The sequence below is a fragment of the Cupriavidus sp. TMH.W2 genome, assembly GCF_050847365.1.
Taxonomy (GTDB): Bacteria; Pseudomonadota; Gammaproteobacteria; order Burkholderiales; family Burkholderiaceae; genus Cupriavidus.
The window spans coordinates 792,458-849,963 of record NZ_CP193793.1; the positions used below are offsets into that span (position 1 = coordinate 792,458).

Consider the following 57,506-nt stretch of genomic DNA (forward strand, 5'->3'; position numbering starts at 1 on the left):
CGTGACGGGGCATGCGGTCCTCTTGATCTGGTCTGCCGGCCGCCATGCGGGGCCGGTTGGCGGGCCAGATTGTCTCATAGCCGCTCGCCAAATCCGCCATCGTGTGTCGCGTTCATGGCAGCGAAGAGAAATTATAGAAATTTGATATGTCAATTGGGGTTTAACGTAAGTTGAGTTGTCAATATTGGCGACCTAGGATTACTCGTGTTCATGATGTGAGCATACGTTTTACTAATAAAACAACCGAAAGTGTTGTAACCCGAGCCAACCCTGTTTTCGCGGTGCGCACAACAGCCCACTCCAACCGCGAATGCGCCCCCACAGGAGCTGTCGATGAGACACGAACGCCCCCGCCGCCTTTTCCTTGCCGCCACTGCCATGGCCGCGCTCGCGCTTGCCGCGGGCAGCGCGCTGGCCACCGCCGCGTATCCGGCCAAGACCGTGACCATGGTCGTGGCCTATCCGCCCGGCGGCGACACCGACGCCATGGCCCGGCTCTATGCCGACAAGCTGTCGGCGCGCCTGAAGCAGCCGGTCATTGTCGAGAACCGCCCCGGCGCCGGCGGCGTGCTCGGCGCCAGCTTTGTCAGCCGCGCACCGGCGGACGGCTACACGCTGCTGTACACGCCCAACCCGTTTACGCTGGCCCCGATGGTGCTCAAGCTGGCGCCGTCGGCGAGCTATGACCCGCTGCACGGCTTCACGCCGGTGATCCAGACCGCCGTGCAGGCGGTGCTGCTGGTGGCCAATCCGCAGGCGGGCATCAAGACCGTCGGCGAGATGATTGCCGCGGCCAAGGGCGGCAAGACGCTGACCTACGGCAGCCCGGGCGCCGGTTCGCCGATGCATATCGCCGGCGAGATGCTGAACCGCGCCGCGGGCGTGAAGATCCAGCACGTGCCATACAAAGGCGTGGCGCCGGCGGTCAACGACGTGGTGGCGGGGCATGTGAACTTTGCCTATGTCACGCTGGGCCCGGTGGCGCAGTACATCAACACCGGCCGGCTGATCCCGCTGGCGATTACGGACGCGAAGCGCTCGCCGCTGCTGCCCAACGTGCCGACGCTGGCCGAGCTTGGCTACAAGGACGTGGTGGTCGGCGCATGGCACGGCGTGATGGCGCCCAAGGGCACGCCCCCGGAGGTGGTCAAGGTGCTGAACCAGCAACTCAACGACGTGCTGCGCCTGCCCGACGTGACCGAGAAGATGGCCACCTTCGGCGCCAGCCCCGTGGGCGGTGCGCCGGCCGCGCTGGAAAAGGTCAATGCAGCCGATTACGAGCGCCTGGGCAAGGTGATCCGCGACCTGGCCATCACGGCGGAATGACGCAGGGCACCGCATCGCATTCATGCATCAAGACAAGCAGGAGGCCGGCATGAGCAAGGCCATCGTGGGAAGCTCCACGGCGCAGGTGACCGCGCGCGAAAAGGTCATGGGGCGCGCGCAGTATGCCGGCGACATCAAGTTGCCCGGCATGCTGCACGCCAAGGTGCTGCGCAGCCCGCACCCGCACGCGCGCATCGTGCGCATCGACATTTCCGCGGCGAAGGCGCTGCCCGGCGTGAAGCTGGTGGTGACCGGGCAGGACGTGCCCACCCGCAACTGGGGCCCGCACCGCAAGGAGCAGCGCATCCTGGCCTGCGGCGTGGTGCGCCATGTCGGCGAGGAAGTGGCCGCGGTGGTGGCGGTGAGCGAGGAGATCGCGCGCGATGCGCTGGACCTGATCCGCATTGAATACGAGGCGCTGCCGGCGCTGCTGACGCCGGCCGCGGCGCTGGCCGAGGGCGCGCCCGAGATCCACGCCGGCACGCACAATATCGGCCACGAGATGCACATCGTGCGCGGCGACGTGGATACCGCGTTCGAAGCCTGCGCGGCGGTGTACGAGGCCACCTACGACATGCACTCGCAGTACCCGGGCTACCTGGAGCCGATGGCCTCGGTCGCGGCGCAGGACGGCAACGGGCGGCTCACGCTGTGGGCCTCGACCCAGTCGGTGTTCCTGGCGCGCGCGCGGCTGGCCGAGGCGCTGGACCGGCCGGTCTCGACCATCCGCGTGGTGCAGGCCACCACCGGCGGCGGCTTCGGCGGCAAGATCGTCGAGGAGAACAACAGCCTGATCTGCGCCTTCCTGGCCAGCCGGCTGGAGCGCCCGGTGCGGCTGGTCAACAACCGGCTGGAAGACTTCCAGGGCGCGCGCGCCAGCGTGCCGATGCGGGTCTGGCTGCGCATGGGGCTGTCGGCCGACGGCGTGATCCTGGCCAAGGACGTGCGCATCACGGCTGAATGCGGCGCCTACTCCGGGCTTGCCGGCGACGTGATGCACGTCACCGCCATGCGCAGCGACAACATGCACCGCGTGCAGAACGTGCGCTCGCATGCGGTGATGGCCTACACCAACAACCCGCCGCGCGGCGCCTTCCGCGGCTTTGGCGGACAGCAGATGCAGTTTCCGCTGAACTGCCACCTGACCGTGCTGGCCGGCATGCTCGGCATCGACCCGATCGAAGTGCACAAGCGCAATGCGATCGGCGCGGGCGAGACCAGCGTGCATGGCTGGAAGATCAGCAGCACCGGCATGGCCGAATGCCTGGACATGACGCGCCAGGCCATCGGCTGGGACGCGAAGCGCGCGGCGCCGCGAGGCACCGGCACGCGCCGCCGCGGCGTGGGCATCGCCGCGGCCATGCATGTCAGCGGCAACCGCACGCTGGGCAACTGGGATGGCTCGACCGTCCTGCTCAAGGTCAACGAGGACGGCCGCGTGATGCTGCAGACCAGCGAGTGCGACATGGGGCAGGGCGCCAACACCATGCTCAGCCAGATCTGCGCGCAGGAGCTGGGCATTCCGCTGTCGCACGTCACCGTGATGGCGCCGGATACCGACACCGCACCGTTCTGCCTGGGCTCGCTGGCGTCGCGCGTGACCATCATCGCCGGCAACGCGGTGCTGCGCGCGGCGCGCGAGGCGCGCCAGAAGCTGCTGGCACTCGCCGCGGAAAAGCTCGGCGTGGATGCGGCACAACTGGTGATTGCCGATGGCCGCATCGCCGCGCCGGGCCAGCCCGACAAGTCCGCCATGCTGGCCGAGATCGCGCGCCTGCACATCTTCCGCCACGGCGGCGAGGGCATCCACGTGCGCGCCACCTACGACGCCCCCACCGTGATGCATGACGCCGACTACTACGGCAACGTCGCGCCCGCGCATTCGTTCGCGGTGCAGGCCGTGGAGGTGGAGGTCGACACCAGCACCGGCCAGGTCACGGTGGTCGACAGCTTTGTCGCCGACGACTGCGGCAAGGCCATCAACCCGCTCGCCGTGCACGGCCAGACCCACGGCGCGACCGTGCAGGCGATCGGCTGGACCCTGTACGAGAACCTGCAATACGAGGATGGCCGCCTGATGAACGGCAACTTTGCCGACTACACCATGCCCACCGCCGACGCCGTGCCGATGCTGCGCACCGACGTGGTGGAATCGAACGACCCCAACGGCCCCTACGGCGCCAAGGGCGCCAGCGAAACCGCGATCCTGCCGGGCGCGGCGGCGATCGCCAATGCCGTGTTCGACGCCGTGGGCGTGCGCATCCAGTCGCTGCCGATCACGCCGGAAAAGGTGCTGGCCGGCCTGCGCGAACTGAAGGAGAAGGAGGACGCCCATGCGTGACTTTGCCTTCCTTGAGCCGGGCACCGTGGCCGAGGCCAGCCAGATGCTGGCCGACCTAGGCGACCGTTGCCGCATCTTTGCCGGCGGCACCGCGCTGATGCTGGGCATGCGCCAGCGCATGCTGACGCCGAGCCACCTGGTCTCGCTGGGCCGGCTCGATGCGCTGCGCGGCATCACCTTCGATGCACGTGATGGCCTGCGCATCGGCGCGCTGACATTGCATGCCGAGGTGGCGCGCTCGCCGCTGGTGCAGGCGCACTACCCGATGCTGGCCGGCATGGCCGCGCGCGTGGCCAATCCGCAGGTGCGCAACCAGGGCACCATCGGCGGCAACCTCTGCTATGCCGACCCCGCCACCGATCCGCCCGGCTGCCTGATGGCGCTGGGCGCGCAGATCGTGGTCAGCGGCCGCGGCGGCGAGCGCGTGATCGATATCGAAGACTTCCTCGTCGACTATTACGTCACGGCGCTGGCACCGGATGAAATCGTCACGCAGATCCGCCTGCCGGCACCGGGCGCGGGTGCCGATGGCCGCTATTCGCGCTTCCTGCGCACGGCCGCCGAGCACCGGCCGCTGGCCAGCGTGGCGCTGGCGGTGCGGCGCGAGGGCGCGTTCTGCGTCGAGGCGCGGCTGGCGGTGGGCGCTTCCACGCCGATTCCGGCCCGGCTGCGCCGCGCAGAAGCCTTGCTGGCCGGCAAGAACGTGACGGCGGAACTGGCTGCGGAAGCCGCCGCCATCGTCGCTGCGGACATCAACGCGGTCTCGGACATGCGCGGGTCCGAGGCGTACCGTCGCGAGATGGTGCGGGTGGTCGCGCGCCGCACCATTGCCGGGCTGTTCGGCGTGGCCTCGGAGTAAGGAGTTCCCATGGACAAAATCAGCATCGAACTCACCGTCAACGGTGAAGAACACCAGGTCGAGGTGCCGGCGCGGCGCCTGCTGTCCGACCTGCTGCGCGACGACCTGAACCTGACCGGCACCAAGCGCGGCTGCGAGACCGGCATCTGCGGCGCCTGCTCCGTGCTGGTCGACGGCGAGGTGGTCAAGTCCTGCCTGATGCTCGCTGTGCAGGCGCGCGGGCGCCATGTGATGACCGTGGAAGGGCTGGCCGCCGACGGCCAGCTGCATCCGTTGCAGCAGTGCTTCATGGACAACGGCGGGCTGCAGTGCGGCTATTGCACCCCGGGTTTCCTGATGGCCTCGTGCGCGCTGCTTGCCAACAACCCCAACCCGACCGAAGACGAAGTCCGCCACGGCCTGAACGGCAACCTGTGCCGCTGCACCGGCTATGTCGGCATCGTCGAATCGGTCCTGTCCGCCGCGGAGAAAATGCGTGGAAATTGAAAAGACCCTGGTCACCGCGGCGCCGCCGGCGCGCGTGTGGGAGCTGCTGCTCGACCCCAACGTGATGGGCGCGTGCGTGCCCGGCATGGAATCGATCGAAGTGCTCAGCGATGTCGAGTACATCGCGCACATGGCGGTCAAGATCGCCTTCATCAACGCGCGCTTCCGGCTGCATACGAAGATCGTCGAGACACGCGCGCCCAATTACCTGCGCACGGAGGGCACTGGCGAGGATGCTTCGGTGGCAAGCTCGCTGCGGCAGTCGAGCGAGCTGTTCCTGACCGCGCTGGACGATGGCGGCACGCAGCTGCGCATCAGGGTGCAGGTGGACGTGCTGGGCCGGCTGGGCACCTTCGGCCTGAGCGTGATGAAGACCAAGGCCGACCGCATGTGGGACGAGTTCGGCGCCAGCCTGCTGGCGCGGCTGTCGCCGGGCGCGGCGCAGGCGCTGCCCGAACCGGCGGCGAAGGCCGCACCTGCGGCACCGGCGGGGGCAGTCGTATCCGCTGCGGCAGTCAATGGCCATGCGGTGCCGCCGGCGCAGTCCGCGCCGCCGGCACCTGCCGCGGGCGGGCTGTTCTCGCGGCTGTTCGGGCGCGGGGATGCCGCGCGCGGGCCGCTGTCCGACATCTGCGTCGAGCTGCGCCGCCGCGACGAGACCATCGTGGTGCGCTGGCCCGCGGCCCAGGGCGAGCAGTGCGCGGCGTGGCTGCGCGATTACCTGCGCCCGGGGGCATAGGCTGCGCCAGGGCGGGGTCTGCCGGCAATACGGGTACCCTACGGGGTGCAGGCGTGATATATGAGAGCGTTACGCCAAGACCGAATATTGCAGAGACAGACCATGACGACCGATTCGCCGCAGGAAGACACGCAGGAAAGCGGCCAGGAGGGCGCCCAGGATAGCGCCCAGGACAAGTACATCGTGCCGGGGCTGGAACGCGGCCTGCGGCTGCTGGGCGAATTCAGCAGCCGCGAGCGCACCTTGTCGGCGGCCGAGCTGGCGCGCCGGCTCAAGGTGCCCCGTTCGACCGTGTTCCGGCTGCTGGCCACGCTGGAAATGATGGGCTTCGTCGAGCGCACCGACGGCGGGCGCGAATTCCGCCTGGGCATGGCGGTGCTGCGCCTGGGCTTTGACTACCTGGCCTCGCTGGAGCTGACCGAGCTGGGCCGCCCGCTGCTGGACCGCCTGCGCGACGCGATCCACTATCCGTGCAACCTGGTGGTGCGCGACGGACGCTCCATCGTCTATGTGGCCAAGTCGGTGGCCTCGCGCCCGTTTGCCAGCACGGTCAATGTCGGCACCCGGCTGCCGGCGCACGCCACCGTGCTGGGCCGTGTGCTGCTGGAGGACCTGTCGCTGGCGGCGCTGCGCGCGCTGTATCCGGAGGAGCGCCTGGAGGTGTATTCCGAAAGCACGCCGCGCACCGTCGAAGAGCTGTACGAGATGGTCCAGCGCGACCGCGAGCGTGGTTATGTGCTGCACGAAGGCTTCTTCGAGGCCAGCATCTCCACCATCGCGGCGCCGGTGCGCGACCGCAGCGGCAAGGTGGTGGCGGCGCTGGGCGCGACCATCCCGGCCTCGCACATTGACCCGGACCAGCTCGACGACGTGGTGGAACAGGTCAGGCGGGCGGCGGCCGAGCTGTCGCGCCTGCTCGACTACCGGCCGGAGGCGCCGACGCCGTTTGCCTGATGGCAAGGCGCCGACTGCCACCCGAGGGGAAGCAATATGCAGGAACGCAAGACATACAACGTGTCGCCACGCCGGCGGCAATGGCTGGCCGGCACGGCGCTGTCCGTCGCGCTGGCGGCAAGCCTGCCATGGCAGGCCGCGCAGGCCGCGGGTTGCGCCAACGTGCGCATCGTGGTGCCGTTCCCCGCCGGTGGCCCGGCCGACCAGCTCGCGCGCACGCTGGCGCACGGGCTGCAGCAGCGGCGCGGCACAGCCTTCGTGGTCGACAACAAGCCTGGCGCCAACGGCAATATCGGCATCGACACGGTGCGGCGCGCACCGGGCGACGGCTGCACGCTGCTGGTGGCCCCGGCCGGCAACCTGACCATCAACCCGACGCTGATGCCCGCGCTGACCTACAACGTCGAGCGCGATTTCCGGCCGGTGTCGCTGCTGGCTGGCTCGCCCAACGTGCTGGCGGTGCATCCGTCGGTCAAGGCGAATTCCGTGCAAGACCTGGTCAGGCTGGCAAAGGAGGCCGAGAAGTCAGGCAAGCCGCTGGGCTACGCCAGCCCGGGCGTCGGCAGCGGCCTGCACCTGGCTGGCGAACTGTTCCGCAACAAGGCCGGCATCACGCTGCTGCACGTGCCTTACAAAGGCACCACGCAGGCGCTCAACGACGTGGTAGGCGGGCAGGTGCCGGTGCTGTTCGGCACGTGGCCGACGCTGGCGCCATTCGTCCAGTCCGGTGCACTGCGCGCGCTGGCGGTGACGCAGCCGAAGCGCTCGCCGGCCGCGCCGAACGTGCCGTCGCTGGCCGAGCAGGGCGTGCCCGGCATCGACGTCAGTTCCTGGTATGCGCTGCTGGTGCCCAAGGCCACGCCGCAGCCGGCGGCCGATGCGCTCAGCGCCGACGTGCGCGCGCTGCTGGCCACGCCCGCGGTGCGGGCCGAGCTGCAGCGCCAGGGCATGGAGCCGGTGGGCAGCACGCCGCAGGCGCTCGACGCCCGCATCCGCGAGGAAACCGCGGCGTGGGCGAAACTGATCAAGGCATACGGGATTACCGCGGAGTAGCAGCGCAGCGGTATCCCATCAGCCCCGACAGGTCGCGCGCTGCCTGCCTGACCTCCTTTTCCACACGTTCGCGCAGCGTGCCATCCGCTTCAAAGCGCTGCTGCGGCCCCGCCACGCTGATGGCGGCGATCACGTCGCCGTCGGCGCCGCGCACCGGTGCCGCGCACGAGTCGATGCCCGGCTCATAGGCAGAAAAACTCCACGCACAGCCGCGTTCGCGGTCGGCGGCCAGGATATCGGCCAGCCGCGCGTGCGTGGCCGGGCTCTGGCCGGTGACCGTCGGCAGGGGCTCGGGTCCCAGCAGCTCGCGCAACGTCTCCGGCGGCAGCTCGGCAATCAGCATCCGCCCGGGCGTAGTCAGATGCGCTGCCACGCGGCTGCCCACCTGGATATTGCTGACCAGCGAGGCCGCGGGCATCTGCCGCAGCAGGTAGAGCGCATGGCCGCCATCGCGCACGGCCAGGTAGGCCGACAACTGCAGCGACGTGCTCAGCCGGGCCAGCACGCGCCCGGCAAAGCTGGTCAGGTCATTCGTGGCCAGCACGCGCGAGGCCAGCTTCAGGAAGTTGAAGCCGACCTGGTGCCCGCCTTGCGGCAGGCGTTCCACCATGCCCTCATGTTCCAGCGTGTCCAGCAGCCGCATCACGGTGACGCGGTTCACGTCGATGCGCCGGCCCACTTCGCTCAGGTTGGCGGTGGCGCCGCCCTCGGCGATGAAGCGCAGCAGGCGCAGGCCGCGGATCACGGGGGAGACCAGCTGGGCTTCGCGGGCGTCTTCGGGGTCTGCGCTGTCGTCGAGGTCAGGTTCGGTCGGCGGGCGGGACTTGGGCATGGTTGGTTTTGCTGGCAATGGACAACGGCCGCGCAGGCGGCCGTCAGATGGGTTTTCGCACCCTGCTGGGGTGCTCCCCTCTCCCGCTTGCGGGAGAGGGAGCACCCAATGGGCGACTCAAGATCCTGTGGTCGTGCGGCCTTAGCCGAGCGCGACATGCCAGGCGTCGTAATCGTACACCCAGTCGGCATTGCCGCCTTCCTTCAGCCAGGCATTGCTGCGCGAGCCGATCTGGATGCGGCTGGTGCGCGCGTGCCGCGCAGCCTGGTAGCGGGCCAGCGCGGCGGGCACGCCTGCGGCGCCATCGGGCGCGGCATTGGCAAGGCAGCGGGCCAGCACCACGCCGTCTTCAATCGCCATGCCGGCGCCCTGCGCCATGAACGGCATCATCGGATGGCAGGCGTCGCCCATCAGCGTGACCGGGCCGACCGACCACGCCGGCAGCGGATCGCGCACGTACAGCGCGGAGATCAGCACGTCGTCGCAGGCATCCAGCAGCGCGCGCGCGTCGGGGTGGAAGCCGGCATAGGCGCTGCGCACGTCTTCCACGCGGCCGGGCGTGGTCCAGGATTCATTGCGCCAGGCTTCCTGCGCGACGGTGGCGAAGACAAAGATGTCGCGGCCGCGGTTGAGGGGGAAGGTGACGATCTGCGTGGCTGGGTCCGAGCCCCACCACTTGGTGAAGGCGCCCAGGTTGGGCACCCCGGCGAGGCGCTCGGCCGGCACCACCGCGCGGTAGGCCACCACGCCGGTGAAGATCGGGCTTTCCTGCCCGAACAGTGCGGTGCGCACGGTGGAGTGGATGCCATCGGCACCGACCAGCACGTCGACCCGCTCCTCCGCGCCATTGGCAAAGCGCAGCGTGGCGCCATCGGCATCCGGCGCGATCGCCATGGCCTTGTGGCCCAGGCGCACGCATTCGGCCGGCACCGCGGCTTCCAGCGCGGTCATCAGGTCCGCGCGGTGCATGGTCAGCTGCGGCGCGCCGTAGCGGCGCTCGGCTTCCTCCTGCATCGGCAGGCGCGAGGTTTCTTCGCCGGTGTCCCACAGGCGGCTGATGCGGTGGCTGGGGCGGGCGGCGGTTTCCCGCAGCGCGTCGCCCACACCCAGCCCGTCCAGGGCGCGGACGGCGTTGGGGGTCAGGTTGATGTCGGCGCCCACGCGGGCGAAGCGGGGGGCTTGTTCATAGACCACGGCGTCCATGCCGAGCTTGCGCAGGGCGATGGCTGCGGCCAGGCCGCCGATGCCGGCGCCGTTGATTCCGATTTTCAGGGGCATTTTTGTCTACCTGCTGGGAGTTGGGCTGGCAGACGTTCGGCTGCTAGCGCCATGAATGTTCAAAAATGAATGATATGTTCATAAAAGTCTATGAGCGCGAAGGGAATGCGTCAACCAAGGGTGAACCCTAGGGGCGGTGGCGTCACTGGCGAGGGTGCCGAAGATAGTCCGGGCCGAGTGCTGCCACCAGCAGCACCCGGCCCGGACGCCTTTCTTGTCAATCCTTCCGGACCTGCATGGCTGGTTGCAGAATCTTCTCCTGCGCCCAGCTCACTGCGGCGCGTGCGGGTGCTTCACCGCTCTTCTCCACGCGCTGCGCCAACGCGAACACGCGCTCGCGGATGCGTGCCACTTCGGCCAGCACAGCAGCCTCGTCGGCGCCGCCGAGGTATTCGCGCGCGCAGCTGATGATGCCGCCCGCGTTAATCAGGAAGTCGGGGGCATAGAAGATGCCGCGCCGCTGCAGGGTGTCGCCTTCCTCGAGGGAGGCCAGCTGGTTGTTGGCACCACCGGCGACGATCCTGAACTGGCACTGTTGCGCCACGGCCGGCGAGATCACCGCACCCAGCGCGCAAGGGGCGAACACGTCGGCGGCGACGCCCGTGATGTCAGAGGACGGCACGGCTTGCGCGCCGAATTGCGCTCGTGCCTGTTCGACCCTGGCGCCGTTGATGTCGGCCACGATCAGCTTCGCGCCGGCCTCATGCAGGCGGCGGCAAAGGTCCCAGCCCACCGAACCCAGGCCTTGCACGGCAACCGAGATGCCGTCCAGACTGTTGCGGTCCAGCGCGTAGCGCACTGAAGCTTCAATGCCGACGAATACGCCATACGCGGTCTTGGGCGAGGGGTTGCCGCCAAAGCCGTCAGTGCGGGGCATGCCGCTGATGTAGCGGGTCTCGGCCTGCGCGGCACGCATGTCCTCGACCGTGGTGCCGACATCCTCGGCGGTGATGTAACGGCCGCCGAGCGATTCGACCAGGCGGCCGAAGGCGCGGAACAGCCGGGCGCGGTCAGTCTGCGCCGGTGTGCGCAGGATCACCGCCTTGCCGCCGCCAAAGGGCAGGCCGGCCAGGGCATTTTTGTACGCCATGCCTTGTGAAAGCCGCAGCGCATCGGTCAACGCGTCGCTTTCGGCCGGGTAGGTCCAGTAGCGGCAGCCGCCGAAGGCCGGGCCGAGGCTGGTGTTGTAGATGGCGATGATGGCCTGCAGGCCGGACTCGGGATCGCTGGCGAGCGTGATGCGCTCGTGGGACGGGCCTTCACCAGTGCCAAACAGGCGGCCGGCGGCCTCAAGGGAAATGCGGTCGGTCAAAACGTCTTCTCCATGACGAGGCGGAATGCAAAGGGGTAACCTTGCCTTCCTGGTACACCGCTTTGGGTTGCAAGGCGGTGCAGTGGCGATGGCGGCCGGGGCGGCTGCCATCGTGTTTCGGCCGGGCGGCAATTGTGTTGCAGCCGGGCCTCGTCTGCCCGGTTGCCCGGACAAACAACAGGTCCGCGCCATGGCGCGGACCCGGTGCCGAATCTTACCGGCAAATTGCCGCGGTCCCGACTAGGGTTTCTGTGGAGGGAGTCCAGCGCCGAGGCCGATGCGGTACGTCGTGCGGAATGAAGACAGCCGCACATGGCGGCTGCACTTGAAATATTGCCAGTCCGGCAAACCGGGGGCGCGTACGAAGGCGCTCCCCGAACTGCCTAAAGTCCCAACACAAGCTTGGCAATAATATTGCGCTGGATCTCGTTGGACCCCGCGTAGATCGACGCCTTGCGATAGTTGAAGTAGCGAGGCGCCAGCACGGCCGCATAGTCCGGCCCGATGCGTGGCGCGGCCTCGCGTCCCTGCAGTTCCGCCCAGGTATCCTGCACGAACGGCAACGCCGCCGGCCCCGCGGTTTCCACGGCAAGCTCGCTGGCGGCCTGCAGCGCCTCGGTGCCGGTGAGCTTGAGCATGCTAGACGCCGCACCGACCGAGGTGCCCGATTCCACGCTCGAGAACACCCGCAACTCCACTGCCTCGAGCGCCGCGGTGCGCAGATGCAGCGCGGCCAGCTTGTGGCGGAACAGGGGATCGTCCAGCAGGCGGCCGCCGTCATCGGCCGATTGTTCAGCGGCGATGTCCGCGATCTTCGACAACTGCTTGCGCAGCATCGGGCTGTAGACGCCGCCGCGCTCGAACTCCAGCAGGTACTTGGCGTAGGTCCAGCCCTGGCCTTCCTCGCCGATGCGGTTCGCCACCGGCACGCGCACGTTCTCGAAGAAGACCTGGTTGACCTCCTGCTGGCCGGGCACGGGGCCGTCCAGGGTCGGCAGCGCCGACACCGTGATGCCCGGCGTGCGCATGTCCAGCAGCAGGAACGAGATCCCTTCCTGGCGCTTTGATTCGCGGCTGGTGCGCACCAGGCAGAACATCCAGTCGGCCCACTGCGCATGCGTGGTCCAGATCTTGGAGCCATTCAGGATGTAGTGCTCGCCGTCGCTGTCGGTGCCGTGGTCCGCGCGCATCTGCAGCGAGGCCAGGTCGGAGCCCGAGTTGGGCTCGGAATAGCCCTGGCACCACCATTCGTCGGAACTCAGGATCGGCGGCAGGAAGCGTTGCTTCTGCTCGGGCGTGCCGTACTTCATGATCACCGGCGCTACCATCTTCAGGCCCATCGGCGACACCGGCGGGCAGCCTGCGGCGCCCAGTTCCGACTGGAAGATAAAGCGCTGGGTCGGGGTCCAGCCCGGGCCGCCGTATTCCTTGGCCCAGTTCGGCGCGGCCCAGCCGCGCGCGTGCAGCGCCTTCTGCCAGCGCACCTGGCCGGCCTTGTCGAGGTAGCCGTTCTTGGACTGCGCCATCATCGCGCGCAGTTCGGGGTCAAAAGCCTGGTCGATCCAGGCGCGCACTTCTTCGCGGAACTGCTGGTCTTGCGGGGAGAAATCGAGATTCATCGACGGGCCTCGCTGGGTAATCGTCTGTGTTCTGTGGGCGGTTTCAGGCCGCGGCGGGGTAGAGCAGGTCGGCGTAGCGGCGCAGGTGGTGCTCGGCCGATCCCATCTGCAGGTCGATCGCGGTGACGCGCTTGAAGTAGTGGCCTACCGCTAGCTCTTCGGTCACGCCCATGCCGCCGTGGATCTGCACGGCCGCCTGGCCGACGAAGGCACCGGCCTGGCCGGCCTGGATCTTGGCCGCGCACGCCGCCTGCGCCCGCACCGGCGCGGCGCTGGTGGCCTGCATCGCCGCCATCTGGGTCAGCGCCACGGACTGCTCCAGCTGGATATACATGTCGGCCATGCGGTGCTGCAGCACCTGGAAAGTGCCGATCGGCACCCCGAATTGCTTGCGCTGGCGTGCGTAGTCGATGGTGTCGGCCAGCATCCGGGCCATGGCGCCGTTGGCTTCGGCGCAGAGCGCGACCATGGCGTCGTCGCACAGCTGTTCGATCAGGGCAAAGGCTTCGCCCTCCGCGCCGATGCGCTGGCTGGCCGGCACCTGCACGTTGTCAAGCAGCACTTCGGCGGCGCGCTGGCCGTCAAAGGTGGGGTACTCGCGCAGGGTCACGCCCGGCGTGTCACGCGCAATCCAGAACAGGCTGATGCCGTCGCGGTCGCGGCGCGCGCCGGACGTGCGCGCGCTGACCACCAGATGGGTGGCGAACGGCGCACCGGCCACGGCCTGCTTGTGGCCGCTCAGCTTGTAGCCGTCGCCCTGGCGCGTGGCGCTGGCCTGCACGTCGTGCCGGCAGTAGCGGCTGGCGGGTTCGGCATGGGCCCAGGCGGCGGTGGCCTCGCCGCCGATGATGGCCGGCACCCACTGCGCGGCCAGCTCGGGGCTGCCGTGCCTCAGCGCGCCGCCGCCCAGCACCACGGTGCCCAGGTAGGGCTCCAGCACCAGATGGCGGCCCAACTGCTCCATCACGATCATGTGCTCGGCTGCGCCGCCACCCAGGCCGCCCAGGGCTTCGGGGAAGGCTGCGCCGAGCAGGCCGAGCTCGCGGGCAAACGCGCGCCAGCAGTCGGGGCGCCAGCCCGCGGCGGACTGCACGGCAGCGCGGCGCGCTTCAAAGTCATAATGATCGGCCAGGTAACGCGCGAGCGTGTCGCGCAGCATCGACTGTTCTTCGCTGAACTGGAAATCCACCTTGGCTCCTTCGGAATGGGGATGCGGCGTGATTGCGGTAGTCTGGCGGGCATCATCCGGCCAGCCGGGCAGTTGGCGCATCGTCGCATCGGACGAAGCTGCGCCTGCCCCCGCGCACCGCGCGTTTTTGTGGCACTGCAGCAGACGACGGCGGTGCCGCTTCGTCGCTTCCGACGATTGTCGAACCGCCCGGGGTTCCGAGAATGCGGGTTCAGCATCCGCCAACACACCGACACCCGTCGAGGAGTTCCACGCCATGCATCCCCACATCCACGCGCAGCGCACGCCCGACAAACCGGCTGTCATCATGGGCAGCAGCGGCGAGGTCGTCACCTACCGCGAACTTGACGAGCGCTCGAATCAGGTCGCGCACCTGTTCCGCAGCCAGGGACTGCGGCCCGGCGACCGCGTGGCGTTCATGGTGGAGAACCATCCGCGCCTGTTCGAGCTGTGCTGGGGCGCGCAGCGCAGCGGCATTGTCTACATCTGCCTCAGCACGCGCCTGAACGTGGCCGACGCGGCTTACATCGTCAACGACAGCGGCGCGACCATGCTGATCACCACCCACGCGCAGGCGGAGGTCGCCGCGGCGCTGGCCGGGCAGACTCCCGCGCTGCGCCGGCGGCTGATGCTGGACGGCACGGTGCCGGGCTATGACGCGTACGAGACCGAGCTGGCGCGCTGCCCCGTCACGCGCATCGACGACGAAGAGACCGGCGGCGACATGCTGTACTCGTCCGGCACGACGGGACGGCCCAAGGGCGTGTACGCGCCGCCCGCCAGCACGGACATCGAGGCGCCGACCTCGCTGACCAGCCTGTGCCAGCGGCTCTATGGCATGGGTACCGAGACCCGCTACCTGTCGCCCGCGCCGCTGTACCACGCCGCGCCGCTGCGCTACTGCATGACCGTGCAGGCGCTGGGCGGCACCGCGGTGGTGATGGAGCACTTCGACGCCGAGGATTACCTGCGGCAGGTGCAGCAGCACCGCATCACGCACACGCAGCTGGTGCCGACCATGTTCTCGCGCATGCTCAAGCTGCCCGAGGCGCGGCGCATGGCCTATGACGTATCGTCGCTGCGGGTGGCGATCCACGCCGCCGCGCCGTGCCCGGTGCAGGTCAAGGAGGCCATGATCGCGTGGTGGGGCCCCGTGATCTGGGAGTACTACGCCGGCACCGAGGGCAACGGCGTGACCGTGGTCAGCACGCCGGAGTGGCTGGAGCGCAAGGGCACGGTGGGGCGGGCCATGATCGGCAAGCTGCGCATCTGCGGCCCGGACGGCGCGCTGATGCCGCCGGGCGAAGCGGGCACGATCTACTTTGCCGAAGGCCGCGTGTTCTCGTACCACAACGACGACGCCAAGACCGCTGAGTCGCGCCACCCGCAGCACCCGGACTGGAGCACCATCGGCGATATCGGCTACGTGGACGCAGACGGCTACCTGTTCCTGACCGACCGCAAGGCCAACATGATCATCTCCGGCGGCGTGAACATCTACCCGCAGGAGGCCGAGAACCTGCTGATGACGCACCCCAAGGTGATGGACGTGGCCGTCATCGGCGTGCCCAACGAGGACTTCGGCGAAGAGGTCAAGGCGGTGGTGCAGCTGGCCGACATGGGCCTGGCCGGGCCCGATCTGGCGGCCGAGCTGATCGCGTTCTGCCGCGCCAACCTGTCCGCCATCAAGTGCCCGCGCTCGGTCGACTTCGAGGCCGAGCTGCCGCGCTTGCCCACCGGCAAGCTGCTCAAGCGGCTGCTGCGCGACCGCTACTGGGCCAGCCATGCCAGCAAGCTGGTGTAAGCCCGCCGTCCGCCGTGCGCGGTTTCCGGCGGTGCGGCGGTTTACGTCATAATCCCCCGTTACATCATAGCCACGGCCGCCCGGCTGCATCCGCAGCACGGGCGGGCGCATTGCGCCGTTCTGCAAGGCAGCGATGCGCGGGAGACGACAACAGCCAATGGCAAGTATCGAGGACACAGGACGGCGCGTGCCGTCCACCACCGCATCGCTGGCAGCCAAACTGCGTCCGCCGTTGCTGACCCCGTTCCAGGTCGAGCGCGCCGCGATCTGCGAGGCGGTGTGCGCGGCCGGCTTCGTCAAGCTTGTGCTGGTGCGCGCACCAGCCGGCTTCGGCAAGACCACCGCCATGCTCCAGTGCCGCGCGCGCCTGGAGGCAGCGGGAGGGCGCACCGCCTGGCTGACGCTGGACCGCTCGGATAACGACGCCTCGCGCTTTCTCGGCTCGGTCGAGGCTGCCATCGCGCAGGGCCTGAGCGGCGGCGCGCCGGGGCGGCCGGCGCACGCCACGCTGGCACAGGATCCCGGCGAACAGGCGCTGGCCCTGATTGACCGCCTGGCCAGCCACCACGGCGCCTTCACGCTGTTCCTCGACGATTTCGAAACCATCCAGAACGATGCCGTGGCCGGACTGGTCTGGCAGCTGGTGGACAGCCTGCCGCCCGGCTGCCGCATGGTGATCGGCACGCGCTGGGTGCCCGAGACCGGCCTGGGCCGCCTGCGCGCGCGCGGCGAACTGCTCGAGATCGAACCCGCGCAGTTGCGCTTCTCCGCCGGCGAGACCGCCTCCTTCCTGCGCCAGGCGCGCGGCCTGAAGCTGGATCCCGCGGCCGTCAGCGCGCTGCACCGGCGCACTGAAGGCTGGGCCACGGCGCTGTGGCTGGCCTCGGTGGCGCTGGAGCGGCGCAGCCAGCCGGAGGGTTTTATCGCCGGGTTCTCCGGCTCGAATGCGGCGATCGCCGACTACCTCGTCGAGGACGTCTTCCTGCATCTGCCCGAGGCGGTGCGCGACTTCCTGCTGCGCACCTCGATCCTGGACCAGCTGTGCGGCCCGCTGTGCGACGCCGTGTGCCAGCCCGCCGCGGCTGGCAGCAGCGACGAGATCCTGGCCTGGCTGGAGCGCGCCAACCTGTTCCTGCTGCCGCTGGAGAGCGAGCGCTACGGCGAGCGCGGCTCCGGCGCGGCGCCCGAGCAGTGGTACCGCTATCACAGCCTCTTTTCCGGCTTCCTGCGCGGCCAGCTGGCGCAGGCCATGCCCGAGGCCGTGCCGCAGCTGCACTTGTCGGCGTCGCGCTGGTATGAGTCGCAAGGGCGCCCGGTGCCCGCCATCGAACACGCGCTTGCTGCCGGTGCGCTCGCGCACGCCCTACAGTTGCTCGACGGGGCCGCGGACGACCTGCTCGCGCAGGGCCGCATGCGGTTGCTGACGCGCTGGCTGGAGGCCGTGCCGGCCGGGGAGCTGGCACGCTGGCCGAAGCTGCAGATCGCGCGCGTCTGGTCCGTGTCGTTCACGCGCGGGCCGGCTGAGGCCATTGCGCTCCTGCAGGCGATCCCCACCGAGGGTGCGGCCGGCGACCTGCTGGCGCATATCCGCGCGCTGCGCCACATGCTGCTGAACATGATGGACCGCTTCGACGATGCGCGTGCCTTTGCCCGCAACGAGCTGCCGCCATTGCCGATGGGCTATGCCTTCCCCGATGCCATCCTGGCCACGTCGATGGCGCGCCTGGCAGCGGTCGCCGGCGATTACCCCGAGTCGCGCCGGCTGCTGCAGGTGGCGCGGCACGCGGTGCGCGGTTCGGACAGCAACTTCAACAAGATCTTCTCGGAGTCGGTCGAAGGCCTGATCGACCTGCGCCAGGGCCGGCTGCAGCAGGCCCTGGGGCGTTTTCGCATTGCCGCCAGCACCATGCTGCCGAACCGCTTCGGGCTCACCAACGGCAACGCCATGGCCGGCATCCTGCTGGCCGAGGGCCTGTACGAGAGCGGCGACAGCGAGCGCGCCAGCCGCCTGCTCAACGTCTACCTGCCGCTGTCGCGCGACCTCGGCCTGCCCGACCAGATCATCACCGCGCACACGGTGCTGGCCCGCATTGCCTTCGAGCGCGGCGAAGCCGACCAGGCGCATGAATGGCTGGCACAGCTCGAAGCGCTGGGACACCACCGCGGGCTGACGCGTCTGGTGCTGGCCGCGATGCTGGAGCGCGCGCGCCTGGCGCTGCGCCAGGGCAATGTGCACGCCGCGCAGGAGGCCATCGAACGCGCCGCCGATCCGGCGCTGTGGCGCACGCGTCCCGGGGTCAGCTCCTTTGCCAGCGATGTCGAGGACATCACCCTCGGCCGGCTGCGGCTGGACTTGCATACGCGGCCCGGCACGCCGGTGCGCGAGGCCATTGAGCGCGAACTGGCGGCCGCCTCCGGCAACCAGTTGATGCGCCGGGCCCTCAAGCTGCGCATTCTGCTGGCGCAGGCGTGCCAGCGCACCGGCGACGGCGCGCACGCGCTGGTCGTGATGGGCGAGGCGCTGCGTTTCGGCGCCGCCGAAGGCTTTGTCCGCATCTTTGCGGATGAGGGCGACGATGTGCGCCGGCTGGTGGCAGATGCCTGCGCGCGCCAGTCGGCCAGCCTGCCTGCTCCGTATGTGGAAAAGCTGCTGCAGGCGTGCGGCCAGGGCAGCGGCGGGGAGGCACACGCCGGCGCTGGCCGGCCCGCGCCGGCGGCGCTGGTGGAGCCGCTGACGCCCAAGGAGCAGAAAGTGCTGCACCTGCTGGCCGAGGGCTACTCCAACGTGGCCATGGCCGAGCGCCTGTTCGTGTCCGAGACCACGGTGCGCACGCACCTGCGCAATATCAGCGCCAAGCTGCACGCCAGCAACCGCACCCAGGCGGTGGCCATCGCGCGCCAGCTCGGGCTGCTCTGAGCCGGCGCGGGCGGCGTGGCGCGGATGCCGCGCCGCAGGGTCAAATCCCAATGAATTCCGTGAATTCCGCCAGCGGCGCGCGCGCTGCGCGCAACTGGTTGGCGGGCGCTTCGGCGTCCTCGTAGCCGATCGCCATGCCCGTGAACAGCATCCGCTCGGCCGGCAGCGACAGGAACTTGCCAATGGTCTGCGGGTACATCGCCCAGCATTCCTGCGCGCAGCTGTCCAGCCCTTCTTCACGCAGCAGCAGCATCACCGTCTGCAGGTACATCCCCAGGTCCGACCATTGCGGCGGGCCCATGCGCCGGTCCACCGTGCAGAACAGCGCCAGCGGCGCGCCGAAGAAGGTGAAGTTGCTGGCAAACTGCGCCAGCCGCCGCGCCTTGTCCTCGCGCGGGATGCCGAGGTAGTGGTAGAGCGCCTCGCCTACCTGGAAGCGGCGGTCGCGGTAGGGCGAGACCAGTTCGCGCGGGTAGATGTCGTACTCGCGCGCTTCGCCGGTGGGCGCCTCGGCAATACGCTCGCGCACGATGCCGCGCAGGCGCTCCAGCGCCTCGCCGCCGACGACATGGATATGCCAGGGCTGCAGGTTGCCCCCGGAGGGGGCGCGCGCGGCGGCGTCGAGCACGCGCCGGATGGTGTCGGGCGCAACGGCGCGCGGCAGGAAGCCGCGGACGGATTTGCGGCTGGCGATGGCCTGGCTGACGTTCATGCGGACTCCGGAAAGATTGGTCGGCGGGCGCGCTTCAGATGAAGGGCGGTTCGCTGGTCCAGTCGAAGAAGTCCGGCATGTCGTGCGACACGGTCTCCGGGAATGCGGCGGGACGCTTCTCCAGGAAGGCGTTGACGCCTTCCTTCACGTCGGCGGAGCGTCCGCGCGACTGGATCGCGCGGCTGTCCAGCTTGTGCGCTTCCATCGGGTGGCTGGCGCCGGCCATGCGCCAGATCAGCTGGCGCGAGATGGCCACCGAGACCGGCGCGGCATTGGCCGCGATCTCGCGGGCAATGGCCCGGGCGGCCGGCAGCAGGTCCTCGGGGGCGTGCAGCGAGCGCACCAGGCCGCGCTCATGCGCTTCCTGGGCGGAGAACACGCGGCCGGTATAACACCATTCCAGCGCGGTCGAGATCCCGACCACGCGCGACAGGAACCAGGAAGACGCCGCCTCGGGCGTGATACCCCGGCGCGCAAAGACAAAGCCGAACTTGGCATCGGTGGACGCCAGCCGGATATCCATGGGCAGCTGCATGGTCACGCCCACGCCGACCGCGGCGCCGTTGACCGCGGCGATCACCGGCTTGAGGCTGCGGAAGATGCGCAGCGACACGCGCCCGCCGCCGTCGCGGTGCGCGGTGTCGGGGCTGGCGCCGTAGCGCTTCTCGAAGTCGAAGGTGGCACTGCCGCCGGACAGGTCGGCGCCGGCGCAGAAGGCGCGGCCCGAGCCGGTGACGATCACCGCGCGCACGTTGTCGTCGGCATCGGTGGCGTCGAAGGCGGCGATCAGCTCATGCATCATCTGCGCGGTAAACGCATTGAGCTGGTCGGGGCGGTGCAGGGTGATGGTGGCGACACCGTCTTCAACGGCGTAGCGCAGGGTTTCGAACGAAGGCGTGGCTTGCGTCATGGGGACTCCTGCTGAAAGGACCGGGAGAGAAGGGGGAAATAGCGGAAAAAATGGGGCAAAAGGGCCAAATGCCGTTCAGTTAAGGTCTCGAGCCCTACCGTCATTCCCGCGCAGGCGGGAATCCAGCGTCTTTCACGTCCCCTTCGGGGATGAAGTCACTGGGTTCCCGCCTGCGCGGGAACGACAGCCGCTAACTGAACGGCATTAGGCAAAAGGGCCTGGCTAACACTAGTGCGGAATGCGCCGCCTGCAATCGTCGCTTCCGACGAGGCCCGGCACCGGCGCCTCGCCGTAGACTGACGTCGATCAGGCGGCAGGACCGGCACACAGCATCGCGCGCGCCTGCCGGCGCAGACAGCAAAAGGACCATCATGAAGACACGCATCACCGAACTGCTTGGCATCCGCTATCCGATCATCCAGGGTGGCATGCAATGGGTTGGCTACGCCGAGATGGCTTCCGCCGTTTCCAACGCCGGCGGGCTGGGCATCCTCACCGCGCTGACGCAGCCCACGCCCGAGGACCTGGCCAACGAGATCCGCCGCTGCCGCGAGATGACCGACAAGCCGTTCGGCGTGAACCTGACCCTGCTGCCGTCGATCAACCCGCCGCCGTACGCGCGCTACCTCGACGTTATCATCGAAAGCGGCGTCAAGGTGCTGGAAACCGCTGGCAACAATCCCAAGGAGCATATTGCGCGCGCCAAGGCCGCCGGCATCAAGGTGATCCACAAGTGCGTGGCGGTGCGTCATGCGTTGTCGGCAGAGCGCCTGGGCGTGGATGCGGTGTCGATCGACGGCTTCGAGTGCGCCGGCCACCCTGGCGAGGACGACGTGCCCGGCATGGTGCTGATCCCGCAGGCGGTGCGCAAGCTGTCGGTGCCGGTGATCGCCTCGGGCGGCATCGCCGACGGGCGCGGCATGGCCGCGGCGCTGGTGCTGGGCGCCGAGGGCGTCAACATGGGCACGCGCTTCTGCGCCACGCGCGAAGCGCCGATCCACGACAACGTCAAGCAGGCGCTGGTGCAAGCCAGCGAGCGCGACACCAACCTGATCTTCCGCACGCTGCACAACACCGCGCGTGTGCTCAAGAACGCCGTGTCCGACGAAGTGGTGAGCATTGAGCGCCGCCCGGGCGGCGCGCAGTTCGAGGACGTCAAGCACCTGGTCGCCGGCGTGCGCGGCAAGGCCGCGCTCAAGGCCGGCGAGACCGACGGCGGCATCATCAGCGCCGGCCAGTGCGTGGGCCTGATCGACGACGTGCCCAGCTGCGAAGAACTGATCGCGCGCATGGTGGCTGATTGCCGCGAGCATCTCAGCGTGGCCTCGCGCGTCTTCGCCTGACGCCATGGCCGAGGCCGGAATCGAGGCGGCGATGACCCGGGCCATCGCCGAGCCGGGCGCAGCCGGCGGCGCGGACGTGCCGCAAGGCTTCGTCCCGCTGCGCCGCATGAGCGGCTACATGGCGGGCTTCGGCCAGCTCTACCTGCACGCCGAGCGCCGCACACTGGCGGTGCGCATCGACGAGAACCACCTGAACAATCTGGGCATCCCGCACGGCGGCATGCTGGCGACGCTGGCCGACACCGCGGTCGGCATGATGATGTCGCTGGAAACCGGCCGCTCCGGGGGCGGGGTGACCGTCAACCTGAGCCTGGACTTCCTGGATTCCGCGCGCCCGGGCGATTGGGTCGAAGCCCGCGTGGAGCTGGACAAGATGGGCTCGCGCCTGCGCTACGGCACCTGCCGGGTGGTCAGCGGCGAGCGCTGCCTGCTGCGCGCGACTGCGATCTTCGCCGTGCTGGCGCCGCGCGCCTGAGGCTTGCGGCAACTTCGTCGCTTCCGACGACGCCCGAGTCCACCCGCGGCGCAACAATAGTCCCTGACGCTGCCGGCACCTACGCCGGCAGCCCGCACACCACAACGGCCGCCCCGGCGGCCCGCACCGAACCAAGGAGATCACATGGCAGAGGCATATATCGTCGCGGCGGTCCGTACCGCCGGCGGCCGCAAGGGCGGCAAGCTGTCGGGCTGGCATCCGGCCGACCTGGCCGCGCAGGTGCTCGACGCGCTGGTGGAGCGCACCGGCGCCGACCCCGCGCTGGTCGAAGACGTCATCATGGGCTGCGTGAGCCAGGTCGGCGAGCAGGCCGGCAACGTGGCGCGCAATGCCATCCTGGCCTCGCGCCTGCCTGAAAGCGTGCCGGGCACGTCGGTGGACCGCCAGTGCGGTTCGTCGCAGCAGGCGCTGCACTTTGCCGCACAGGCCGTGATGTCGGGCGCGATGGACATCGTCATTGCCGCCGGCGTGGAAAGCATGACGCGCGTGCCGATGGGCCTGTCGTCGCAGCTGCCGGCCAAGAACGGTTTCGGCGTGCCCAAGAGCCCGGGTGTCGAGGCGCGCTACCCCGGCGTGCAGTTCAGCCAGTTCACCGGCGCCGAAATGATCGCGCGCAAGTACGACCTGTCGCGCGAACAGCTCGATGCCTATGCGCTGCTGAGCCACCAGCGCGCCATCGCCGCCACCAAGGCGGGCCGCTTCGCGGCCGAAATCGTGCCGGTGGAAGTGCGCACCGCCGACGGCGCCAACGGTGAAATGCACACCACCGACGAAGGCATCCGCTACGACGCCACGCTGGAAAGCATCGGCAGCGTCAAGCTGATCGCCGAAGGCGGCCGCGTGACCGCCGCCTCCGCCAGCCAGATCTGCGATGGTGCCGCGGGTCTGATGGTGGTCAACGAGGCTGGCCTGAAGAAGCTGGGCGTCAAGCCGCTGGCGCGCGTGCACACCATGACGGTGCTGGGCCATGATCCGGTGGTGATGCTGGAAGCGCCGCTGCCTGCCACGGAAGTTGCGCTGAAGAAGGCGGGCCTGCGCATCAGCGACATCGACCTGTTCGAAGTCAACGAAGCCTTTGCCCCGGTGCCGCTGGCATGGCTGAAGGCCACGGGTGCCGATCCCGAACGCCTGAACGTGAATGGCGGGGCGATTGCCCTGGGCCATCCGCTGGGCGGCTCGGGTGCCAAGCTGATGACCACGCTGGTGCACGCGCTGCATGCGCAGGGCAAGCGCTACGGCCTGCAGACCATGTGCGAAGGCGGCGGCATGGCCAACGTGACCATTATCGAACGGCTGTAAGGCGATGACAGTCGCGGTGTGCCGCGCCGGCACGCCGCGCAAGGATTGCAGCAGCAAAGCGTATGCGGCAGTAAAGGGCAGTAAAGGGAGAAGGACCGGCGGCGCGGGCATGTCACAGTGCCCGCGCCAGCAGCCGGGACCGCAGCAGAAGCGAAACGGGCCGCAACATCGCGGCCCGCTTACGTTGGCAGTCCGGCGCAATGCCGGTCAGGCGAAGGTCACGGCGCTGCGGCGGTCTGCGCGTTCCAGATGCGGCACGTTATTGAAACTGAGCAGGCGCTGCACGCCGCGGCCGACGATGATCTCGCAGAAGGCCGTGTTGCGGAACTGCAGGTTCAATTCGATCGCGGCCTGTGCCGGCGCGCCGAGCAGGTCCGCGGTGGCACGGCCGATCGCGCCGCCCGAACTGACTGCCAGGATGGCATCCTCGCGCGTGGTGCCTTCGCTGGCCTGAGCCAGTGCGCCGGCGATGCGCGCGCCGAAATCCGCCCAGCTCTCCGGCATGTCAGCCAGCCCATCCTGGGTCCAGGCGGCGTAGGCCGCGCGGAAGGTGCGCCAGTAGTCGTTGTAGTTGCCGTTCTGATGGGCGCGGTGGTCGGCGCCGCCGGTGTGGCAACGATACAGCGCTTCGCCGTCGTATTCGTTCAGGCCCGGGTGCGAGGTGATCTCTGCCCGCGGCTGTCCCATGCCGGCCAGGATCTCGCTGGCGGTGTCCTGCTGGCGCACCAGCGTGCCTGCCACTACCCGGCTGAAGCTGACGCCGCGCTCGCGGAAGTACTCGCCCAGCCAGCGCGCCTGCTGGCGGCCGGTCGGCGACAGGCAATCGTAGTTGGCGGCGCCAAACGAGGCTTGTCCGTGCCGGACGAGGAAAAGCGTGGCCATGAAGCGGTCCCGGTGAACGTTAAGGCGGATAGGGCTGCGCCGGGCACTGGGCACGGCGTGCGCACATTCTAGGGAGCGCGGACCCGCCAGCCAAGCAAGCGCTGCGCAATTCATAGCAGCCATGGCCCGGCTGCATTACCTCCGGTGGCGCTTGCCAGTGGTGTGCTTAGTCCGGCTCTGCGCAGGTGACGCCAAGATAGCCGGCCAGCAGGCGATTGAGTTCCGTGATCAGCCGCTCGTCGTCAAGGTGCAGCGGACCGGATTCATTGAGCACGGCGTTGACCAGCACGCTGAATACCGCCTGCATGGCAAAGCGCACGCGCAGCTCTGCGGTGTCCGCCGGCAGTTCCAGGCGCGGCACCAGCAGCTGCACCATGCGCTCCACGATGGCTTCGCCACTCTGGCGATGGGGCAGCCATTCCTCGGGCCGCGTGGACGCATGCCGCAGCGATGCCCGCATCACGCCACGGTTGGCCAGCGTGCCGAGCACCATGAAGCGCGCGGCCTTCTCCAGCAGCACCGGCGTCGGCACGTCCTCCCAGCGCTCCTGCGCCAGGTAGCGGTCGATCGACGCAGAGGTTTCTTCCATCACCAGCGCGCGCAGCGCCTCGAAATAGGCCATCTTGTCGCGAAAGCGGCCATAGAAGGCGCCCACCGACACCTGGCATGCCGCGGCGATCTGCGCCACCGACACGGCGGCAAAGTCACGCGAGGCAAGCAGTTCGCGTCCCGCGCCAAGCAAGGCCTGCTCGGTCTCGCGCGCACGGCGCTGGCGCGGCGGCTGCAGGATCGAGGGCGTATCGATACGGGGAAAGGAGGCGTTCGCGGGGAAGCCGGATTGAGTGGCAGACATAGGCATTTTCCGTATTCGAATTCGGATTCGATTTTTGAAAATACCGGTGCGTGCCGCGACGCGTCAAGGGCTTTGTCGGGTGGTGCCCGGGCGCGGCGGGTGGGTGGGCCGCGCGGGAGGTGGCAATGCGGCGCGCAAGCCGCGCCGCTGGCCGCCGCGCACCTTGCTAGCTGAAACGCGGGCCCAGGTCATCGCGCATCCATTCAATGAAGGCGCGCGTGCGTGCCGGCAACAGCCGCGCATGGGGATAGATCAGCGACAGCGGCCAGGCCGGTTGCTCGAATGCTTCCAGCACGATGCGCAGCTTGCGCTCCTGCACCAGTTGCGCGACCTGGTACGACAGGAAGTGGCCAAAGCCCGCGCCTTCAGCACAGGCGGCCACGGCGGGGGCGGTCTGGTTGAACTCCAGGTTGCCCGACACCGGCACATGGAACTCCCGGTCGCCTTCGTGGAAGGTCCACCAGTGCGCCTGGCTGCCGGTGAAGCGCACGCAGTTGGCATTGGCCAGTTCCCCGGGATGGCGCGGCACGCCGTGCTTGCGCAGGTAGGCGGGCGTGGCTACCACCACGCGTCGAATGCGGCCGATGGTCTGTGCCACCAGCGTGGAGTCGGCCAGCGGGCCGATGCGCACGCCCACATCCAGGTCTTCCTCCAGCAGGTTCACCACGCGGTCGGTGAATTCCAGGCGGCAGCGCACGCGCGGATAGCGCTGCACGAAACGCGTGACTGCAGGCGCCACGTACATCTGCCCGAACAGCACCGAGGCGGTCAGCGTGAGCTGGCCGCTGGGCTCGACATGGCTGGCGGTCAGCCCTGCCTCGACCTCGTCGATGGTGGCCAGGATGCGCCGGCAGCTGTCCAGGTAGCTGCGCCCCTCGGCGGTCAGCGACAGCCGCCGCGTGGTGCGGTTGAGCAGCCGCACCTGCAGCTCGGATTCCAGCGCCGCGAGCGTGCGCACCACCGCCGGCAACGAGGTATGCAGCGTCGTGGCGGCCGCCGTCAGGCTGCCCTCGTCGACGATCCGCACAAAGGTCTGCATCGCGCGTAGCTTGTCCATGGCGACACACATTACTCCATTTTCTGGAGTAGTCAAATATCAATAGGCCTATTTATTGCAGCGGCGTCGGCGCCCAGAATCCGCCTATCGCAACCGTTGAGGAGAGTGCCATGCAAGAGACGAACCGCCCCGCCAAGCCGGCCAAGCCGCTGGTGCTGTACCGCTCGCCGGTGTCCGGCCATGCGCACCGCGCCGAACTGTTCCTGGGCCTGCTGGGCCTGCCGCACCGCCTGGTCGACGTCGACCTGCGCGGCGGCGAGCAGCGCAGCGAGGCCTTCCTGCGCCTGAACCCGTTTGGCCAGGTGCCGGTGCTGGACGATGACGGCGTGGTCATCGGCGATTCCAATGCGATCCTGGTCTACCTGGCCACGCGCCATGACGACGGCCGCTGGCTGCCACGCGACCCGGTGGGCGCGGCGCGCGTGCAGCGCTGGCTGTCGGTGGCCGCCGGCGAGATCGCCTTCGGACCGGCGGCGGCGCGACTGGGCGTACTGTTCGGGCGGCCGGTGCCGATGGAGGATGCCGTCGCCCGCGCGCAGCGGCTGTTCACGCTGATGGAGTCGCTGCTGGCCGGACAGCCGTTCCTGGCCGCCGACCACGCCACCATTGCCGACGTGGCCGCCTACAGCTATATCGCCCGCGCCGAGGAAGGCAAGGTGCCGCTGGCGCCGTACCCGGCGCTGAATGCCTGGCTGCGCCGCATTGAAGCCTTGCCCGGCTTCGTGCCGATGCTGGTATCGGACGTCGGGGCGGCGGCGTAACGCCTGCAGGTTTCGCGCAGCGTTTCTATCCGTCCGACAAGCAGAGGGAGCCCATCATGGACCTGACTACATGGCCGCACGCCGGCTTGCCGTTCCACGCCGGCGAACTGGCTGCGCAGGAGCGCGCCGGCAAGCGCGAACGCATGGCCGCGTCCGGCCCGCGCGTGATCCGTGGCGAGATGCCGGAGCAGCACCGCACCTTCTTTGCGCAATTGCCGTTCCTGCTGGTGGGCGCGGTCGATGCCGACGGGCTGCCCTGGGCCACGATGCTGGCCGGGGCGCCGGGGTTCGCGCATACCGCTGACGCCACGCACCTGCGCATCGACACCGTGCCGCTGCCCGGAGACCCGGCGGCAGCGGCCCTGGCGCAGGGTGCGCGTATCGGCCTGCTTGGGATCGAGCTGCCGACGCGCCGGCGCAACCGCATGAACGGGATCATCGTGGCACGCGACGAGGGCGGGTTGACGGTCGAGGTCGAGCAGAGCTTCGGCAACTGCCCGCGCTATATCCAGTTGCGCGACGTGACCGTTGCCGAGCCGGCGGCCACGCTCCCGGCCTGGCACGGCGACGCGCTCGACGCGCCGGCCATCGCCTGGCTGCGCGGTGCCGATACGCTGTTCATCGCCACCAGCCACACCGCGTCGCCGCAGGACGAAGGCGAGCACACCGGCGGCGCCGATGTCTCGCACCGCGGCGGCAAGCCGGGCTTTATCCGCGTGGACGATGCCCATACGCTGACGTTCCCGGACTTCAACGGCAACAACTTCTTCAACACCGTCGGCAACCTGCTGGCCAATCCCCGTGCCGGGATCGCGGTCCCGGATTTTGCCAAGGGCTCGCTGCTGCATGTGGGCGGGCGCGCGGAGGTGATCTGGGAGGGCGAGGAACTGGCCTCATTCGCCGGCGCCGAGCGGCTGGTGCGGTTGCACGTCGAGCGCGTGGTGCGGCGTGCGGCGGTGCTGCCGCTGCGCTTCGGGTTTCGGGAATATTCGCCTGTACTGGCTGACACGGGTGCGTGGCCGGCGCACTGAGCCGAGGGTTTGAGCCCGGGGCCGTCACAATAGCCAGGTCCGCGCGCTCAGCCGCGCGCCCGGTACCTGAGCCCGGCGCAGCGGCCGACCAGCGTGGTGATGCAGCAGGCGTTGCCGCGCCACTCGCCACCGGTCACGATGCCGTCCGGGCCGGCCACCAGCTTGCGCTGGCAATGGCCCGGCACCGGCGTGCGCTCCACGCCGGCATCGCGCGGGCCGCTGCCCGGCGGCCGCGCGGCCGGCACCGTGTCGGTCCAGACGTAGGCCGTGCCATTGGGCAGGGCCTGCACCCCCTCCGGCGGACCCCACTGGCGCTTCGCTTCGTCGACGGGGACGTTCTTCCAGGAGTCGACGATGTCCTGCATGGCGCTGGTCCCGATTCCGGCACAAGCGCCGGCAAGGGCTGCCACCCACAGGAGGGCCAGGCGCGCGCGCTTGCTGGCGGCTTGGGCAAGTCGGGCTGGATTGGCAGGCATGGTGACTCCGCGTCGGCGCAGCCGGTGGCAAGGGCCGGTGTGTGGAGACTAGCGGAGCCGTAACACCCGTTGCAAGCGCGTTCTGGGCGATGACGCACAGATTGTGAGTGGGTTCTTAGTCGGCGAACAAGCCCAGGGTTTGCAGGTCGGCTGCGGCGGAAGCCTTGCGCGCAGTCTGCTCCGGAGCATTGCGTGCCGGACGTGGGGCGTCGGCGGGCGCTTCGGTTGCGGTCAGCGTGAAGGCTCGCTGCACGGACAACGGTACCGCCTCCGGGGTCCATTGCGCCATGCGCGGCGCCAGGATCTGGTACGTGTCCAGGTCGAAATGCGCCGGCGCGGCGGCCAGCGCGTGCGCTTCCTCCAGCGTGGCGGCGCAGCCAAGGTAGCACCATTCGTCGGCAACATGCCACCAGGCGCGCGCGCCGTGTTGCTCGCGCCAGGCGACCGGGCCGTCGAAGGGCCATGGCGTCAGTGCGATCGGCGCCAGTGCGGCGGCAAGCCGGGCGCGGTGCTCGCGCGGCGATTCCGCGCCGACGCAGGCCCCGGCGCAGCGGTGGACCTGCCGTGCAAAGCAGGGGCTGCCGCGGCGCGTGGTCTTCTCCAGCGACAGCGTTGCCATGCACAGGCCGTGCTCCTGCGCCAGCGCGCGCAAGCGTGCCTCGGCCGCGCCGCGGCTGCCGAATACGCCGAACAAGTCGCGATGCCGGCAGAAGTCGGTGTCGCGGTCGGTGCGCAGGCGCGGCACCGGGAGCTGCTGCGGCAATTCCCAGGCATAGAGCCGGGTATTCCGGCGCAGCAGCTGGTTGTGCACCGGCTGCATGGCTTTCACCAGTTGCGCCTCCAGCAGCAGCGCCCCGGTCTCGCCGCCGGTTTCCCGCCATTCGACACGACGCACCAGCCGGGCCAGCCGCATGTCCTTGCCGTAGCGGTAGTCGCCGGAGAAATGGGCGCCGATCCGCTGGCGCAGGTGCACGCTCTTGCCGATATAGAGCGGCACGTCCTGGTCGCCATAGAAGATATAGACACCCGGCGTGGCCGGCACGTCTTCCAGCGCGGTTTCCTCCAGGCCGGCGGGCAGGCTCGCGCGCCGCACCAGCGTACTCACGGCCGATTCCACCAGGTCGACGGAATAGGTGGCGTGGATCTTCTGCCAGAACTGCCACAGGAGTTCGGCATCGGCCAGCGCGCGATGCCTGCCCTTGGGTGTCAGGCCAAAGCGCGCGATCAGCGCATCCAGGCCATGACGCTCGACCGACGGGAAGAGCGAGCGCGACAGCCTTACCGTACACAGCACATCGGCACGGAAGGTCACGCCGGCGCGCCGGAACGCGTTCTTCAGGAAGCCGTAGTCGAAGCGCGCGTTGTGGGCCACGAACAGGCGCCCCTGCAGGCGTTCGGCGAGCGACTCGGCCAGGGATTCGAAGGTCGGCTGCCCGCGCACCATGTCGTCGCTGATGCCGGTCATGCGCTGGATAAACGGCGGGATCGACATGCCGGGGTCGAGCAGGGTATCCCACTCAACGATACCGTCCGGGCCAACCTCGACCACGCCGATCTCGGTGATGCGGTCGCGCTGGGCATCCGCACCGGTGGTCTCCAGGTCGACAAAGACAATCGGGCGCGACAGCGCCGCGGCGAGAGACTGGGCGTCGAGCAGGCGGATTCCGTCCGCTGGCAGGCGCGACGGCATATAGGTAGGCAGGTCAGGCATTTGCCGATTTTAAAGGCGCGCTGATGGTGGCACGAAGAAGTTTTCAAAAACCCCTTGCCAACCCCGCTGCGCTCGCATATTATTCGCCCCCTCGCAACACAACGCAGCGCTGCAAAGCAGACGCAGCAAGGGTTGCGGGGTCAGCCGGAAGGCTGGCGCAGCGAAGTTGGCGCGCCGGCCGCAGCAAAAAAAGATTGCTGAAACGGTTGACGAAACGAAGAAATCTCTGCATAATCTCGTTTCTCTGCTGCAGCAAACGCAGCGACGCAAACGGCAAAGCCGGTAGCGTAGTTCTTTAACAAACAAACAACCGATAAGTGTGGGCGCTGGGTAGCGGACGCCGCTGTCTTCGGACAGTGTTGCTTCACAAGTTATACAGTGCTCGCACAGCAAAACGTGACTGGGTCTTCGGATCTGGTCAGTCAGTTTTCTGAGAGTGAGCGACCGCTCGAAAGAGCGAGGGAGCCGCGAGGCTTCCACACAGAGATTGAACTGAAGAGTTTGATCCTGGCTCAGATTGAACGCTGGCGGCATGCCTTACACATGCAAGTCGAACGGCAGCACGGGCTTCGGCCTGGTGGCGAGTGGCGAACGGGTGAGTAATACATCGGAACGTGCCCTGTAGTGGGGGATAACTAGTCGAAAGATTAGCTAATACCGCATACGACCTGAGGGTGAAAGCGGGGGACCGCAAGGCCTCGCGCTACAGGAGCGGCCGATGTCTGATTAGCTAGTTGGTGGGGTAAGAGCCTACCAAGGCGACGATCAGTAGCTGGTCTGAGAGGACGATCAGCCACACTGGGACTGAGACACGGCCCAGACTCCTACGGGAGGCAGCAGTGGGGAATTTTGGACAATGGGGGCAACCCTGATCCAGCAATGCCGCGTGTGTGAAGAAGGCCTTCGGGTTGTAAAGCACTTTTGTCCGGAAAGAAATGGCTCTGGTTAATACCCGGGGTCGATGACGGTACCGGAAGAATAAGCACCGGCTAACTACGTGCCAGCAGCCGCGGTAATACGTAGGGTGCGAGCGTTAATCGGAATTACTGGGCGTAAAGCGTGCGCAGGCGGTTTTGTAAGACAGGCGTGAAATCCCCGAGCTCAACTTGGGAATGGCGCTTGTGACTGCAAGGCTAGAGTATGTCAGAGGGGGGTAGAATTCCACGTGTAGCAGTGAAATGCGTAGAGATGTGGAGGAATACCGATGGCGAAGGCAGCCCCCTGGGACGTCACTGACGCTCATGCACGAAAGCGTGGGGAGCAAACAGGATTAGATACCCTGGTAGTCCACGCCCTAAACGATGTCAACTAGTTGTTGGGGATTCATTTCTTCAGTAACGTAGCTAACGCGTGAAGTTGACCGCCTGGGGAGTACGGTCGCAAGATTAAAACTCAAAGGAATTGACGGGGACCCGCACAAGCGGTGGATGATGTGGATTAATTCGATGCAACGCGAAAAACCTTACCTACCCTTGACATGCCACTAACGAAGCAGAGATGCATCAGGTGCCCGAAAGGGAAAGTGGACACAGGTGCTGCATGGCTGTCGTCAGCTCGTGTCGTGAGATGTTGGGTTAAGTCCCGCAACGAGCGCAACCCTTGTCTCTAGTTGCTACGAAAGGGCACTCTAGAGAGACTGCCGGTGACAAACCGGAGGAAGGTGGGGATGACGTCAAGTCCTCATGGCCCTTATGGGTAGGGCTTCACACGTCATACAATGGTGCGTACAGAGGGTTGCCAACCCGCGAGGGGGAGCTAATCCCAGAAAACGCATCGTAGTCCGGATCGTAGTCTGCAACTCGACTACGTGAAGCTGGAATCGCTAGTAATCGCGGATCAGCATGCCGCGGTGAATACGTTCCCGGGTCTTGTACACACCGCCCGTCACACCATGGGAGTGGGTTTTGCCAGAAGTAGTTAGCCTAACCGCAAGGAGGGCGATTACCACGGCAGGGTTCATGACTGGGGTGAAGTCGTAACAAGGTAGCCGTATCGGAAGGTGCGGCTGGATCACCTCCTTTCTAGAGGCTTGTGTCTCAAGCCTAGCGTTCACACTTATCGGTTTGTTTGCTGTTACAGCCAAGGGTCTGTAGCTCAGGTGGTTAGAGCACCGTCTTGATAAGGCGGGGGTCGTAGGTTCAAGTCCTACCAGACCCACCAAGTTATCCGGAAGGGGGATTAGCTCAGCTGGGAGAGCACCTGCTTTGCAAGCAGGGGGTCGTCGGTTCGATCCCGTCATCCTCCACCATCACTTACGAGTGAGCCTGGTACCTTGGATTGGTAGTCAAATGCAAGCGCTTAGCCTTGAGCGTTTGCATTTGGCATTGCCAAGCGATCTGATGATCGGCTGTTCTTTAACAATATGGGATGTAGTAAAGGTGTCGCGAAGCGTTGATGAGACGCTGCAGTACAAAACGCGATACCGGGTTGTGATTGTATCAACCAAAATGTATTTAAGTGATCGAAAGATGACTTGGAATACGGCACAAATGCGAGAACTCATCCTGTAGCGACGTTTCGAGTCATCGAGACACACTCGTTATAGGGTCAAGCGAACAAGTGCATGTGGTGGATGCCTTGGCGATCACAGGCGATGAAGGACGCGGTAGCCTGCGAAAAGCTTCGGGGAGCTGGCAAACAAGCTTTGATCCGGAGATGTCCGAATGGGGAAACCCGGCCCGTATGGGTCATCGCTGACTGAATACATAGGTCAGCGAAGCGAACGCGGCGAACTGAAACATCTAAGTAGCTGCAGGAACAGAAATCAACCGAGATTCCCAAAGTAGTGGCGAACGAAATGGGAAGAGCCTTGTACTCTTTAGCAGTGGTGTTAGCAGAACGGGATGGAAAGCCCGGCCCTAGCAGGTGATAGCCCTGTATGCGAAAACACGATTGTGGAACTAGGTGTACGACAAGTAGGGCGGGACACGTGAAATCCTGTCTGAAGATGGGGGGACCATCCTCCAAGGCTAAATACTCGTGATCGACCGATAGTGAACCAGTACCGTGAGGGAAAGGCGAAAAGAACCCCGGGAGGGGAGTGAAATAGATCCTGAAACCGCATGCATACAAACAGTCGGAGCCTGGCAACGGGTGACGGCGTACCTTTTGTATAATGGGTCAGCGACTTACATTCAGTGGCAAGCTTAACCGATTAGGGAAGGCGTAGCGAAAGCGAGTCCGAACAGGGCGTTGAGTCGCTGGGTGTAGACCCGAAACCAGATGATCTATCCATGGCCAGGTTGAAGGTGCGGTAACACGTACTGGAGGACCGAACCCACTAACGTTGAAAAGTTAGGGGATGAGCTGTGGATAGGGGTGAAAGGCTAAACAAATCTGGAAATAGCTGGTTCTCTCCGAAAACTATTTAGGTAGTGCCTCGTGTGTCACCTTCGGGGGTAGAGCACTGTCATGGTTGGGGGGTCTATTGCTGATTACCCCGCCATAGCAAACTCCGAATACCGAAGAGTGCAATCACGGGAGACAGACATCGGGTGCTAACGTCCGGTGTCAAGAGGGAAACAACCCAGACCGCCAGCTAAGGTCCCCAAGATTGGCTAAGTGGGAAACGAAGTGGGAAGGCTAAAACAGTCAGGAGGTTGGCTTAGAAGCAGCCACCCTTTAAAGAAAGCGTAATAGCTCACTGATCGAGTCGTCCTGCGCGGAAGATGTAACGGGGCTAAGCCAGTCACCGAAGCTGCGGACGCACAGCAATGTGCGTGGTAGGAGAGCGTTCTGTAAGCCTGTGAAGGTGTCTTGTAAAGGATGCTGGAGGTATCAGAAGTGCGAATGCTGACATGAGTAGCGATAAAGGGGGTGAAAGGCCCCCTCGCCGTAAGCCCAAGGTTTCCTACGCAACGTTCATCGGCGTAGGGTGAGTCGGCCCCTAAGGCGAGGCAGAGATGCGTAGCTGATGGGAAGCAGGTTAATATTCCTGCACCGTCGTATGATGCGATGGGGGGACGGATCGCGGAAGGTTGTCCGGGTGTTGGAAGTCCCGGTCCCTGCATTGGAGAAGGCGCTTTGGCAAATCCGGGCGCGGGATTCAAGGATGCGGGGCGAGCGGCCTAGTGCTGCGAAGCAATTGGAAGTGGTTCCAAGAAAAGCCTCTAAGCTTCAGTCATACGAGACCGTACCGCAAACCGACACAGGTGGGCGAGATGAGTATTCTAAGGCGCTTGAGAGAACTCGGGAGAAGGAACTCGGCAAATTGGTACCGTAACTTCGGGATAAGGTACGCCCTGGTAGCTTGACTGGCCTGCGCCAGAAGGGTGAAGGGGTTGCAATAAAATGGTGGCTGCGACTGTTTAATAAAAACACAGCACTCTGCAAACACGAAAGTGGACGTATAGGGTGTGACGCCTGCCCGGTGCCGGAAGATTAAATGATGGGGTGCAAGCTCTTGATTGAAGTCCCGGTAAACGGCGGCCGTAACTATAACGGTCCTAAGGTAGCGAAATTCCTTGTCGGGTAAGTTCCGACCTGCACGAATGGCGTAACGATGGCCACACTGTCTCCTCCCGAGACTCAGCGAAGTTGAAGTGTTTGTGATGATGCAATCTCCCCGCGGCTAGACGGAAAGACCCCATGAACCTTTACTGTAGCTTTGCATTGGACTTTGAACCGATCTGTGTAGGATAGGTGGGAGGCTTTGAAGCGTGGACGCTAGTTCACGTGGAGCCGTCCTTGAAATACCACCCTGGTTTGTTTGAGGTTCTAACCTTGACCCGTGAATCCGGGTCGGGGACAGTGCATGGTAGGCAGTTTGACTGGGGCGGTCTCCTCCCAAAGTGTAACGGAGGAGTTCGAAGGTACGCTTGGTACGGTCGGACATCGTACCTAAAGTGCAATGGCAAAAGCGTGCTTAACTGCGAGACCGACAAGTCGAGCAGGTGCGAAAGCAGGACATAGTGATCCGGTGGTTCTGAATGGAAGGGCCATCGCTCAACGGATAAAAGGTACTCTGGGGATAACAGGCTGATACCGCCCAAGAGTTCATATCGACGGCGGTGTTTGGCACCTCGATGTCGGCTCATCTCATCCTGGGGCTGTAGCCGGTCCCAAGGGTATGGCTGTTCGCCATTTAAAGAGGTACGTGAGCTGGGTTTAAAACGTCGTGAGACAGTTTGGTCCCTATCTGCCGTGGGCGTTGGAATCTTGACGGGGGCTGCTCCTAGTACGAGAGGACCGGAGTGGACGTACCGCTGGTGTACCTGTTGTCTCGCCAGAGGCATCGCAGGGTAGCTATGTACGGAAGAGATAACCGCTGAAAGCATCTAAGCGGGAAACTCGCCTGAAGATGAGGATTCCCTGGCGGCTTGACCGCCTTGAAGGGTCGTTCGAGACCAGGACGTTGATAGGCTGGGTGTGGAAGCGCAGTAATGCGTTAAGCTAACCAGTACTAATTGCCCGTAAGGCTTGATCCTATAACCAGTGTGTTTTGCCTGGTGAGTTGATCGCCTGTGCCACCGATACGCACAACCAAGACTACATCCCTATTCGCAGCGTTGACCTCAACCTCAGCGCTGCACCCCCTTATGCCTGGTGACCATAGCGAGTTGGAACCACCCCTTCCCATCCCGAACAGGACCGTGAAACGACTTTGCGCCGATGATAGTGCGGATTACCCGTGTGAAAGTAGGTCATCGCCAGGCTCTTATCCCGCAGAACCCCCAGCCCCAAAAGGCTGGGGGTTTTTGCTTTGGCGCGGCCAAATAATCAATCGGCCTCAATCTTCATCGACTTCAACAGCGGCTGCCACTTGTCGCTTTCAGCCTTCAGCATCGTACGCAGCCCTTCCGGCGTCTGCTTGTCGACCGGCACGATTTCCGCGCCGAGGCCATCCAGCTTCTTGATTACCATCGGATCTTGCAGCCCCTTCTGCAGCGCCTTGGTCAGCCGCGCCACCGCAGCCGGCGGCGTGCCCTTGGGCGCATAGATACCGTGCCAGACCCTGACGTCAAAGCCCTTGAGACCGCCTTCCTGCAGCGTTGGCGTACTGGGCAGTGCCTTGATCCGCGCGGGCGTGGTCACGCCGAACAGGCGCACGCGGTCGGCCTGGATATGCGGCAGCGTGGCCGTGGTCTGGTCGCATAGCAGGTCGACCTGGCCGCCAAGCAGCGCGGTCAGCGCGGGGCCCGCGCCCTGGTAAGGGATCGAATTCAGCTGCACGTGGACCGATTGCTCGAACAGCACGCCGCATAGTTGCGATACGGCGCCGAGGCCGGCATTGGCCAGCGACACCTTGTCCTTGTTCTGCGTCACATAGCGGATCAGTTCCGGCACCGTCTTCGCCGGCAGGTCCTTGCGGCCCATCAGGGTCATCGGTACGTCCGCGACCTGGCCGACATACTCGAAATCCTTCAGCGGCGCGTAGGATAGCTTCTTGTACAGCGCCGGCGCGGTCGCCATGCCGTTGTGGTGGATCAGCAGCGTGTAGCCGTCCGCCTGGGCGCGGGCGACAAAGGCCGCAGCAACGGTGCCGCCGGCGCCAGTGCGGTTTTCCACCACCACGCTCTGGCCGAGATCCTGGGACATGGCATGCGCCAGCGTGCGCGCGACGACATCGGTCGGGCCGCCGGCAGAGTAGGGGACGACCAGGGTGATCGGCTTGCTCGGATAGGCGTCAGCCGCTGCCGCGCCGTTGGCGCCTGCAAGTGCCGAAGCCGTCACCAGTACACCCGCCAGCCATCGCGGTCCGGCATGCAGATACTTCACATCCTTCATTGCTGTCTCCAGATTGGTGCCGCACCGTGAGTCCGGGGCGGCTTGTCGGGGTTGCGCGGCTAGCATGGGGGCATGCCGCGGCGACCGCAATCTGGTTCTCGTGAAGGGTGGCTAATGCATGGTGAAAGATCAGGCCGTTTCGGCCACGCGCACCTCCACCAGCAGCTTCTTCAGCTCCGGCACGCACGAGCCGCAGTTGCCGCCGGCCTTGACGCAGGCGGTGATCTCCGCGGGTGTCTTCAGGTCGTGCTTGCGCACGGCATCGCAGATGGTGTTGCGGCCCACGCCGAAGCAGGAGCACACCGTCGGGCCGGTGTCGGCGCCTTTCTCCATCGGCTGGCCGAGCAGCAGGCCGATGCGGTCCGCGTCTTCCAGGCGCTCGCGGCCGAACAGGCCGGCGAGCCAGGCGCGCGATGGCAGCTCCGGCCGCGTCGACACATAGACGCAGGCCTCGAGCCGGTCGTTGACGACATAGCCTGCATGGTAGATGCCGGCGGTGCGGTCCTCGTATTCGAGCCAGTCGGCGTCCGGATCGGTCACGCCGAGCAGCTCGCGTGCCCAGGCAGTGCGATCGGCCACGGCGTCGCGGCCGGCGAATTCATAGCGCTGGAACTGGCGGCCTTGCACGCGTGTCCAGTAGGTCAGCGCATCCGCGGGCAGCGCGCCGCGGCTCAGCACAAAACCGTGCCAGTTCACGCCGAACGGCTCCACGCGCACTGGCGTGTGCTTGAACTCCGGCTCGCCGGACACCGGATCCACCACCGGGTTAACCAGTGCGCCGACGCGCGCGTCGGAGCTGAACTGGCCGTTCCAGTGGATCGGCACGAATACGCTGCCGCGCGGGATGCCGCCGCCGTGGTGCACGCGTGCCACCAGCGCGCCCCAGCGGGTGCTGACGCGCGCGAGCTTGCCTTCACCGACGCCGCACAGCAGTGCGTCCTGCGGGTGCATGTCGACGAAGGGCTCGGGCAGGTGGTCGGCCAGCTTGGCCGACTTGCCGGTGCGCGTCATGGTGTGCCACTGGTCGCGCACGCGGCCGGTGTTGAGGATCAGCGGGAAGTCGTCATCGGGGGCATGAGCCGGCGCGCGCGGCGGCGTGGCGACAAAGCGGGCGAGGCCGTCGGCGTGGGCATAGCGGCCGTCGCGGAACAGGCGCCGGGAGTCAGTCGTCGCATGCGCGGGTACAGGCCATTGCACTGGTTCCAGGCCGTCATAGCGTTCCTTGTCCAGCCCGGCCAGTCCGCCGATATCGAACACGCGCGGCGCGTCGTCGTTGCGCCATGCGCTCAGGCGCGCGTGCTCGTCGAAGATCTCGTGCGGCCCGGCATAGTCAAAGCCGCTGAAGCCCATGCGGCGCGCGACGTCGCACAGGATGTCCCAGTCGGCGCGCGCTTCGCCCGGCACGGGCAGGAAGGCGCGCTGGCGCGAGATGCGCCGCTCCGAGTTGGTGACGGTGCCGTCCTTCTCGCCCCAGCCCAGCGCGGGCAGCAGCACGTGCGCGGCGGCATTGGTGTCGGTGCGCTCGATGATATCGCTCGCGACCACCAGCTCGCATTTGGCCAGCGCGCGGCGCACCTGGTCGGCGTCGGGCAGGCTTACCACCGGGTTGGTGGCGATCACCCAGACCGCCTTGACGCGGCCGGCTTCGATGGCTTCGAACAGTTCCACCGCCTTCAGCCCGGGACGGTCGGCTACCACCGGCGACTGCCAGAAGCTTTGCACGACGTCGCGATGCAGCGGGTGGGCCAGCTCCATGTGCGCGGCCAGCATATTGGCCAGGCCGCCGACCTCGCGCCCTCCCATCGCATTGGGCTGGCCGGTCAGCGAGAACGGGCCCATGGCCGGGGCCCCGATGCGGCCGGTGAGCAGGTGGCAGTTGATGATGCTGTTGACCTTGTCGGTGCCGGCCGACGACTGGTTGACGCCTTGCGAGAAGGCCGTCACGGTCTTTTCGGTTTCCGCGAAGAGCTGGTAGAAGGCCAGCACGTCCTGCAGGCTCAGCTTGCAGGCGCGGGCCACGGCAGCCGGATCGGCGCAGTCCGCGTCCGCGGCCTGCAGGGCCTCATCCAGCCCGGCGGTGCTGGCGGCGATGAAGGCGGCGTTAGAGCGGCCCTCGCGCGCCAGGTAGCTCAGCAGGCCATTGAACAGCCAGACGTCGGTGCCCGGGCGGATCGCCAGGTGCAGGTCGGTCAGCTCGCAGGTGGCGGTGCGGCGCGGGTCGATCGCCACGATCTTCATGTCGGGGCGCGCTTCCTTGGCCTGGGACAGGCGCTGGAACAGGATCGGGTGGCACCACGCGGTGTTGGAGCCCACCAGCACCACCAGGTCGGCCAGTTCCAGGTCTTCGTAGTTGCCCGGCACCAGGTCTTCGCCGAAGGCGCGCTTGTGGCCGGCCACGGCCGACGACATGCACAGGCGCGAGTTGGTATCGATATTGGCGCTGCCGATGAAACCCTTCATCAGCTTGTTGGCGATGTAGTAGTCCTCGGTCAGCAACTGGCCCGAGACATAGAGCGCGACCGAATCCGGGCCGTGGCGGCGCACGATGTCCGAAAAGCCCTGTGCCACGGTGTCCAGCGCACGGTCCCACGAGACTTGCTGCAGGGAGCCATCGGTGCCGCGCAGCTTGGGATGGAGCAGGCGGCCTTCCAGGTCCACGGTTTCACCGAGCGCCGAGCCTTTCACGCACAGCCGGCCGTGATTGGACGGATGTTGCGCGTCGCCCGCGATCTCGACCTGGCCGTCGGCACGCACGGTGGCGCGCACGCCGCAGCCGACGCCGCAATACGGGCAGGTGGTGGCGGTGGTGGTGGTCAGCGTTGCCGAAACGACCGGGATATCGGACAGGTTCACGCGTTCTCCGTGCGGGGGCGTTGTCTTGGTTTGCAATCTAGGCGGCGAGCGCATCGCACTGCGCCTGGCCGAACAGCAGGCGCTGGCGCAGGGCGCCGACCGGCGCGCGCCGCTGGATCATGCCGAAGTACCAGGGGCCGTCCTGCACATCGCCGTACAGCACTGCGCCGACCAGGCAGCCGTCCTGCAGCACCAGGCGCTTGTAGACGCCGCGGCGCGCATCGCGCAGCACCAGGTCTTCGCTGCCTTCGCCGCCGATGAAGTCGCCGGCCGAATACAGGTCGACGCCGGTCACTTTCAGTTTAGTCGCGGTGGCCTGCTGCACGTAGCGGCGATGGCCGGCGCCGGCGAGGTGCGCGGCGCACACGCGGGCCTGGTCCCAGATCGGCGCCACCAGGCCGAAAGTGGCCTGGCGGTGCTGCACGCATTCGCCCACGGCGTAGATGCGCGGATCGTAGGTCTGCAGCGTGTCGTCGACGACGATGGCGCGCTCGCAGTGCAGGCCGGCGCCGGCTGCCAGTTCGATATTGGGGCGCACGCCCGCAGTCATCACCACCAGGTCGGCGGGAATCTCGCTGCCGTCCTTGAAGCGCACGCCGGTGACGCGGTCGGTGCCGAGAATCTCCGCGGTCTGCGCGCCCAGCAGGAAGCGCAGGCCCTTGCGTTCGAGCGCGCACTGGAGCAGCGCGGCAGCGGGCTTGTCGAGCTGGCGCTCCATCAGGCTGTCAGGCAGGTGTACCACGGTTACGTCCATGCCCTGGCGCAGCAGCCCGTTGGCGGCTTCCAGGCCGAGCAGGCCGCCGCCAATCACCACCGCGTGGCGGTGGTTGCGCGCGGCATGCTGCATGGTCTCCACGTCCTGGATGTCGCGGAAGGCGATCACACCGTCGAGCTGGTGGCCGGGCACTGGCAGGATGAAAGGCTTGGAGCCGGTGGCCAGCAGCAGGCGGTCATAGCGCACCTCGCGCCCCGAGGCCGAGCGGACGATGCGGCGCGGGCGGTCGATTGCCACTACCGGGTCGCCGGCCAGCAGCTCGATGCCGTTCTCGTCATACCACTCGCGCGTATTCAGCATGATGTCCGCCACCGACTTCTCGCCGGCCAGCACTGGCGACAGCAGGATGCGGTTGTAGTTGCCGTGCGGCTCGGCCCCGAACACCGTGATGTCGTACAGGTCCGGGGCCAGCCGCAGCAACTCCTCCACGGTGCGCATGCCGGCCATGCCGTTGCCGACGACGACCAGGCGCGGGCGGGCTTGGGGGTTGGCGGAAGGCATCATGCCGGCATCTCCGTTGGCGTGGCTGGTGGACAGGGGGAGCATCGAATGTGCGCTGCGAATGTGCGCCGGTATCAGGCGGCGAGTTCTTCCTCGGCCTCGCGCATGAGCACTTCGGCGGCAATCCAGACCTTGCCGTCATAGACGCGCGCGGCGTAGGCGTTGACCGAATGCTCGGGCGCTTCCAGGCATTCGCCGGTGCGCAGGTCGAAGTGATGCTTGTAGATCGGCGAAGCCACCACCAGGCGCTCGCCCAGGTTGCCGACCAGCCCGCGCGACAGCACCGCGGCCTGCGAGTTGGGATCGAAGTTGTCGATGGCGAAGACCTCTTCACCGCGGCCGATGCGGAACACGGCGACCTGCTTGTCATCGACCAGTGCGCACACACCAGTGTTGGGCACGATCTCGCGCACGGTGCAGATGGCGGTCCAGGTTTCGGGATAGTGGGGATGGCTCATCACGTTCTCCTTGGGATCAGGCTGCTTTTGCGGGCACGGCAACCACGGGGATGTGGCTCAGGCGGGAGTGACGCAATTTCCGTTCCTCCGGCGTGGCCGGCCGGATCTGCCCGCGCTCTTCGATAAAGGCGACGTTCTCATCGCGGCGGTCGCTGTTGACGAAGTGGCGGAAGCGCTTGCGCGTCTCGGGGTCGGTCACGGCCTTCTTCCACTCGTCTTCGTAGGTGTCGACCACGTGCTGCATCTCGGCTTCCAGTTCCGCGGCAAGGCCCAGCTTGTCGTCCAGCACCACGGCCTTGAGGTAGTCCAGGCCGCCTTCCAGGTTGTCGCGCCAGACGCTGGTGCGCTGCAGGCGGTCCGCGGTGCGCACGTAGAACATCAGGAAGCGGTCGATGTAGCGCACCAGGGTGTCGTGGTCCAGGTCGCTCGCCAGCAACTCGGCGTGGCGCGGCTTCATGCCGCCGTTGCCGCACACGTACAGGTTCCAGCCGCGGTCGGTGGCGATCACGCCCACGTCCTTGCCTTGCGCCTCGGCGCATTCGCGGGTGCAGCCGGACACACCGAACTTGATCTTGTGCGGCGCGCGCAGGCCCTTGTAGCGGTTCTCCAGCTCGATCGCCAGGCCCACCGAATCGCCCACGCCGTAGCGGCACCAGGTGGAGCCCACGCACGACTTCACCGTGCGCAGCGCCTTGCCGTAGGCATGGCCCGATTCAAAGCCGGCGGCGATCAGCTCTTCCCAGATAAAGGGCAGTTCCTCGGCGCGTGCACCAAAAAGGTCCACGCGCTGGCCGCCGGTGATCTTGGTGTACAGGCCGTACTTCTTGGCGACCTGGCCGACCGCGATCAGGCCCTCGGGCGTGACTTCGCCGCCCGGCATGCGCGGCACCACCGAATAGGTGCCGTCCTTCTGGATATTGGCCAGGTAGTAGTCGTTCGAGTCCTGCAGGCTGGCGTGCTCTTCCTTGAGCACGAACTCGTTCCAGCACGAAGCCAGGATGCTGCCCACGGTGGGCTTGCAGATATCGCAGCCAAGGCCCTTGCCGTGCGCATGCAGCAGGCCTTCAAAGGTCTTGTGCTGGCCCACGCGCACCAGGTGATACAGCTCCTGGCGCGAATACGGGAAGTGCTCGCAGAGGTGGTTGTTGACGGCCATGCCCTGCTTCTTCATCTCGGCCTTCATGATCTGCGTGACCAGCGGCACGCAGCCGCCGCAGGCAGTGCCGGCCTTGGTGCAGGTCTTGAGCGCGCCGATGCTGGTGGCGCCGTCGCACACGGCCGCGCAGATCTCGCCCTTGGAGACGTTGTTGCACGAGCAGATCTGGGCGGTGTCGGGCAGGGCGTCGGCGCCCAGCGCCGGCTTGGCCTTGCCGCTGCTGTCGGGCAGGATCAGGAACTCGGGCGACTCGGGCAATTCGATCTTGTTCAGCATCATCTGCAGCAGCGTGCCGTACTCGCTGGCGTCGCCGATCAGCACGCCGCCCAGCAGGTACTTGCCGCAGTCGGACACGACCAGCTTCTTGTAGACCTCCTTGCGGTCGTCGCAGAACTGGTAGAAGCGCGCGCCCGGCACGGTGCCGTGCGGGTCGCCGATGCTGGCCACGTCCACGCCCATCAGCTTGAGCTTGGTGCTCATGTCGGCGCCGGCAAACTCGGCGGCTTCGCCCTGCAGGTGGCGCGCGGCGACGCGGGCCATGTCATAGCCCGGGGCCACCAGGCCGTAGATCTTGCCTTGCCACAACGCGCATTCGCCGATGGCGTAGATGTCCGGGTCCGAGGTCAGGCACTGGTTGTCCACGACGATGCCGCCGCGCTCGCCCACCGCCAGGCCGCTGGCGCGGGCCAGTTCGTCGCGCGGGCGGATGCCGGCGGAGAACACGATCATGTCGGTGTCGAGGTGGGTGCCGTCGGCAAACACCATGCGGTGGGTGCCGTTCTCCCCGTCGACGATTTCGACGGTGTTCTTGCCGGTGTGCGCGGTCACGCCCAGGCCGTGGATCTTCTGGCGCAGCATGCGGCCGCCGCCTTCGTCGACCTGCACCGCCATCAGGCGCGGCGCGAACTCCACCACGTGCGTCTCCAGGTCCATGTCGCGCAGCGCCTTGGCGCACTCCAGGCCAAGCAGGCCGCCGCCGACCACCACCCCGGTCTTCGAGCGGGCGCCGCATTCGCGCATGGCTTCCAGGTCTTCGATGGTGCGGTAGACGAAGCAGTCCTTGCGGTCCTTGCCCGGCACCGGCGGCACGAAGGGGTAGGAGCCGGTGGCCAGGATCAGCTTGTCATAGGACAGGGTTTCGCCGGTCGAGACCGTCACCGTGCGCGCGGCGCGGTCGATTTCCACCGCACGCGCGTTCAGGCGCAGCAGCATATTGTTGTGCTGCTCGAAGAAGCCGGCGGGCACCAGCGACAGGTCCTCGGCCGACTTGCCGGCGAAGAACTCGGACAGGTGCACGCGATCGTAGGCGGGACGCGGTTCTTCGCACAGCACGGTCACTTCCACGTTCTGCGCGCCGGCTTCCGCGAGGCATTCCAGGAACTTGTGACCCACCATGCCGTGGCCGACGATGATCAGTTTCATGATGCTTTCCTTGTCCGGTAGTCAGTCTTTGCTGCTTGTTGTGCTGTGGGGGCGATGCTTCAGGATCAGTTGGCCAGTGCGCTGTCGTACAGGGCCTGCTCGCGGGCCTTGTGCTCGGCGCTGAAGCGGATGGCGATGGCGCACAGCGCGGCGATGGTGGCCAGCACGCCCAGCACCGTCAGCGTCTGCTGCACGCTGCCCAGGCCCTTGAGCAGGAAGCCCGCGGCGACGGCGCCAACGTTGCCGCCCGCGCCGATGATGCCGGCCACACCGCCCAGGGCCTTGCGGTCGATAAAGGGCACCAGGGCGTAGGTCGCGCCGCAGGCCATGTGGGTGAACAGGCCGAACAGCAGCATCGCGACCACGGCCAGCGTTACGCTGCCGGCCTGCGCGAACCACAGCAGGCCCAGGCCTTCACCCATGATCAGCACGAACAGCAGCGTGGCGCGCGCATCCAGGCCGCGGCGGCGCGCTGCCTTGTCCGACAGCCAGCCACCCAGGGCACGGGCAAACAGTGCCAGCAGGCCGAAGCTGGCGGCGGCCAGGCCGGCGGCCTTCAGGCTCAGGCCGAAGCGGTCGACGTAGTACGAGGCGGCGATGTTATGGATGAAAATTTCCACGCCGAAGCAGGCGCCGTAGGTGATGAACAGCAGCCACACGCGATAGTTCGCACTGGCGGCACGGAAGCTGGCCCAGCCGCCGCCCTTGCCACCGTCCTTGCCGCTGATCGCGATGCCGCGGGCGCGCAGGTCCGAGTAGTTGCCTTCCGGGCAGTCCTGGGTGAAGCGCCAGTAGACGACGGCCATGATCAGCATCAGCACGCCCGGCACCAGCAGCGCCAGGCGCCAGCCCAGGGCGTGGTCGGCGCCCAGCATCAGCACGGCGGCCAGCAGCAGCGGCATGATGGCCTGCGCGGCGCCGCCGCCGGAATTGCCCCAACCAGCCGAGGCGGCGTTGGCGGTGCCGACCACGTTGGGCGCGAACATCACCGAGGTGTGGTACTGCGTGATCACGAAGCTGGCGCCGACCGCGCCGATGAGCAGGCGGAAGATCAGGAAGGTCTCGTAGTTCCGTGCCAGCGCCACGCCCAGCACCGGCAGCGCGCCCAGCGCCAGCAGGCCGGTGTAGGTCTTGCGCGGGCCGAAGCGGTCGCACATCGGGCCGATCACCAGGCGCACCAGGATGGTCACCGCCACCGCCGCGATATTGATGTTGGCGATCTGGCCCGGGGTCAGGCCGAACTCGCCCTTGAGCACCGGCATCAGCGGCGCGCAGGCAAACCACGCGAAGAAACAGACGAAGAACGCCATCCAGGTCAGGTGGAAGGCGCGCATCTGCGGGGTGCTCAAGCTGAACAGCTCGATGCGGGTGGCTTTGCCGGTCATCGTCCTAGGCTCCAAAAACAAATGGCGTCCCGCAAACCAGGCCGTTCAGGCCAGTTCAGGGGACGCCGTTGTCCTGACAGCCACTACATGGGATAGGGGCTGTGTATGTGGGGTAGGCCGATCGCCGTTGACGGGCCTGGACCCTATTACGCAAGGGGTGTGCCAGCCCTTTAAGTGACGGTGAATGGGGGATTGTTGCGCCGAGGTACGGCGGAGTGACGCCGGGATGCGCTGTGGTGGGGCGGCCGCCGGGCTGGCGGCACACTCATGGTGCAGTGCGGTGGGCCGCGCCGGTGCGGTGCAGCACGCCGCCGGCCGGTGCTACTGGCCGGAGCCATGGGGCAGGGGGCGGACCGGGATCACTTGCATGTCGCGCGGCGACACTTCCGCGCCATTTTCGTCGACCAGCGCCGCGCGCACCAGCTTGCCGCTGGCGCGCGAACGGATCTGCACCGGGCCTGCGCCGGCCGGGGCCATGTGGCCATCGCCCCATTGCATCAGGCCAACCAGCACCGGCAGCAACTCCACCGCGGCGCGGGTGGGGCGGTATTCGAAGCGTTCGCGCTCGCCGGGCTCGCGGTAGCCGACCTTGCGCAGCAGTCCGGCATCCGTCAGCGTCTTGAGCCGCGCGGACAGCACCGCGGGCGAGCATTCCAGCCGCCGCAGGAAGTCATCGAAGCGCGTCACGCCGTGGAAGACGTCGCGCAGGATCAGGATGGTCCACTTCTCGCCGATCAGCGACAGCGTGGCGGCAATCGAGCAGTGGCGGAGGTCGGACGCATTGAAGCTCATGATGCTGGCAAGCATAGCATGCTGACTTCATTTGAAAAAGTCAGGTTATTTCCTATACTCTAACTACAAATAATGAAGTTAGATGGTGGCAGAATGGATCTCCAAAGCGAAGCCCGCGCAGCCGTGGCGGAAAGCTGGACAGTGGGGCGGGGCGTGCAGGTGACGCTGCGCAACACGCGGGTGCAGGATGACGGGGCGCTGCGCGCGCTGGTGGACGGGCTGTCGCGCGAGAGCCGCTACTTCCGCTTCCTGACCGGCGGGCGGGTGGTCGATGAGATCGTCCAGGGGCTGGCCGTGCCCGGGCCGGGCGGCGTGGCGCTGGTGCTGGAGGCGCCGGACGAAGATGGTGTATCAGTCATTGTCGCCAGTGCGGAATACGTGGTGTCCGGGCAGATCGGGGAGTTCGCGGTGGTCGTTGCCGACGGCTGGCAAGGGCGGGGACTGGGGCGCCGCCTGATCGCCAGGCTGTGCGAACTGGCGCGCGCGGCGGGGCTGCGCGGGCTGCGCGGCGACGTGCTCAGCGAGAACCGCCGCATGCTGGCGATCCTGCGGGGTTTCGGCTTTGCCAGCCGCCGTAATCCGCAGGACAGTTACCTGCATGAAGTCACGCTGGCGCTTGGCGGGCCGACGCGCGGCGCGCAGCAACTGCCGGCGGACTGGTTCAGCGCGGGCTGATCAACTGGCTTCGCGCTTGCCGCGCGCGGTCATGGTGCAGCCGATCGAGGCCGTGATGATGCTGCCGATCGCCAGCCACTGCACCGCGCTCAGTTGTTCATGCAGGAACACCAGCCCAGCCAGCGCACCCATGGCCGGCTCCATGCTCAGCAGGATGCCGAAGGTGCGCCGGTGCAGGCGCTTGAGCGCCACCATCTCCAGCGAGTAGGGAATCGCGCTCGACAGGATGCCCACTGCCAGCCCGAACAGCAGCAGCGCCGGGCTGAACATCGCGGTGCCGGCATGCGCCAGCCCGAACGGCATCACCACCAGAGCTGCCATGGTCAGCCCCAGCGAAGTGGCCTGTCCGCCGTGGGCGTTGCCAGCCATCTGCCCGAACACGATATACAGTGCCCAGCCCACCCCCGCAGCGAGTGCATAGCCGATGCCGCCCGGATCGAGCGTGCCGGCGGCACCCCCCACCGGCAGCAACAGCAGCAGGCCGGTTACCGCAAAGGCAATCCACAGGAAATCGATCGCACGCCGCGATGACAGCACCGCGACCGTCAGCGGCCCGGTGAACTCGATGGCGATCGCCAGCCCCAGCGGGATGGTGCGCAGCGACATGTAGAACAGCAGGTTGGTCGCGCCCAGCGCCGCGCCGTACAGCGCGATCGCGCGCGCATTGGCCCGGGTCAGCGGCATGCGCCACGGGCGCCAGACGCACAGCAGGATCAGCGCCGAGAAACTCACCCGCAGTGCCGTGGTGCCCTGCGCCCCAAGCGCCGAGAACAGGCTCTTGGCAAACGAGGTGCCGACGCACAGCGACACCATCGAGCCGGTCAGGGCCAGCACGGCGATCAGAGTCGAGCGGCGGTGGGCAGCGGTTTGCGGCAATTTGGGGATCCTGTCTGATGGCGTGGCCTGTGCAATGCTGCCGCATCATGCGGCAGGCAAGGCGCGGGCGCCATATACAGGTGCGGGCCAGTGGCTCAGTACAGTTGGCCGTGCCCGGAGCACGCCGCCGCTCAGCGGTCCCGGGCCGCCGCTGCGGCTCAGCGCGGCGTAGCCGCGACGGGTGCGGGCTGTCCCACCGCTGGAGATTGCGCTGGCGCCTGAGGTTGCGCTGCAGCCTGGGGCTGGGCAGCGGCCTGGGTCGGCGCCACGGACTGCGTCCGCGCCACGCCTTGGGGCTGTGCCGCCGCTTGCGGCCGTGCGGCGGGTGCCTGGCGTGCGCCGCCATTGGGCGCGGGGGCGGCTTCGCTCAGCTCGCGCCAGCCGCCGCCCAGCGCCTTGTACAGCGACACGCGGCTGGTCAGGCCGGCCAGCTTGTAGGTGATCAGCGCCTGCTGCGCGGTGTAGAGCTGGCGCTGAGCATCGAACACACCGAAGTAATCGTCGACGCCGTTCTTGAAACGCATTTCCGACAGCCGCCGGGTCTCGCTGCCTTCGCGCACCAGGGCCTCCTGGGCCTGCACCTGGCGCTCGTAGGTGGCGCGTGCCGCCATGCTGTCGGCCACTTCGCGGAACGCGGTCTGGATCGTCTTCTCGTAGTTGGCCACATTGATGTCCTTGCGCACGTTGGCCGCATCCAGCGTGGCGCGGTTGCGGCCGGCGTCGAAGATCGGCACGGTCAGCTGCGGCGCAAACACCCACGCCATGCCGCCGGAGAATAGCCCCGCCAGGCTGCTGCTGGCCACGCCCAGCGCGCTGGTCAGCGAGATGCGCGGGAAGAAGGCCGCGCGCGCCGCGCCGATATTGGCATTGGCCGCCTTGAGCCGGTGCTCGGCGTCGAGGATGTCGGGCCGGCGCACCAGCACACTGGACGGCAAGCCTTCCGGGAACTCGCTCATCAGCATGCGCGCATCGAGCGGATCCTGCGCGGGGGCATTGGGGTTGGTGGCAGCGGCGCCGGCATCGGTCACGGACTTGGGCAACGGGCCGCCGATCAGCAGCGCCAGCGCATTCTCGTCCTGCGCCACCTGCCGCGTGTACTGCTCCACGCCCACCTGCGCGGTCTCCACCTGGGTTTGCGCGCGATGCTGGTCCAGTTGCGCCATCGCGCCTGCCTGTTTCCCGCGCCGTATCATCTCCGCAGCGTCTTGCTGGATTTTCAGCGTGTCCTGCGACAGCTTCAGCAGTTCGCGGTCGGCCCGCAGCGTCAGGTAGGCGTTGGCCACCTCCGCCACCAGGCTGATCTGCGCGCTGCGGCGCGCCTCTTCCGTGGCCATGTATTCCTCCAGCGCGGCATGCTTGAGGCTGCGCACCCGGCCGAAGAAATCGAGCTCAAACGCCGTCAGGCCGATGCCCGCGTTGTAGGTGGTGATCTGCGGCGGCTGGCCCGCCGCACGCAGCCGTGGCGGCAGCCGCTGCGACACCATGCCGCCACTGCCCTCCACCGTGGGGAACTGCGCCGCGCGCTGGATCTGGTACAGCGCGCGCGATTCGTCGATGGCCAGCGTGGCCATGCGCAGGTCGCGGTTGTTGGCCAGCGCCAGCTCGATCAGCTGGCGCAGTTGCGGATCGATGAAGACATCGCGCCAGCCGAGGTCGGCGGCGGAGGGACCTGCGGGCTGCGCAGGCTGGCCGGGCTGCGCCGCACCGCTTGCGGCCTTGGCCTGCGGGGTGCGGTAGGCCGCGCCTTCCGGCCATGCCGACGGGACCGGTGCATCGGGCCGCTGGTATTGCGGCTCCATCGTGCAGGCGGCAAGGGCCAGCACCAGCGCGCAGGGCAGCAGCAGGCGCGGCGGGGGCAGGATACGGTGACGGGGCAGGCTTCGCATGTATGGTTCCGGAGAGAGTGATTGGGAGCAGGCGGGGTCAGCCCATCAGCGCGCGCCGCATGAAGCGCGAGATCGCGAGCTTGGGCTGGCCCTGACGGGCGATGTTGTGGGCGGGATCGGTGAACAGCAGCCGGATCAGGGCGTGGCGCGCGGCCATGCTGGTATGCAGTGCGATACCCAGCAACTGGCCGTCGCGGCGCGCCACGCGGCACGGCATCCAGCCGGTCTGCGCCAGCCACAGCGCGCCCTCGGCGCCGGGACGGAAGGCGGGCGCCAGCGGCGTGGTCACGGCCACGCCATTGCAGGAAAGATCCTCGGTGGTGACGCGGTACTCGCGGCCATCCACGCGCAGCAGTGCCGCCGCGCGGTGCGGGAAGCGTTCTTCCTTGCGCGGGCGCGGCAGCTCCACGCACACCAGCAATGACGCGAGATACAGCATCAGCGCCACACCGGTCCAGATCGTATTGAAGGCCAACCCCTGCGCGTCCGGGTCCATGACCAGTGCGCGGCCCAGGCCCAGCGCGGAGAAACCCAGCAGGCCAGCGTACAGCGCCGCAAACTTGCCGTGGATCACCAGCCTGGAACGGTCCAGCCCCTTGTTGGTGACCTTGAACGGCCTTCCGAATGGCTTGAACATTGCGCTGACCAGCGACGCGCTGACCGCCAGCGCCGCGACGATCTGCGTGACCTCGGTAAAGATCGGCAGCGCGCGCTGCCCGGTGATCCAGATGCTGTAGGCCCAGTAGGCCACCAGCGCGGGCAGGCCGTAGGCCAGGAACTGCAGCGGCTCGCCATAGAGCGTGGAGACGCCGAAATACCAGTACAGCAGCGGCCCCGCCAGCAGCATCAGCGTGAACGGCCGCGACAGCCAGTGCAGCAGGCCGTGCACATAGTGCAGGCGCTGCATCCCGGTGTAGCCGCGCCCGCGCAGGGGCCCGTCGGCGGTCAGCGCCACCTGGATCGTGCCCAGCCCCCAGCGGCTGCGCTGGCTGATGTATTCGGGCAGGCCTTCGGCGGACAGGCCCACGCTCAGGCGCTCGTTGAGCCAGCGCGTGATAAAGCCGTGCGGCAGCAGCCGGTAGGTCAGGTGGATGTCCTCGGTCACCGTGCCGGTGGGGAAGCCGCCGATCAGGTCGATCAGGTCGCGCCGCACCACGAACGAGGTGCCGATGCAGAAGGCCGCGCCCCACGCGTCCTTGGCCGGCTGCATCACGTCGAAGAACGCCCGCTGTTCGTCGACCCAGCATTCGGTGGCGCGCAGGTTGTACTGGATGGGATCGGCGTTGTAGTAGAACTGGGGCGTCTGCACCACGCCCACGCGCGGGTCGTTGAACAGGCCCACGGTGCGCAGCAGGATATTGCGATGGGGCGCGAAGTCGGCGTCCAGCACCAGGATGTAGGGGGCGCCGCCGGCCGCAGCGCTCTGGCGCAGGCCGTTGTTGAGGTTGCCGGCCTTGGCGTGGGCATTGTCCGGGCGCGTTACGTAGTTGGCGCCCACGCGCTCGCAGAACTCGCGCAGCCAGTCGCGGCGGGTGTCGTCCAGCACCCAGACGCGGAAATCGGGATAGTCGATCGCCAGCGCGGAGACGATGGTCTTCTCCAGGATCTCCAGCCCTTCGTTGTAGGTGGCGATGAAGATGTCCACCGGCGGCACGTGCGCGGCGCGGCGCAGCGCGGCCTCGCCCGCGTCGGCATCGGGCGTGTGGTTGCTGGTGCGCGCCAGCACCACGATCGACAGCAGCGTATAGGCCAGCGTCATGCATTCGAACGCGAAGAACACATGGGCCCATACACTGGTGAAGGTCATCTGCCACTCCGGCAGCGTTGCGCGGACGCGCCACGTCAGATACACCCCGAGCAGCAGGGCGGTGACGCCGCCGAACAGGATGCGGTCCGCCGGCCGCTCGTGCCGGCAAAGCATCGAGAGCAACACCGTTGCCAGCAGCACGCCGACGTTGATGACCAGCAGCGTCTGGTTTTCCAGGAAGAGGGCGAACATCGTCAGTCCTTGGTGGTGGTTGCATCGGCCGGCACGGCGGCAATCGCCGGTGGCGGGCAGGACGGTTCCATGCACCCGCCCGGACGGAAAGGATTCCAGCGCGCGGCGGCCAGCACGGCCCACGCGGTGGCGCCCAGGTGGGGCAGGTGAAAGTAGTTGAAGTCCTCCGTGGTCGAGGTGGGCCCGATCGACAGCCCGGTGCTGATGCGCGCTTCAGGCGTGGCGTAGAGCATCCCGGACGGCGCGCGCTGCGACTGCAGCAACTGCCACAGCGGCTGCGCCTGTTGCGCCTGCCCGGCGGCCTGCAGCACCAGCGCCGCCTGCCCGGTGCCCTCGGTCCAGATACCGTCGGGACCGCCCTTGAAGCCGTAGCCCGCGCCGGCGCGGTGCTTTGCCTCTACCCACGCCAGGCTGCGGCGCCAGTCCTGCGGCGGATCCGGGATCGCGATCAGCGGCCACAGCACCGCATCCAGCGCGGACGGGCCGGCATTGGGCGCGCGGCCATCGTCGCGCGTGCCGATGATGAAGCGACCCTCGCGCGGCTGCCACATGGCGCTGACAAAGCCGCGCGAGCGCGCCGCGCCGTCGCGCCAGCGCGGATCGTTGCGCTGGCTGGCAAGCCAGCTGAAGGCGGCATAGGTATCGACGTTGTGCTCGGTGGATTTCCAGCCCTGGCGCGCCTGCCTGGGCTCATGGCCGAAGAAGCCGCCGACGTAGCCGGCGGGCGCGCTGGTGTCGGGCACGGTGGCATGCACCCAGCCCATCAGCGCGGCGGCCCCATCGAGGTAGCGCGCATCGCGCGTGGCCTCATGCACGGCCAGCAGCAGCAGCGCGGCCCAGGCAACGTTGCCGGTGGCGGTGCCCGCCTGGTAGGCATCTTCAAACCAGCGCTTGCTCGGTTCGTCCCACCAGCCCGGCAGCGGCACCGGTCCCGCCGGCACCGGCCCCGCGCGGTAGGCGTTGCGCAGGCGCGCATCGCGGAAGTGGCGGTCCTGGCGGATCGCCTGCAGCACGGCGTCGGCGATGCGGCGCGCTTCGGCGGGGCGCTTGCAGGCCACCAGTGCGATGCCGGCCAGCGCGTTGTCGTAGACGAAGGCGGCATTGCGCAGCGCCGGCGCCAGCGGCTCGCCGCCTGGCGCGGGTTCATAGCTGGCAAGGAAGACCGGGCCGTTGCCGCCTTCACGGCCGACGCGCTCGGCCAGGGTCTTGCAGCCATCGGCCAGCAGCGTTTGCTGGGCAGGTTCAGCGGCGCGAGCCGCGCATGGCGACAGCGCGAATACGGCGGGAAGCAGCGCGCCGGCAACCAGGCGGGGCAGGCGTGCAGTCGGGATCGGCAATTGCATCCGGTTCTCCTTTGCCTGCGCAGGCGTTTACAGCGATGCCCGCAGCTGACCCAGCCAGCTCTGGTTCAGCGTCACGCGCGCCCAGCGGCCCATGCCGCAGTGGCCGGACTGGGTTGGCGCTGCCGCCGCGGCCGTGCCCGCCGTTCCCGGCGTTGTCCCTGTTCCTGACGCAGCGCCGGCCTTGCCGGGCAGGTTGCCGAGCGGACGGTCGAGCTTGGCGATCACATAGATCTCGTTCTTCTCGATCGGCGGGAACGGCACGAAGTAGCGTGCCTGGTCGCCGTCCGGCGCGCGCGGCAGGACTTCGGCCACCGAGGCCGGCAGTGCCGTGGGCATGCCGTCGACCTGCACGTTCAGACGGGCACCAGGCAGCAGGTTGTCGCTCAGGCTGCGCGGGAACACCGCCACCACGCGCGTCTGCGCGCAGTTGCTGGCGCGCGCCAGCGTGGCCCCGGCGGCGACGCGCATGCCGGGCTGCGCAATCATGTCCTCGATGGTGCCGGGCTCGGGCGAGCGGATGTCCAGGTTGGACAGGCGCTCGATGCGTTCCTGCTCGGTGGCGAGCATCTCGTCGACCGACTTGCCATAGGCTTCCAGTTGCTCCAGCTCGGCCGTCAGCTGCGCCGATTCCGCGCTCAGCACCTGGCGCCGCTGCGCCAGCGCGGCGCTGGGGCCGTCGGTGGACGAGGCATAGACCTTGTTGCGCGACGCCTGGCTCTCGCCGACGGCGTTATCCAGCTCGGCCCTGGCCGCAGCCTTGGAATTGGACAGCATCGACAGCTGGTAGCGCGAGGCATTGGTGTAGGCCTCGCTGACGGCCCCGGCCCACTGCATGCTCTGGTTGCGGTTGACCACTTCCGTCTGCTGGTCCTCCTGTGCCTTGGCCGATGCCAGGCGCGCCTCCAGGGCGCGCACGCGCGTGGCGTGTTCGCGCTGCGCCGCGCTGTTGTAGCGCTGCAGGTCCTGCTCGGTGGCGGCCATCAGCCTGCGGTTGCTTTCCAGCTTGGCCTTGGCCGAGTCGTAGCGCTGCTGGTTGTCGAGCTTCTTGCCGGTCAGATCGACCAGCAGCGAACGGTCGACGTTCGGGTTCTGCACGATCATCAGCGGCTGGTTGGCCGTGAACGGCTGGCCCGCGGCCACCATCTGTTTCATCACCACGCCTTCCACCGGCGAAGTCACCAGGCTGACGGGACTGTTCACGACGGCCCGCTCCGACGAGCGCGTAAACACATTTGGAAACATGATTGTCAGCACGGCCCAGATGATGAACAGCACGACGCCGTAACCGGCCATGCGCGGCACGATATGCCATAGCGGCACGGCCACGGGTTGCGGGCGGTGCACCAGTCCGTCGCCATGCGGTTGGCGCAGCGGTGCCGGTGTCAGCGGGTGTTGTATGGGTGGCGGATTGTTGCGCTGGTCGGCCATGGTGTTGTTCTCCGGCAAGCAAAGTCAAAAAGCATCCCCGCCGGCTGCGCAAGGCGCAATCCGGACGAGCGTTTTTCCAGGCAAGCGAGTGGCGCTGCGCAAGTGCTGTCGCGCGATGCCGGGCTTGCCTAGTCCCCAATTCAGCTTGTTGTCTGCAGCACGCGCGATGTGGCTGAGCCGTATCGGCGCACTTTGCATTCGGGCCGACACACTGCATGCGGCGGCATGCGGCCCGTGGATTTGCCCGGCTTCATCCAGGCAGAGTTGAACAATGGCCAGTCAATGGCCAAGAAATGGCAGCCCGTTGAAGCAAGGATTCACGCAGTCAGGCCGCCGCGAGTGAGTTAAGGCTAGTCAGTTACCCCTTCGCTTGCTGTAAAAATGTGTAAGAGGAGGCTGTAGCACTGCTTAATACGGGATTAACATGGCATGCCGTGCAGCGTCGGCAGCTAGTCGTCCGCAGTGAGCGGCGGCGCGATGTGTTCCAATGGACGGCGTTCGGCATCGATGCCGAAGCGCAGGGCCATTAGTCCGGCGACGATCACCAGCGCCGCGCCGAAGCCATAGCCCGCTGCCACGGCTTCGCGGCTGCCGCTTTCGATCAGCGCGCCCAGCAGCAGCGGTGCGACGAAGCCGCCGGTGCCGGTGCCCACGGCGTAAAACACGGCGATCGCCAGCGCGCGCATTTCCAGCGGAAACACTTCGCTCGCGGTCAGGTAGGCCGAACTGGCCGCGGCCGAGGCCAGAAAGAACACCGCTGACCAGCACAGCGCCTGCGTGCGCGCATCGAGCCAGCCTTCAACGAAGGCCCAGCCGGTCAGTGCGAGGCCGATGCCGGACAGGACGTAGGTGGCGGCAATCATGCGCCGGCGCCCGATGTGGTCGAACAGCGGGCCGAGCAGCAGCGGCCCGAGGGTGTTGCCCAGCGCGAACGGAAAGATATACAGTGCGACGCGCGCTTGCGGCACCGCATAGAAACGTGACAGCACCAGCGCATAGGTGAAGAAGATCGCGTTGTAGAAGAAGGCCTGCGCCACCATCAGCGCCAGCGTGATGATGCTGCGCTGGCGATAGCGCCGCAGCAGCAGGCGCATGACTTCGCCCACGCCCGGCGCGGCGCGCCGGCGCATCGCCAGCGCGACGCAATCGGGTGCCACCGGCGGCAGCTGGCCGTGGCGGGCGCGTACCTCGGCCTCGATCGCGGCGATCACGCGCCCGGCCTCATCCAGGCGGCCGTGGGTGGCCAGCCAGCGCGGGCTCTCGGGCACGTGCCTGCGCACCAGCACGATCGCCACCGCCAGCACCGCGCCCAGGGCGAAGCATGCGCGCCAGCCCCATACCGGGCCGAGCACGCGCGCATCGAGCAGCACCAGGCTCAGTCCCGCGCCGAGCGCCGCGCCCAGCCAGAAACTGCCGTTGATGGCCAGGTTGACGCGCCCGCGCACGCGCGCGGGGATCAGTTCGTCGATGGCGGAATTGATGGCCGCGTATTCGCCGCCGATGCCCAGGCCGGTGAGGAAGCGGCACGCGGCAAAGAAGGCGAAGCCGGGCGCGAACGCGGTCGCCAGCGTCGCCGCCATGTAGACCGCGAGCGTGGCCAGGAACAGCCGCTTGCGCCCGAGCCGGTCGGCCATGCGCCCGAACACCAGCGCCCCCAGCACCGCGCCCGCGATATAGAGCGACCCCGACCAGCCCACTTGCGTCGCGGTCAGCCCCAGCGTATCGGGCCGCTCCAGCACGGCGCCGACGGAGCCGACCAGCGTGACTTCCAGGCCATCGAGCACCCAGGCGACGCCCAGCGCAATCGCTACGCGCCAATGCCAGCGCGACCACGGCAGGCGGTCAAGCCGCCCGGGAATGTCGGTGCGGAATGCAGTGTCGACAGCGACGCTGGCGAGGGCGGTATCGGTTGGCATTGCCAACCAGTATAGGAAACCGCGGCAAGCGGCTGACGCCGCGCTCAGCGGTACCGGCAGGAACGTCGGCTCAGGCGCGGGCGATGCCGACCGTGAACTCGGCTTCCAGCAGCCCCGCTGCATCGGCGGCCTGGTGCACGCGCATCAGGTTTGGGCGAGGGCCCGCGATGGGATCCTGCGCCGTGGCGCGCGATGGCACGCCGTGCGAGCGATAAGCCGGATGCGTGCCCAGCACCTCGCGGTTCAGCGCATCGCTGAAGTACAGCTGGCTGGTCAGGGCCTCGGTGTGTCCGAGCAGCACCTTGAAGTGAATATGGATGGCGCGCGGCGCATACCAGCCCGGATAGATCGACGTGAATGTCGCCACGCCGTCCGGGCCGGTGGGCTGCACGCCCCGCAAGAAGCGCGCCTGGCGGTTGCCGGGGCCTTCGCCGCTGTAGCTGCCGTCGGCATCGCAATGCCAGATGCTGACCAGCGCACCCGGCACCGGCACGCAGGCGTGCCCGGCGTCCACCACCCGGATGCGCAGCCGCAAGGGCTGCCCGGGGCGGTCATCGCGGATGTCGGCGCGTACCAGGGCGTCGTCCAGGTAGAAGGGGCCTTCGGTGGCGGCGGGCGTCAGCAGGCACGCGGCGGGCGGGGTGGCCGCTGCCGTGCCGGGCGCGATGCCGGCGGCAGCAAGCAGGCTGCCCAGGTCATGCAGGAAGCGGCGGCGCGCCGCGTCGGCGTCTGCCGTGCAGTCGGCGCCAATAGGCGGACGCACCGTCATCGTGGGCTTCGTGTTGCGGGTGTGCCTTGCGGCGCGTGCTGAAGCGTTGCGCCGGGACGTCAGCGCCCCATCGCCTTGAGCATCGAGTAGCCGTGGCTGGTGATGCGCGGCTCCTGGTGGGAGCCGTGCAGGATCTCAAGTTTTACGAGTTGCTTTTCGACCAGTGCCTTCAGGTCGATGGGATCGATCTGGCGGGAATCGCTGAAATCGAGGGAATCCGGGCCGTCGCTCAGCAATAGCAGCGTGGCAAGTTCATGCGGGCTCAGCACGTTCGTCTCCTTGGCAAGAGGGGGGCGTTTGCTGGGA

At 67.4% G+C, this 57,506-nt stretch carries 44 protein-coding genes, 2 tRNA genes and 3 rRNA genes (1 of these 49 cut by a window edge); 20 read left to right on the forward strand and 29 right to left on the reverse strand.

What is annotated here, in order from left to right; all coding sequences use genetic code 11:
* A protein-coding gene (locus ACREYQ_RS21180; protein WP_432262133.1) for a MarR family winged helix-turn-helix transcriptional regulator crosses the window boundary here: on the reverse strand, window positions 1-13 show its start. Its footprint begins 503 nt before the window's first position; only the first 13 of its 516 coding nucleotides appear in the window; its start codon is at window positions 11-13; its stop codon lies off the left edge, out of view.
* Window positions 14-333: 320 nt separating this feature from the next.
* On the opposite strand from ACREYQ_RS21180, the gene ACREYQ_RS21185 reads away from it, so the two are divergent.
* The 7 genes from ACREYQ_RS21185 to ACREYQ_RS21215 all read left to right on the forward strand — a co-directional run bounded on the left by ACREYQ_RS21185 (window position 334) and on the right by ACREYQ_RS21215 (window position 7,758).
* A complete protein-coding gene (locus ACREYQ_RS21185) occupies window positions 334-1,326 on the forward strand; it encodes a Bug family tripartite tricarboxylate transporter substrate binding protein (RefSeq protein ID WP_432262134.1) in 993 nt (330 codons plus the stop codon).
* Between the two features lie 49 nt (window positions 1,327-1,375).
* Complete coding sequence (locus ACREYQ_RS21190; RefSeq protein WP_432262135.1) at window positions 1,376-3,667, forward strand: xanthine dehydrogenase family protein molybdopterin-binding subunit; 2,292 nt, start codon at window positions 1,376-1,378, stop codon at window positions 3,665-3,667.
* The gene (locus ACREYQ_RS21195) at window positions 3,660-4,526 is read left to right on the forward strand and encodes an FAD binding domain-containing protein (protein WP_432262136.1); all 867 of its coding nucleotides are present in this window, start codon (window positions 3,660-3,662) and stop codon (window positions 4,524-4,526) included. Before ACREYQ_RS21190 ends, ACREYQ_RS21195 begins: the two co-directional genes overlap by 8 nt.
* Before the next feature lie 9 nt (window positions 4,527-4,535).
* Window positions 4,536-5,012 carry a (2Fe-2S)-binding protein gene (locus ACREYQ_RS21200; RefSeq protein WP_432262137.1) on the forward strand — a complete coding sequence of 159 codons (477 nt, stop codon included), beginning with the start codon at window positions 4,536-4,538 and terminating at the stop codon, window positions 5,010-5,012.
* Window positions 5,002-5,751: a CoxG family protein gene (locus tag ACREYQ_RS21205; RefSeq protein WP_432262138.1), complete on the forward strand. Its 750-nt coding sequence runs from the start codon at window positions 5,002-5,004 to the stop codon at window positions 5,749-5,751. The genes ACREYQ_RS21200 and ACREYQ_RS21205 overlap by 11 nt, the downstream gene beginning before the upstream one ends.
* Window positions 5,752-5,853: 102 nt before the next feature.
* The gene (locus tag ACREYQ_RS21210) at window positions 5,854-6,705 is read left to right on the forward strand and encodes an IclR family transcriptional regulator (protein WP_432262139.1); all 852 of its coding nucleotides are present in this window, start codon (window positions 5,854-5,856) and stop codon (window positions 6,703-6,705) included.
* A 36-nt stretch (window positions 6,706-6,741) separates the two neighbouring features.
* On the forward strand, window positions 6,742-7,758 hold the full coding sequence (locus ACREYQ_RS21215; RefSeq protein WP_432262140.1) for a Bug family tripartite tricarboxylate transporter substrate binding protein: 1,017 nt from the start codon (window positions 6,742-6,744) through the stop codon (window positions 7,756-7,758).
* Here the strand turns inward: ACREYQ_RS21215 and ACREYQ_RS21220 are convergent.
* From ACREYQ_RS21220 to ACREYQ_RS21240, 5 genes are all read right to left on the reverse strand, one after another.
* A complete protein-coding gene (locus ACREYQ_RS21220; RefSeq protein ID WP_432262141.1) occupies window positions 7,745-8,590 on the reverse strand; it encodes an IclR family transcriptional regulator in 846 nt (281 codons plus the stop codon). The two genes, ACREYQ_RS21215 and ACREYQ_RS21220, sit on opposite strands and share 14 nt — an antisense overlap.
* Before the next feature lie 141 nt (window positions 8,591-8,731).
* Window positions 8,732-9,868: an FAD-dependent monooxygenase gene (locus ACREYQ_RS21225; protein ID WP_432262142.1), complete on the reverse strand. Its 1,137-nt coding sequence runs from the start codon at window positions 9,866-9,868 to the stop codon at window positions 8,732-8,734.
* A gap of 217 nt (window positions 9,869-10,085) precedes the next feature.
* The gene (locus ACREYQ_RS21230; protein WP_432262143.1) at window positions 10,086-11,180 is read right to left on the reverse strand and encodes a Leu/Phe/Val dehydrogenase; all 1,095 of its coding nucleotides are present in this window, start codon (window positions 11,178-11,180) and stop codon (window positions 10,086-10,088) included.
* A gap of 383 nt (window positions 11,181-11,563) precedes the next feature.
* Window positions 11,564-12,799: an acyl-CoA dehydrogenase family protein gene (locus tag ACREYQ_RS21235; protein WP_432262144.1), complete on the reverse strand. Its 1,236-nt coding sequence runs from the start codon at window positions 12,797-12,799 to the stop codon at window positions 11,564-11,566.
* A 43-nt stretch (window positions 12,800-12,842) separates the two neighbouring features.
* The gene (locus ACREYQ_RS21240; RefSeq protein ID WP_432262145.1) at window positions 12,843-13,988 is read right to left on the reverse strand and encodes an acyl-CoA dehydrogenase family protein; all 1,146 of its coding nucleotides are present in this window, start codon (window positions 13,986-13,988) and stop codon (window positions 12,843-12,845) included.
* Window positions 13,989-14,244: 256 nt separating this feature from the next.
* Here ACREYQ_RS21240 and ACREYQ_RS21245 point away from each other — a divergent pair, with 256 nt between their 5' ends.
* Together ACREYQ_RS21245 and ACREYQ_RS21250 are read left to right on the forward strand one after the other, a co-directional pair.
* Window positions 14,245-15,792: an AMP-binding protein gene (locus ACREYQ_RS21245; RefSeq protein ID WP_432262146.1), complete on the forward strand. Its 1,548-nt coding sequence runs from the start codon at window positions 14,245-14,247 to the stop codon at window positions 15,790-15,792.
* 157 nt (window positions 15,793-15,949) lie between these two features.
* Window positions 15,950-18,709 carry a LuxR C-terminal-related transcriptional regulator gene (locus tag ACREYQ_RS21250; protein ID WP_432262147.1) on the forward strand — a complete coding sequence of 920 codons (2,760 nt, stop codon included), beginning with the start codon at window positions 15,950-15,952 and terminating at the stop codon, window positions 18,707-18,709.
* Between the two features lie 40 nt (window positions 18,710-18,749).
* Here the strand turns inward: ACREYQ_RS21250 and ACREYQ_RS21255 are convergent, their stop codons facing one another.
* Together ACREYQ_RS21255 and ACREYQ_RS21260 are read right to left on the reverse strand one after the other, a co-directional pair.
* A complete protein-coding gene (locus ACREYQ_RS21255) occupies window positions 18,750-19,421 on the reverse strand; it encodes a nitroreductase (protein WP_432262148.1) in 672 nt (223 codons plus the stop codon).
* A gap of 34 nt (window positions 19,422-19,455) precedes the next feature.
* Window positions 19,456-20,331: a crotonase/enoyl-CoA hydratase family protein gene (locus ACREYQ_RS21260; RefSeq protein WP_432262149.1), complete on the reverse strand. Its 876-nt coding sequence runs from the start codon at window positions 20,329-20,331 to the stop codon at window positions 19,456-19,458.
* 371 nt (window positions 20,332-20,702) lie between these two features.
* Here ACREYQ_RS21260 and ACREYQ_RS21265 point away from each other — a divergent pair, with 371 nt between their 5' ends.
* The 3 genes from ACREYQ_RS21265 (at window position 20,703) to ACREYQ_RS21275 (ending at window position 23,469) form a co-directional block, all read left to right on the forward strand.
* Window positions 20,703-21,674, forward strand: coding sequence for an NAD(P)H-dependent flavin oxidoreductase (locus ACREYQ_RS21265; protein ID WP_432262150.1), 972 nt, complete (start codon window positions 20,703-20,705; stop codon window positions 21,672-21,674).
* A 4-nt stretch (window positions 21,675-21,678) separates the two neighbouring features.
* Window positions 21,679-22,149, forward strand: a complete 471-nt coding sequence (locus tag ACREYQ_RS21270) for a PaaI family thioesterase (protein WP_432262151.1) — start codon at window positions 21,679-21,681, stop codon at window positions 22,147-22,149.
* Window positions 22,150-22,293: 144 nt separating this feature from the next.
* Window positions 22,294-23,469: an acetyl-CoA C-acetyltransferase gene (locus tag ACREYQ_RS21275; RefSeq protein ID WP_432262152.1), complete on the forward strand. Its 1,176-nt coding sequence runs from the start codon at window positions 22,294-22,296 to the stop codon at window positions 23,467-23,469.
* Between the two features lie 207 nt (window positions 23,470-23,676).
* Here ACREYQ_RS21275 and ACREYQ_RS21280 read toward each other — a convergent pair whose 3' ends face one another.
* The 3 genes from ACREYQ_RS21280 to ACREYQ_RS21290 all read right to left on the reverse strand — a co-directional run bounded on the left by ACREYQ_RS21280 (window position 23,677) and on the right by ACREYQ_RS21290 (window position 26,273).
* Entirely contained in the window at window positions 23,677-24,351 is a 675-nt protein-coding gene (locus tag ACREYQ_RS21280) for a histidine phosphatase family protein (protein WP_432262153.1), read from the reverse strand.
* A 166-nt stretch (window positions 24,352-24,517) separates the two neighbouring features.
* Window positions 24,518-25,204 carry a TetR/AcrR family transcriptional regulator gene (locus tag ACREYQ_RS21285; RefSeq protein ID WP_432262154.1) on the reverse strand — a complete coding sequence of 229 codons (687 nt, stop codon included), beginning with the start codon at window positions 25,202-25,204 and terminating at the stop codon, window positions 24,518-24,520.
* Between the two features lie 166 nt (window positions 25,205-25,370).
* Window positions 25,371-26,273 (reverse strand): LysR family transcriptional regulator, encoded by a 903-nt coding sequence (locus ACREYQ_RS21290; protein WP_432262155.1) that lies wholly within the window; start codon window positions 26,271-26,273, stop codon window positions 25,371-25,373.
* Window positions 26,274-26,371: 98 nt separating this feature from the next.
* Between ACREYQ_RS21290 and ACREYQ_RS21295 the strand changes: the two genes are divergently transcribed.
* Window positions 26,372-27,022 (forward strand): glutathione S-transferase family protein, encoded by a 651-nt coding sequence (locus ACREYQ_RS21295; RefSeq protein WP_432262156.1) that lies wholly within the window; start codon window positions 26,372-26,374, stop codon window positions 27,020-27,022.
* Window positions 27,023-27,078: 56 nt separating this feature from the next.
* Window positions 27,079-28,053, forward strand: a complete 975-nt coding sequence (locus tag ACREYQ_RS21300; protein ID WP_432262157.1) for a pyridoxamine 5'-phosphate oxidase family protein — start codon at window positions 27,079-27,081, stop codon at window positions 28,051-28,053.
* Between the two features lie 47 nt (window positions 28,054-28,100).
* Here ACREYQ_RS21300 and ACREYQ_RS21305 read toward each other — a convergent pair whose 3' ends face one another.
* The 3 genes from ACREYQ_RS21305 to ACREYQ_RS21315 all read right to left on the reverse strand — a co-directional run bounded on the left by ACREYQ_RS21305 (window position 28,101) and on the right by ACREYQ_RS21315 (window position 30,542).
* The gene (locus ACREYQ_RS21305) at window positions 28,101-28,529 is read right to left on the reverse strand and encodes a hypothetical protein (protein ID WP_432262158.1); all 429 of its coding nucleotides are present in this window, start codon (window positions 28,527-28,529) and stop codon (window positions 28,101-28,103) included.
* Between the two features lie 115 nt (window positions 28,530-28,644).
* Complete coding sequence (locus ACREYQ_RS21310) at window positions 28,645-30,240, reverse strand: exonuclease domain-containing protein (protein WP_432262159.1); 1,596 nt, start codon at window positions 30,238-30,240, stop codon at window positions 28,645-28,647.
* Window positions 30,241-30,380: 140 nt separating this feature from the next.
* Window positions 30,381-30,542, reverse strand: a complete 162-nt coding sequence (locus ACREYQ_RS21315) for a hypothetical protein (protein WP_432262160.1) — start codon at window positions 30,540-30,542, stop codon at window positions 30,381-30,383.
* Window positions 30,543-30,729: 187 nt separating this feature from the next.
* On the opposite strand from ACREYQ_RS21315, the gene ACREYQ_RS21320 reads away from it, so the two are divergent.
* The 5 genes from ACREYQ_RS21320 (at window position 30,730) to rrf (ending at window position 35,894) form a co-directional block, all read left to right on the forward strand.
* Window positions 30,730-32,261: ribosomal RNA gene (locus ACREYQ_RS21320) — 16S ribosomal RNA — on the forward strand.
* Window positions 32,262-32,323: 62 nt separating this feature from the next.
* A tRNA-Ile gene (locus ACREYQ_RS21325) sits at window positions 32,324-32,400 on the forward strand.
* Window positions 32,401-32,412: 12 nt separating this feature from the next.
* Window positions 32,413-32,488, forward strand: a tRNA-Ala gene (locus tag ACREYQ_RS21330).
* A 297-nt stretch (window positions 32,489-32,785) separates the two neighbouring features.
* A 23S ribosomal RNA gene (locus ACREYQ_RS21335) occupies window positions 32,786-35,666 on the forward strand.
* A gap of 114 nt (window positions 35,667-35,780) precedes the next feature.
* Window positions 35,781-35,894, forward strand: a 5S ribosomal RNA gene (gene rrf, locus ACREYQ_RS21340).
* Together the 16S, 23S and 5S rRNA genes with 2 tRNA genes alongside form the textbook arrangement of a ribosomal RNA operon.
* 64 nt (window positions 35,895-35,958) lie before the next feature.
* On the opposite strand, the gene ACREYQ_RS21345 is transcribed toward rrf, so the two are convergent.
* The 7 genes from ACREYQ_RS21345 to ACREYQ_RS21375 all read right to left on the reverse strand — a co-directional run bounded on the left by ACREYQ_RS21345 (window position 35,959) and on the right by ACREYQ_RS21375 (window position 46,323).
* Window positions 35,959-36,966: a tripartite tricarboxylate transporter substrate-binding protein gene (locus ACREYQ_RS21345; RefSeq protein WP_432262161.1), complete on the reverse strand. Its 1,008-nt coding sequence runs from the start codon at window positions 36,964-36,966 to the stop codon at window positions 35,959-35,961.
* Between the two features lie 129 nt (window positions 36,967-37,095).
* The gene (locus tag ACREYQ_RS21350) at window positions 37,096-39,819 is read right to left on the reverse strand and encodes a molybdopterin-dependent oxidoreductase (RefSeq protein ID WP_432262162.1); all 2,724 of its coding nucleotides are present in this window, start codon (window positions 39,817-39,819) and stop codon (window positions 37,096-37,098) included.
* A 37-nt stretch (window positions 39,820-39,856) separates the two neighbouring features.
* A complete protein-coding gene (locus ACREYQ_RS21355; protein ID WP_432262163.1) occupies window positions 39,857-41,098 on the reverse strand; it encodes an NAD(P)/FAD-dependent oxidoreductase in 1,242 nt (413 codons plus the stop codon).
* A 71-nt stretch (window positions 41,099-41,169) separates the two neighbouring features.
* Complete coding sequence (gene nirD, locus ACREYQ_RS21360; protein WP_432262164.1) at window positions 41,170-41,553, reverse strand: nitrite reductase small subunit NirD; 384 nt, start codon at window positions 41,551-41,553, stop codon at window positions 41,170-41,172.
* A 16-nt stretch (window positions 41,554-41,569) separates the two neighbouring features.
* Entirely contained in the window at window positions 41,570-44,131 is a 2,562-nt protein-coding gene (gene nirB / locus ACREYQ_RS21365) for a nitrite reductase large subunit NirB (protein ID WP_432262165.1), read from the reverse strand.
* 65 nt (window positions 44,132-44,196) lie between these two features.
* Window positions 44,197-45,516, reverse strand: a complete 1,320-nt coding sequence (locus tag ACREYQ_RS21370; protein WP_432262166.1) for an MFS transporter — start codon at window positions 45,514-45,516, stop codon at window positions 44,197-44,199.
* Between the two features lie 321 nt (window positions 45,517-45,837).
* A complete protein-coding gene (locus tag ACREYQ_RS21375) occupies window positions 45,838-46,323 on the reverse strand; it encodes a winged helix-turn-helix transcriptional regulator (RefSeq protein ID WP_432262167.1) in 486 nt (161 codons plus the stop codon).
* Between the two features lie 78 nt (window positions 46,324-46,401).
* Here ACREYQ_RS21375 and ACREYQ_RS21380 point away from each other — a divergent pair, with 78 nt between their 5' ends.
* Complete coding sequence (locus tag ACREYQ_RS21380) at window positions 46,402-46,983, forward strand: N-acetyltransferase family protein (RefSeq protein WP_432262168.1); 582 nt, start codon at window positions 46,402-46,404, stop codon at window positions 46,981-46,983.
* Here the strand turns inward: ACREYQ_RS21380 and ACREYQ_RS21385 are convergent, their stop codons facing one another.
* The 8 genes from ACREYQ_RS21385 to ACREYQ_RS21420 form a co-directional block, all read right to left on the reverse strand.
* On the reverse strand, window positions 46,984-47,859 hold the full coding sequence (locus ACREYQ_RS21385) for an EamA family transporter (protein ID WP_432262169.1): 876 nt from the start codon (window positions 47,857-47,859) through the stop codon (window positions 46,984-46,986).
* A 158-nt stretch (window positions 47,860-48,017) separates the two neighbouring features.
* A complete protein-coding gene (locus ACREYQ_RS21390) occupies window positions 48,018-49,745 on the reverse strand; it encodes an efflux transporter outer membrane subunit (protein ID WP_432262170.1) in 1,728 nt (575 codons plus the stop codon).
* Window positions 49,746-49,782: 37 nt separating this feature from the next.
* On the reverse strand, window positions 49,783-51,744 hold the full coding sequence (locus tag ACREYQ_RS21395; RefSeq protein ID WP_432262171.1) for a glycosyltransferase: 1,962 nt from the start codon (window positions 51,742-51,744) through the stop codon (window positions 49,783-49,785).
* A gap of 2 nt (window positions 51,745-51,746) precedes the next feature.
* Window positions 51,747-53,087, reverse strand: a complete 1,341-nt coding sequence (locus ACREYQ_RS21400) for a hypothetical protein (RefSeq protein ID WP_432262172.1) — start codon at window positions 53,085-53,087, stop codon at window positions 51,747-51,749.
* A gap of 27 nt (window positions 53,088-53,114) precedes the next feature.
* Window positions 53,115-54,515: an HlyD family secretion protein gene (locus tag ACREYQ_RS21405; RefSeq protein ID WP_432262173.1), complete on the reverse strand. Its 1,401-nt coding sequence runs from the start codon at window positions 54,513-54,515 to the stop codon at window positions 53,115-53,117.
* Between the two features lie 449 nt (window positions 54,516-54,964).
* Entirely contained in the window at window positions 54,965-56,431 is a 1,467-nt protein-coding gene (locus ACREYQ_RS21410) for an MFS transporter (protein ID WP_432262174.1), read from the reverse strand.
* A 70-nt stretch (window positions 56,432-56,501) separates the two neighbouring features.
* On the reverse strand, window positions 56,502-57,200 hold the full coding sequence (locus tag ACREYQ_RS21415; protein WP_432262175.1) for an intradiol ring-cleavage dioxygenase: 699 nt from the start codon (window positions 57,198-57,200) through the stop codon (window positions 56,502-56,504).
* 59 nt (window positions 57,201-57,259) lie between these two features.
* A complete protein-coding gene (locus ACREYQ_RS21420; RefSeq protein WP_432262176.1) occupies window positions 57,260-57,469 on the reverse strand; it encodes a hypothetical protein in 210 nt (69 codons plus the stop codon).
* Window positions 57,470-57,506: the final 37 nt, after the last annotated feature.

Bases quoted from the DNA above. Each gene is read 5' to 3' on its own strand.
- ACREYQ_RS21185 (WP_432262134.1), top strand. From the start codon at position 334: ATGAGACACGAACGCCCCCGCCGCCTTTTCCTTGCCGCCACTGCCATG.
- ACREYQ_RS21190 (WP_432262135.1), top strand. From the start codon at position 1,376: ATGAGCAAGGCCATCGTGGGAAGCTCCACGGCGCAGGTGACCGCGCGC.
- ACREYQ_RS21195 (WP_432262136.1), top strand. From the start codon at position 3,660: ATGCGTGACTTTGCCTTCCTTGAGCCGGGCACCGTGGCCGAGGCCAGC.
- ACREYQ_RS21200 (WP_432262137.1), top strand. From the start codon at position 4,536: ATGGACAAAATCAGCATCGAACTCACCGTCAACGGTGAAGAACACCAG.
- ACREYQ_RS21210 (WP_432262139.1), top strand. From the start codon at position 5,854: ATGACGACCGATTCGCCGCAGGAAGACACGCAGGAAAGCGGCCAGGAG.
- ACREYQ_RS21215 (WP_432262140.1), top strand. From the start codon at position 6,742: ATGCAGGAACGCAAGACATACAACGTGTCGCCACGCCGGCGGCAATGG.
- ACREYQ_RS21220 (WP_432262141.1), bottom strand. From the start codon at position 8,590: ATGCCCAAGTCCCGCCCGCCGACCGAACCTGACCTCGACGACAGCGCA.
- ACREYQ_RS21225 (WP_432262142.1), bottom strand. From the start codon at position 9,868: ATGCCCCTGAAAATCGGAATCAACGGCGCCGGCATCGGCGGCCTGGCC.
- ACREYQ_RS21235 (WP_432262144.1), bottom strand. From the start codon at position 12,799: ATGAATCTCGATTTCTCCCCGCAAGACCAGCAGTTCCGCGAAGAAGTG.
- ACREYQ_RS21245 (WP_432262146.1), top strand. From the start codon at position 14,245: ATGCATCCCCACATCCACGCGCAGCGCACGCCCGACAAACCGGCTGTC.
- ACREYQ_RS21250 (WP_432262147.1), top strand. From the start codon at position 15,950: ATGGCAAGTATCGAGGACACAGGACGGCGCGTGCCGTCCACCACCGCA.
- ACREYQ_RS21255 (WP_432262148.1), bottom strand. From the start codon at position 19,421: ATGAACGTCAGCCAGGCCATCGCCAGCCGCAAATCCGTCCGCGGCTTC.
- ACREYQ_RS21260 (WP_432262149.1), bottom strand. From the start codon at position 20,331: ATGACGCAAGCCACGCCTTCGTTCGAAACCCTGCGCTACGCCGTTGAA.
- ACREYQ_RS21265 (WP_432262150.1), top strand. From the start codon at position 20,703: ATGAAGACACGCATCACCGAACTGCTTGGCATCCGCTATCCGATCATC.
- ACREYQ_RS21270 (WP_432262151.1), top strand. From the start codon at position 21,679: ATGGCCGAGGCCGGAATCGAGGCGGCGATGACCCGGGCCATCGCCGAG.
- ACREYQ_RS21275 (WP_432262152.1), top strand. From the start codon at position 22,294: ATGGCAGAGGCATATATCGTCGCGGCGGTCCGTACCGCCGGCGGCCGC.
- ACREYQ_RS21280 (WP_432262153.1), bottom strand. From the start codon at position 24,351: ATGGCCACGCTTTTCCTCGTCCGGCACGGACAAGCCTCGTTTGGCGCC.
- ACREYQ_RS21285 (WP_432262154.1), bottom strand. From the start codon at position 25,204: ATGTCTGCCACTCAATCCGGCTTCCCCGCGAACGCCTCCTTTCCCCGT.
- ACREYQ_RS21290 (WP_432262155.1), bottom strand. From the start codon at position 26,273: ATGTGTGTCGCCATGGACAAGCTACGCGCGATGCAGACCTTTGTGCGG.
- ACREYQ_RS21295 (WP_432262156.1), top strand. From the start codon at position 26,372: ATGCAAGAGACGAACCGCCCCGCCAAGCCGGCCAAGCCGCTGGTGCTG.
- ACREYQ_RS21300 (WP_432262157.1), top strand. From the start codon at position 27,079: ATGGACCTGACTACATGGCCGCACGCCGGCTTGCCGTTCCACGCCGGC.
- ACREYQ_RS21305 (WP_432262158.1), bottom strand. From the start codon at position 28,529: ATGCCTGCCAATCCAGCCCGACTTGCCCAAGCCGCCAGCAAGCGCGCG.
- ACREYQ_RS21310 (WP_432262159.1), bottom strand. From the start codon at position 30,240: ATGCCTGACCTGCCTACCTATATGCCGTCGCGCCTGCCAGCGGACGGA.
- ACREYQ_RS21345 (WP_432262161.1), bottom strand. From the start codon at position 36,966: ATGAAGGATGTGAAGTATCTGCATGCCGGACCGCGATGGCTGGCGGGT.
- ACREYQ_RS21355 (WP_432262163.1), bottom strand. From the start codon at position 41,098: ATGATGCCTTCCGCCAACCCCCAAGCCCGCCCGCGCCTGGTCGTCGTC.
- nirD (WP_432262164.1), bottom strand. From the start codon at position 41,553: ATGAGCCATCCCCACTATCCCGAAACCTGGACCGCCATCTGCACCGTG.
- nirB (WP_432262165.1), bottom strand. From the start codon at position 44,131: ATGAAACTGATCATCGTCGGCCACGGCATGGTGGGTCACAAGTTCCTG.
- ACREYQ_RS21370 (WP_432262166.1), bottom strand. From the start codon at position 45,516: ATGACCGGCAAAGCCACCCGCATCGAGCTGTTCAGCTTGAGCACCCCG.
- ACREYQ_RS21375 (WP_432262167.1), bottom strand. From the start codon at position 46,323: ATGCTTGCCAGCATCATGAGCTTCAATGCGTCCGACCTCCGCCACTGC.
- ACREYQ_RS21380 (WP_432262168.1), top strand. From the start codon at position 46,402: ATGGATCTCCAAAGCGAAGCCCGCGCAGCCGTGGCGGAAAGCTGGACA.
- ACREYQ_RS21390 (WP_432262170.1), bottom strand. From the start codon at position 49,745: ATGCGAAGCCTGCCCCGTCACCGTATCCTGCCCCCGCCGCGCCTGCTG.
- ACREYQ_RS21395 (WP_432262171.1), bottom strand. From the start codon at position 51,744: ATGTTCGCCCTCTTCCTGGAAAACCAGACGCTGCTGGTCATCAACGTC.
- ACREYQ_RS21400 (WP_432262172.1), bottom strand. From the start codon at position 53,087: ATGCAATTGCCGATCCCGACTGCACGCCTGCCCCGCCTGGTTGCCGGC.
- ACREYQ_RS21405 (WP_432262173.1), bottom strand. From the start codon at position 54,515: ATGGCCGACCAGCGCAACAATCCGCCACCCATACAACACCCGCTGACA.
- ACREYQ_RS21410 (WP_432262174.1), bottom strand. From the start codon at position 56,431: ATGCCAACCGATACCGCCCTCGCCAGCGTCGCTGTCGACACTGCATTC.
- ACREYQ_RS21415 (WP_432262175.1), bottom strand. From the start codon at position 57,200: ATGACGGTGCGTCCGCCTATTGGCGCCGACTGCACGGCAGACGCCGAC.